This is a genomic window from Streptomyces sp. NBC_01433, assembly GCF_026340105.1.
Lineage (GTDB): Bacteria > Actinomycetota > Actinomycetes > Streptomycetales > Streptomycetaceae > Streptomyces.
In genome coordinates this window covers 3,148,716-3,206,386 of sequence record NZ_JAPEPM010000001.1, presented here as the reverse complement: position 1 = coordinate 3,206,386, position 57,671 = coordinate 3,148,716, and the positions used below count along the sequence as shown (strand labels likewise).

At 69.2% G+C, this 57,671-nt stretch carries 43 protein-coding genes and 4 pseudogenes (2 of these 47 cut by a window edge); 25 read left to right on the top strand and 22 right to left on the bottom strand.

The window, feature by feature from the left end:
- The 3 genes from OG413_RS14445 to OG413_RS14435 form a co-directional block, all read left to right on the top strand.
- On the top strand, window positions 1–3 hold the final stretch of the coding sequence (locus tag OG413_RS14445; RefSeq protein WP_073725732.1) for a GPP34 family phosphoprotein. Its footprint begins 717 nt before the window's first position; 3 of the gene's 720 nt are visible here — the last part of the coding sequence; the start codon falls outside the window, past its left edge; the stop codon is at window positions 1–3.
- Between the two features lie 244 nt (window positions 4–247).
- Window positions 248–1,105 carry a helix-turn-helix transcriptional regulator gene (locus OG413_RS14440; protein ID WP_266805717.1) on the top strand — a complete coding sequence of 286 codons (858 nt, stop codon included), beginning with the start codon at window positions 248–250 and terminating at the stop codon, window positions 1,103–1,105.
- Window positions 1,106–1,328: 223 nt separating this feature from the next.
- Entirely contained in the window at window positions 1,329–1,535 is a 207-nt protein-coding gene (locus OG413_RS14435) for a DUF397 domain-containing protein (protein ID WP_266805715.1), read from the top strand.
- A gap of 130 nt (window positions 1,536–1,665) precedes the next feature.
- On the opposite strand, the gene OG413_RS14430 is transcribed toward OG413_RS14435, so the two are convergent.
- Complete coding sequence (locus OG413_RS14430; protein ID WP_266805714.1) at window positions 1,666–2,505, bottom strand: hypothetical protein; 840 nt, start codon at window positions 2,503–2,505, stop codon at window positions 1,666–1,668.
- A gap of 84 nt (window positions 2,506–2,589) precedes the next feature.
- On the opposite strand from OG413_RS14430, the gene OG413_RS14425 reads away from it, so the two are divergent.
- On the top strand, window positions 2,590–3,372 hold the full coding sequence (locus tag OG413_RS14425; protein WP_266805712.1) for an SDR family oxidoreductase: 783 nt from the start codon (window positions 2,590–2,592) through the stop codon (window positions 3,370–3,372).
- Window positions 3,373–3,792: 420 nt separating this feature from the next.
- Window positions 3,793–5,385: a sodium:solute symporter family protein gene (locus tag OG413_RS14420; protein WP_266805710.1), complete on the top strand. Its 1,593-nt coding sequence runs from the start codon at window positions 3,793–3,795 to the stop codon at window positions 5,383–5,385.
- Between the two features lie 91 nt (window positions 5,386–5,476).
- Here the strand turns inward: OG413_RS14420 and OG413_RS14415 are convergent, their stop codons facing one another.
- The 3 genes from OG413_RS14415 to OG413_RS14405 form a co-directional block, all read right to left on the bottom strand.
- Window positions 5,477–6,592, bottom strand: a complete 1,116-nt coding sequence (locus tag OG413_RS14415; protein ID WP_266805708.1) for an ADP-ribosylglycohydrolase family protein — start codon at window positions 6,590–6,592, stop codon at window positions 5,477–5,479.
- Window positions 6,593–6,898: 306 nt separating this feature from the next.
- Entirely contained in the window at window positions 6,899–9,295 is a 2,397-nt protein-coding gene (locus tag OG413_RS14410; protein WP_266805706.1) for a tetratricopeptide repeat protein, read from the bottom strand.
- 149 nt (window positions 9,296–9,444) lie between these two features.
- Entirely contained in the window at window positions 9,445–10,761 is a 1,317-nt protein-coding gene (locus OG413_RS14405) for an MFS transporter (RefSeq protein WP_266805704.1), read from the bottom strand.
- 79 nt (window positions 10,762–10,840) lie between these two features.
- On the opposite strand from OG413_RS14405, the gene OG413_RS14400 reads away from it, so the two are divergent.
- Window positions 10,841–11,296: a MerR family transcriptional regulator gene (locus OG413_RS14400; protein ID WP_266805702.1), complete on the top strand. Its 456-nt coding sequence runs from the start codon at window positions 10,841–10,843 to the stop codon at window positions 11,294–11,296.
- Between the two features lie 90 nt (window positions 11,297–11,386).
- On the opposite strand, the pseudogene OG413_RS14395 reads toward OG413_RS14400, so the two are convergent.
- Window positions 11,387–11,605: pseudogene (locus tag OG413_RS14395) on the bottom strand (MarR family winged helix-turn-helix transcriptional regulator); the annotation flags it as partial.
- Here OG413_RS14395 and OG413_RS14390 point away from each other — a divergent pair.
- Both OG413_RS14390 and OG413_RS14385 read left to right on the top strand, forming a co-directional pair.
- Window positions 11,604–12,077: pseudogene (locus OG413_RS14390) on the top strand (MFS transporter); the annotation flags it as partial. The pseudogenes OG413_RS14395 and OG413_RS14390 overlap by 2 nt on opposite strands.
- Before the next feature lie 157 nt (window positions 12,078–12,234).
- Complete coding sequence (locus OG413_RS14385; protein ID WP_266805700.1) at window positions 12,235–12,540, top strand: cupin domain-containing protein; 306 nt, start codon at window positions 12,235–12,237, stop codon at window positions 12,538–12,540.
- Window positions 12,541–12,660: 120 nt separating this feature from the next.
- On the opposite strand, the gene OG413_RS14380 is transcribed toward OG413_RS14385, so the two are convergent.
- Window positions 12,661–15,243, bottom strand: a complete 2,583-nt coding sequence (locus OG413_RS14380; protein ID WP_266805698.1) for a bifunctional FO biosynthesis protein CofGH — start codon at window positions 15,241–15,243, stop codon at window positions 12,661–12,663.
- Window positions 15,244–15,601: 358 nt separating this feature from the next.
- Here OG413_RS14380 and OG413_RS14375 point away from each other — a divergent pair, with 358 nt between their 5' ends.
- Window positions 15,602–16,348: an HAD family hydrolase gene (locus OG413_RS14375; protein WP_266810142.1), complete on the top strand. Its 747-nt coding sequence runs from the start codon at window positions 15,602–15,604 to the stop codon at window positions 16,346–16,348.
- Between the two features lie 251 nt (window positions 16,349–16,599).
- Here the strand turns inward: OG413_RS14375 and OG413_RS14370 are convergent, their stop codons facing one another.
- The gene (locus tag OG413_RS14370) at window positions 16,600–17,832 is read right to left on the bottom strand and encodes a beta-ketoacyl synthase (protein ID WP_266805696.1); all 1,233 of its coding nucleotides are present in this window, start codon (window positions 17,830–17,832) and stop codon (window positions 16,600–16,602) included.
- 87 nt (window positions 17,833–17,919) lie between these two features.
- Between OG413_RS14370 and OG413_RS14365 the strand changes: the two genes are divergently transcribed.
- From OG413_RS14365 to OG413_RS14355, 3 genes are all read left to right on the top strand, one after another.
- Window positions 17,920–18,564 (top strand): TetR family transcriptional regulator, encoded by a 645-nt coding sequence (locus tag OG413_RS14365; RefSeq protein ID WP_266805694.1) that lies wholly within the window; start codon window positions 17,920–17,922, stop codon window positions 18,562–18,564.
- Window positions 18,565–18,802: 238 nt separating this feature from the next.
- Window positions 18,803–19,999: a helix-turn-helix domain-containing protein gene (locus OG413_RS14360; protein ID WP_266805692.1), complete on the top strand. Its 1,197-nt coding sequence runs from the start codon at window positions 18,803–18,805 to the stop codon at window positions 19,997–19,999.
- Between the two features lie 256 nt (window positions 20,000–20,255).
- Complete coding sequence (locus OG413_RS14355; protein WP_266805690.1) at window positions 20,256–20,597, top strand: hypothetical protein; 342 nt, start codon at window positions 20,256–20,258, stop codon at window positions 20,595–20,597.
- Between the two features lie 66 nt (window positions 20,598–20,663).
- On the opposite strand, the gene OG413_RS14350 is transcribed toward OG413_RS14355, so the two are convergent.
- The gene (locus OG413_RS14350; protein ID WP_158074492.1) at window positions 20,664–20,807 is read right to left on the bottom strand and encodes a hypothetical protein; all 144 of its coding nucleotides are present in this window, start codon (window positions 20,805–20,807) and stop codon (window positions 20,664–20,666) included.
- A gap of 145 nt (window positions 20,808–20,952) precedes the next feature.
- Between OG413_RS14350 and OG413_RS14345 the strand changes: the two are divergent.
- Together OG413_RS14345 and OG413_RS14340 are read left to right on the top strand one after the other, a co-directional pair.
- A pseudogene (locus tag OG413_RS14345) lies at window positions 20,953–21,288 on the top strand (hypothetical protein); the annotation flags it as partial.
- Between the two features lie 122 nt (window positions 21,289–21,410).
- A complete protein-coding gene (locus OG413_RS14340; RefSeq protein WP_266805688.1) occupies window positions 21,411–22,097 on the top strand; it encodes a hypothetical protein in 687 nt (228 codons plus the stop codon).
- Between the two features lie 61 nt (window positions 22,098–22,158).
- Here the strand turns inward: OG413_RS14340 and OG413_RS14335 are convergent, their stop codons facing one another.
- Both OG413_RS14335 and OG413_RS14330 read right to left on the bottom strand, forming a co-directional pair.
- Window positions 22,159–22,422, bottom strand: a complete 264-nt coding sequence (locus OG413_RS14335; RefSeq protein WP_266810141.1) for a DddA-like double-stranded DNA deaminase toxin — start codon at window positions 22,420–22,422, stop codon at window positions 22,159–22,161.
- A 126-nt stretch (window positions 22,423–22,548) separates the two neighbouring features.
- On the bottom strand, window positions 22,549–22,956 hold the full coding sequence (locus OG413_RS14330) for a polymorphic toxin-type HINT domain-containing protein (protein WP_266805686.1): 408 nt from the start codon (window positions 22,954–22,956) through the stop codon (window positions 22,549–22,551).
- Window positions 22,957–23,533: 577 nt separating this feature from the next.
- Between OG413_RS14330 and OG413_RS14325 the strand changes: the two are divergent.
- The 3 genes and pseudogenes from OG413_RS14325 to OG413_RS14315 all read left to right on the top strand — a co-directional run.
- Window positions 23,534–24,749: pseudogene (locus OG413_RS14325) on the top strand (replication initiator); the annotation flags it as partial.
- Window positions 24,749–24,973: a helix-turn-helix domain-containing protein gene (locus tag OG413_RS14320; protein ID WP_266805684.1), complete on the top strand. Its 225-nt coding sequence runs from the start codon at window positions 24,749–24,751 to the stop codon at window positions 24,971–24,973. The pseudogene OG413_RS14325 and the gene OG413_RS14320, both read left to right, overlap by 1 nt.
- The gene (locus OG413_RS14315; RefSeq protein ID WP_266805683.1) at window positions 24,973–26,280 is read left to right on the top strand and encodes a site-specific integrase; all 1,308 of its coding nucleotides are present in this window, start codon (window positions 24,973–24,975) and stop codon (window positions 26,278–26,280) included. The genes OG413_RS14320 and OG413_RS14315 overlap by 1 nt, the downstream gene beginning before the upstream one ends.
- A gap of 283 nt (window positions 26,281–26,563) precedes the next feature.
- Here OG413_RS14315 and OG413_RS14310 read toward each other — a convergent pair whose 3' ends face one another.
- The 3 genes from OG413_RS14310 to OG413_RS14305 form a co-directional block, all read right to left on the bottom strand.
- Complete coding sequence (locus tag OG413_RS14310) at window positions 26,564–27,052, bottom strand: SUKH-4 family immunity protein (protein ID WP_266805681.1); 489 nt, start codon at window positions 27,050–27,052, stop codon at window positions 26,564–26,566.
- Window positions 27,053–27,134: 82 nt separating this feature from the next.
- On the bottom strand, window positions 27,135–27,518 hold the full coding sequence (locus OG413_RS47115; protein ID WP_353962288.1) for a nucleic acid/nucleotide deaminase domain-containing protein: 384 nt from the start codon (window positions 27,516–27,518) through the stop codon (window positions 27,135–27,137).
- Between the two features lie 933 nt (window positions 27,519–28,451).
- Window positions 28,452–28,649 carry a hypothetical protein gene (locus OG413_RS14305; protein ID WP_037882410.1) on the bottom strand — a complete coding sequence of 66 codons (198 nt, stop codon included), beginning with the start codon at window positions 28,647–28,649 and terminating at the stop codon, window positions 28,452–28,454.
- 156 nt (window positions 28,650–28,805) lie between these two features.
- Between OG413_RS14305 and OG413_RS14300 the strand changes: the two genes are divergently transcribed.
- Window positions 28,806–29,528 (top strand): GntR family transcriptional regulator, encoded by a 723-nt coding sequence (locus tag OG413_RS14300; RefSeq protein WP_266805676.1) that lies wholly within the window; start codon window positions 28,806–28,808, stop codon window positions 29,526–29,528.
- 70 nt (window positions 29,529–29,598) lie between these two features.
- On the opposite strand, the gene OG413_RS14295 is transcribed toward OG413_RS14300, so the two are convergent.
- Entirely contained in the window at window positions 29,599–30,444 is an 846-nt protein-coding gene (locus OG413_RS14295; protein WP_266805674.1) for a GntR family transcriptional regulator, read from the bottom strand.
- Between the two features lie 259 nt (window positions 30,445–30,703).
- Between OG413_RS14295 and OG413_RS14290 the strand changes: the two genes are divergently transcribed.
- From OG413_RS14290 to OG413_RS14270, 5 genes are all read left to right on the top strand, one after another.
- Window positions 30,704–31,030: a hypothetical protein gene (locus OG413_RS14290; protein ID WP_266810139.1), complete on the top strand. Its 327-nt coding sequence runs from the start codon at window positions 30,704–30,706 to the stop codon at window positions 31,028–31,030.
- Complete coding sequence (locus OG413_RS14285) at window positions 31,030–32,358, top strand: FtsK/SpoIIIE domain-containing protein (protein ID WP_266805672.1); 1,329 nt, start codon at window positions 31,030–31,032, stop codon at window positions 32,356–32,358. Before OG413_RS14290 ends, OG413_RS14285 begins: the two co-directional genes overlap by 1 nt.
- 136 nt (window positions 32,359–32,494) lie before the next feature.
- Entirely contained in the window at window positions 32,495–33,841 is a 1,347-nt protein-coding gene (locus OG413_RS14280; protein ID WP_266805670.1) for a replication initiator, read from the top strand.
- Entirely contained in the window at window positions 33,834–34,019 is a 186-nt protein-coding gene (locus OG413_RS14275) for a helix-turn-helix domain-containing protein (RefSeq protein ID WP_266805668.1), read from the top strand. The genes OG413_RS14280 and OG413_RS14275 overlap by 8 nt, the downstream gene beginning before the upstream one ends.
- Entirely contained in the window at window positions 34,016–35,284 is a 1,269-nt protein-coding gene (locus OG413_RS14270; protein WP_266805666.1) for a site-specific integrase, read from the top strand. The genes OG413_RS14275 and OG413_RS14270 overlap by 4 nt, the downstream gene beginning before the upstream one ends.
- Before the next feature lie 587 nt (window positions 35,285–35,871).
- Here OG413_RS14270 and OG413_RS14265 read toward each other — a convergent pair.
- The 4 genes from OG413_RS14265 to OG413_RS14250 all read right to left on the bottom strand — a co-directional run bounded on the left by OG413_RS14265 (window position 35,872) and on the right by OG413_RS14250 (window position 49,193).
- Entirely contained in the window at window positions 35,872–42,768 is a 6,897-nt protein-coding gene (locus tag OG413_RS14265; RefSeq protein ID WP_266805664.1) for a polymorphic toxin-type HINT domain-containing protein, read from the bottom strand.
- 128 nt (window positions 42,769–42,896) lie between these two features.
- The gene (locus tag OG413_RS14260; RefSeq protein WP_266805663.1) at window positions 42,897–46,475 is read right to left on the bottom strand and encodes a LamG-like jellyroll fold domain-containing protein; all 3,579 of its coding nucleotides are present in this window, start codon (window positions 46,473–46,475) and stop codon (window positions 42,897–42,899) included.
- 44 nt (window positions 46,476–46,519) lie between these two features.
- Window positions 46,520–48,016, bottom strand: coding sequence for an integrin alpha (locus OG413_RS14255; RefSeq protein ID WP_266805661.1), 1,497 nt, complete (start codon window positions 48,014–48,016; stop codon window positions 46,520–46,522).
- 331 nt (window positions 48,017–48,347) lie between these two features.
- Complete coding sequence (locus OG413_RS14250; RefSeq protein WP_266805660.1) at window positions 48,348–49,193, bottom strand: LLM class F420-dependent oxidoreductase; 846 nt, start codon at window positions 49,191–49,193, stop codon at window positions 48,348–48,350.
- Window positions 49,194–49,398: 205 nt separating this feature from the next.
- Between OG413_RS14250 and OG413_RS14245 the strand changes: the two genes are divergently transcribed.
- On the top strand, window positions 49,399–51,015 hold the full coding sequence (locus OG413_RS14245) for a CehA/McbA family metallohydrolase (protein WP_266805658.1): 1,617 nt from the start codon (window positions 49,399–49,401) through the stop codon (window positions 51,013–51,015).
- 197 nt (window positions 51,016–51,212) lie between these two features.
- Complete coding sequence (locus OG413_RS14240) at window positions 51,213–51,941, top strand: siderophore-interacting protein (RefSeq protein WP_266805656.1); 729 nt, start codon at window positions 51,213–51,215, stop codon at window positions 51,939–51,941.
- Between the two features lie 75 nt (window positions 51,942–52,016).
- Here the strand turns inward: OG413_RS14240 and OG413_RS14235 are convergent, their stop codons facing one another.
- The 4 genes from OG413_RS14235 to OG413_RS14220 form a co-directional block, all read right to left on the bottom strand.
- Window positions 52,017–53,582: an APC family permease gene (locus OG413_RS14235; protein ID WP_266805654.1), complete on the bottom strand. Its 1,566-nt coding sequence runs from the start codon at window positions 53,580–53,582 to the stop codon at window positions 52,017–52,019.
- Window positions 53,583–53,820: 238 nt separating this feature from the next.
- On the bottom strand, window positions 53,821–55,368 hold the full coding sequence (locus OG413_RS14230) for an aldehyde dehydrogenase family protein (RefSeq protein WP_266805653.1): 1,548 nt from the start codon (window positions 55,366–55,368) through the stop codon (window positions 53,821–53,823).
- The gene (locus OG413_RS14225; RefSeq protein ID WP_266805652.1) at window positions 55,365–57,104 is read right to left on the bottom strand and encodes an amidohydrolase family protein; all 1,740 of its coding nucleotides are present in this window, start codon (window positions 57,102–57,104) and stop codon (window positions 55,365–55,367) included. The genes OG413_RS14230 and OG413_RS14225 overlap by 4 nt, the downstream gene beginning before the upstream one ends.
- A gap of 301 nt (window positions 57,105–57,405) precedes the next feature.
- On the bottom strand, window positions 57,406–57,671 hold the 3' end of the coding sequence (locus tag OG413_RS14220) for an LLM class flavin-dependent oxidoreductase (protein WP_266805651.1). It continues 859 nt past the right edge of the window; 266 of the gene's 1,125 nt are visible here — the last part of the coding sequence; its start codon lies off the right edge, out of view — the gene reads right to left on this strand; its stop codon occupies window positions 57,406–57,408.

The following is a 57,671-nucleotide window of genomic DNA, read 5'->3' as shown; positions in this document are numbered from 1 at the left end:
TGACCGCACGGTGCGCCGCACGGAGCAGGGAACAGCGCTCCGCGCGGCGCACCGCACGGACAGCCGAATACCGCCGCACCGATGTCCCCAAGACCCGGTTCGGGAGCCGCACCACGCGCGGGGCAGCCGGGTCCACCGGCTGCCCCGCGCGCCTGCGTGTGGCCGTTTCCCAGCGCGGCCGGTGCCGGGGGTGGCAATCTGCTGAGCAGTAGATACGCACAGCTACATAGCCGGAGGTGCCGTTTCCGTGCCGTCCCATGTCAATCCCACTGTCAGGCGACGCCGATTGGGCCAGGAATTGCGCCGCCTGCGCGAGCTCAAGGGCATGACCGCCGAGGAGGTGGCGGAGCGGCTGCTCGTCTCGCAGTCGAAGATCAGCCGCCTGGAGAACGGCCGCCGCTCCATCAGTCAGCGCGACGTCCGCGATCTGTGCGGGGTGTACGAGGTCGAGGACCACCGGATCGTCGACTCGCTGATGCAGATGGCCAAGGACTCCCGCCAGCAGGGCTGGTGGCACGCCTTCGGCGATATTCCGTACAGCGTCTACATCGGCCTGGAGACCGACGCGGAGTCGCTGCGCGTGTACGAACCCCAGGTCGTCCCGGGACTGCTGCAGACCCGGGCGTACGCCGAGGCGCTGATCAACGGCGCGTTGCCGGAGACGCCGCCGACCGACATCGAGAAGCGGGTCAACGTACGCGCCCGTCGCCAGGACCGGGTCAACGCGCCCGAGCAACCGCTGCGACTGTGGGCCGTGATCGACGAGTCGGCGCTGATGCGGGCGGTCGGTGGCAAGCAGGTGATGCGCGAGCAGCTGGAGCACCTCATCGAGCAGTCGCAGCTGCCGCATGTGACCGTGCAGGTGCTGCCGTTCGACATGGGCGCGCACCCGGGCATCAACGGGCAGTACGCGATTCTGGAATTTCCGGACGCCGCCGACTCCAGCGTCGTCTACATCGAAGGCGTCACAAGCGATCTCTATCTGGAGAAAGCGAATGATGTGCAGCGATACAGCGTCATGTACGAGCACCTGCGGGCGCAGTCGCTGAATGTGGAACAGACCCGGCAGTTCATCAGCGAGATCGCCAAGCGATACACCAACTGAAACAGGACAGCCACTACGTCTGTTTTGCGAGAAATGGAATGATGCCGAGTGAGAGGCGACGGCAGAGTACACCGTCGCCACCTCACGATGGAAGACCTGCATGGAATATGCCATCCGGTCGAGTGAACGGCCACTTCATGCGGGGAAGTTGGCGAGTAGCGTCGATCACGCCAACCGGAATCAGGTTGGTGCGACCCACCCAACTCTCTGAACCGGAGTGAACATGGCTATTCTTCAGGGTGCTACGGAAATGTGGACGAAGTCCTCGTACTCCGGGGGCAACGGCGCGTGCGTCGAGGTCAAGTCCCCGGTCGCTCTGTCCATTGCCGTGCGTGACTCGAAGGCCCCCGAGGGCCCGTCGATCACCTTCGTCCCCGGCGCGTGGAACACGTTCGTGCGCGATGTCGCCGAGGGCGTCATCGACGCCTGACCGGCCATCTCGCCGGTCGCCACGTATCACCTGACTGGAGCCCTCTCGACTGGTTCGCCGTCCTGGCCGAGGGGGCTCGGCACATTCGCCCGATACATCTCGGCCACCGCAGTCAGCGGAGTCAGCGAAGTCACCGCAGCTGATCGACGTACCGATCCGTCCCCGGCACGGTCGGGATGAACGGTGCGACCAACTCGACCCGCCCCAGTCCGGATTCCGCGACGGCCGCGTCGAGCCCGGTGAAGCGCTCCTCCCAGCAGGCCCGCGGGTCCTCCTGGAGGAACCACAGCAGCGTCAGCCGGGTGCCGACCCCCTCGACCTGCTTCACATACGTCATCCGGTCACCGGGCAGCGGTGTGGGCCGGAAGACCGTGACCATCGCCGCGGCCGACCCGTGGAGCCGCTTCGGCAGATGCCGGGAGCGCAGCCACTCCAGCAACTCCGCGCGCTTCTCCGGCGTTTCGGTGTCGATGACCTCAAGCACCAGACCCCGGTACGGGTGGTCGAGGGCGTGGAAGTCCCGGGGGCCGGCGGCCCCGTCGCGGTAGACGGTGGCCTCGTGGTCCTGGAACGCGGTGAAGACGTGGGTGCGGTCCTGGTAGACCCGGCCGTCCCGGTTGAGCCGCTTGTTGATCCCGACGGTCCACTTCATGTGGTCGTCGTAGCGCCCGTCCGTCACCCAGTACGTCGACAGGTAGCACCCCGCCCCGACGGGCCGGGCGACCGCGGACTTCTCCGGGTACCGCAGCTCCTGGAGCTCCCTGGTGGCCACCCAGCGGCGCCCGGCGGCCATCCAGGGCATGGCCATCGCGCCCGCGTAGTAGTGGTCGTCCTCGTACCAGCGGTTGTACGCGTACTCATGGCCGGGATGCGGTTCGACCATGGTGATCAGGGCGTGCCCGGGGTGGACTCCGTACGGCCCCACCGCCGCCAGTTCCGCGTACCGGTCGCTCTGCGTCTCGTCGCTCATACCGTTCCCTTCCCCTTCCGTCCTGCGCCGCGGGCACCTACTCTGACGCTCCGTCAGAAGAACTGCCAGAGCCGGGAGGCACCGATGTTGCTCGCGGGGAAGACCGTCATCGTGTCGGGCGTCGGGGCCGGGCTCGGGCATCAGATCGCGGCGACCGTCGTACGGGACGGGGGCAACGCGGTCCTCGGAGCGCGCACGGAGGCGAATCTCGCCAAGTCGGCGGCCGAGATCGACCCGGAGGGCCGGCACACGGCCCTCCTGCCGACCGACATCACGGACGAGGCGCGGTGCGAGGCGCTGGCCGCACTGGCGGTGGAGCGGTTCGGAGGGATCGACGCGGTGGTCCATGTGGCTGCCTGGGACAGCTACTTCGGCGGTCTGGAGGATGCCGACTTCGCCACCTGGCAGTCGGTCATCGACGTCAACCTGCTCGGTACGCTGCGGATGACCCGGGCCTGCCTGCCCGCGCTCAAGGAGCGGGGCGGCTCGGTGGTCGTCATCGGCACCCAGTCCGCGGTGGCCGCCCCCTCGCAGGTGTGGCAGGCGGCGTACGCGGCGTCCAAGGGGGCGCTGACGTCGGCGATGTACTCGATGGCACGGGAACTGGGACCGCACCGGATCCGGGTGAACACGGTGCTGCCCGGCTGGATGTGGGGGCCGCCGGTGCAGGCGTACGTCCAGTTCACCGCGCACACCGAGGGCGTACCGGAGGCCGAGGTGCTGGCCCGGCTCACCGAGCGGATGGCGCTGCCCGAACTGGCCACGGACGAGGACGTGGCGCAGGCTGCCGCGTTCCTGGCCTCGGACCGCGCGCGGGCGATCACCGGGCAGTCGCTGCTGGTCAACGCAGGCGAACTGATGCGTTGAGGCACCGACATACCGGCGTACGACATACCGACGTACTGGCGCACCGGTAGACATACGCGCCCCGGCAGATATACGCGCTCCCCTTTCCCGGCCGCACGGGACCCGCATCCCGTGCGGTCGCTTCGTACTCTCCTGACGTACATCCGTTCTCTGTGCGGCCGTTCTCTGTGCGGCCTGACGAAGTGCCCGCCCATCGTGTGGCCGTGGTCACGGTCATGACAACGCCCCACTGGGTCAAGAGAGCGCAAAATCGTTCGACTTGCTGATCGGTGTTCACATTTCTGATCGCCGAAAACCTTGACCGAGGCCCCGGGCAGGCGGTTCAATCCCCGAAGTCCCCGCTCCCGCACGGGGCCCCGCTGAACGGCCGTACTGACGAAGTGCGTACCCGTTCACAAGGCGGACCCCTGGAGGGGGCACATGAACAGTCTCGACTGGGCCGTGCTCATCGGATACTTCGGTGTGATGGTCGCGATCGGACTCTGGTCGCACAAGCGCGTGGACAACGTCAGCGACTTCTTCACGGCCGGCGGCAAGATGCCGTGGTGGCTGTCGGGCATCTCGCACCACATGTCCGGCTACAGCGCGGTGATGTTCACCGGCTACGCCGGAATCGCCTACCAGTACGGTGTCACGTCCTTCGTGACCTGGTCACTGCCGATCGCCATCGGCATCGGTATCGGCGCCAAGCTCTTCGCGCCCCGGCTCAACCGGCTGCGCTCGCGCCTGCACGTCGCCTCCCCGCTCGAATACCTGAAGAGCCGCTACAACATCCAGACCCAGCAGGCGCTGGCCTGGTCCGGTCTGCTGCTGAAGATCGTGGACGTCGGCGCCAAGTGGGCGGCCATCGCCACGCTGCTCTCCGTCTTCACGGGGATCTCGATCACCCAGGGCATCTTCATCACCGGTGCCATCACGGCCGTCTACTGCACGGTCGGCGGTCTGTGGGCCGACGCGCTCACCGAGCTGGGGCAGTTCATCATCCAGCTGTTCGCGGGACTGGCCATGCTGGTCATCGCCATGAACGAGCTGGGCGGCTTCAGTTCGCTGTGGACCGTCTGGGACAAGCTGCCCGAGGGGCACACCGACCCGACCGCGGGTCCGTACACGGTGACCTTCCTGCTGGCGTACCTGTTCATCAAGACCTTCGAGTACAACGGCGGCATGTGGAACCAGGCGCAGCGCTACATGGCCACGGACTCCGCCCGTTCCGCGACCCGTTCGGCCCGGCTCTCCGCGATCCTCTGGCTGGTCTGGCCGGTCGTCCTGTTCTTCCCGATGTGGGTGGCCCCGCTGCTCGTCGAGGCGAAGAAGCCGGACGCCTCGGACAGCTACGCGCTGATGACCGAACAGTTGCTGCCGCACGGCCTGCTGGGCCTGGTCGTCGTCGGCTTCTTCTCGCACACGATGGCCATGTGCTCCTCGGACGCCAACGCCATCGCGGCGGTCTTCACCCGGGACATCGCGCCGGTCTTCTCCAAGGCGGCCCGCACCTGGGACAACCGCAGCGGTCTGCTGGCGGCACGGCTGTCCACGCTGGCCTTCCTCGGCCTGTCGATGGCACTGGCGACGCAGATCAACTCGCCGACGTTCAAGGACATCATCTCGGTCGTCATCAAGTGGGTGGCCGGTCTGATGGGCCCGATCGCGATCCCGTTCATGCTGGGACTGCTGCGTACGTTCCGCAGGTCGGGGCCGACGGCGGCGCTGACCAGCTGGGCGGCGGGTCTCCTCGCTTTCTTCTTCACCAACTACAACTTCGACGGCTCGGTGAAGACGGACGTGGCGCTCCAGTACCAGGTGGCGCTGCCGCTGGCGATCTCGCTGGTGCTCTACATCGTCATCGGCTTCATCAGGCCGGAGGACACCCCGGAGCGCGACGCGATCATCGACAAGGTCAACTGGGGCGACGGCGACGAGGACGAGGACGGCCCGGCCCCGGCGTCCGGTGCGGCGATTCCCGCGCAGGGGAGTCCCACCGGCTCACCGGTTCCCGACGGAACGAAGGACTGAGGCCAACCGGCTTTCGTACGTATGGAGTTCACGGGGCGGACGCGCGGGCGTCCGCCCCGTGCCCGTACCCCGTCAAGGACCCCTCGGCCCCTCAGCCGCGCGGGTATCGGACCAGCCAGCCGGGGGCGACCGCGGTCGGGCTGTGCAGGGCCGGCCCCTGGGTCATCTCCATCGCGAAGTCGTCGGCGAGTTCGAGGAGCGTGGCGCGCCCCTCCAGTTCGGACAGCCAGGCGGGTGGCAGGGCGGTCTCGCCGTGCAGCGCACCGAGCAGGGCCCCGCAGACCGCCCCGGTGGCCCGCGAGGGCCCGCCGTGGTTCACGGCGAGCCGCAGCCCGTGCCGGACGTCCTCGCCGACCAGCGCGCAGTAGACAGCCACCGCGAGGACCTCCTCGGCGGAGTCCGTGTCCCCGAGCGCCTCGATCAGGGCCGGGCCCGGGATTCCCTGGCGTACGGAGCCGAGGGCCTGCTGAAGGGCCTCGGTGACCGGCTCGTGGCCCGCGCGCTCCGCCAGCAGAGCCAGGGCGTGCTGAACGGAACCGTCCAGGGTCTCGCCGCGGGCCAGCCCATGCGCCAGGACACCGAAGGCCCCGGCGGCCAGCTGGGCGGTCGGGTGGCCATGGGTCTGTGCCGCGCACTCGATGGCCAGTTGGAGGACGAGCTGCGGCTCCCATCCCACCAGCAGCCCGAACGGCGCGGACCTGGTGAGCGCGGCGGCGTCCCGGGCGGTGGGGTTCTTGGGCTGGTCGAGGGTGCCCATGACGGTGTCGCCGAAGCCGTTGAGACATTCCCGGGTGGGGGCGCGGCGGGCGTACAGCCACTCCTCCGCCGCCAGCCAGCCGTTGTCCTTGCGGCGCTCGTCGGGCCCCCAGTCGCGCTGGGTGGCGGCCCAGCGCAGGTGCGCCCGGTGCACGTCGGTGGGCGGGTGCCAGGCCCCGGTGTCGCGGCGCACCTGTGCGCGGATCAGCCCGTCGACGGTGAACATGGTGAGCTGGGTGACCGCGGTGACGGTGCCGCGTCTGCCGTGCGCCGGGACGAAGTCGGTGACCCCTTCGGCGCCGTGGGCCTCGCGGATCTCCTCCAGGGTGAGCCCGGTGACGCCCGCCCCGAGCGCGTCCCCGATGGCCCCGCCGAGCAGGGCGCCGCGTACCCGGCTGCGGAAGTCCTGCTGTTCGGCCCGGCCCCAGACAGCCGTGGTCCCTGTGCTCACCTCGCCCCTCCCCCGTACGTACGTCCGTCCGTCCCGCACGCCCGGCCCGTCGGGCGGATCAGCGTGCGAAGACCGCGCGACCTCGTCCGACTCCGTGCGACTGCGCAGCACTGTAATCGAAGGGGAACGGTCGGTTGAGGGGGCGGATCTGGGTACGCGTGGGTATGTGAAGGGACGTCCCGCAGGTCGTTTTTGACCACGGTGGACCGCTTCGGGCTTCCCCTTCCGGTGGTGCCCGGAGGCCGTCCGGCGGAATCCGGAAGGGAAGGTTCAGGCCCAGTGCCCCGCCTTCCTCACCGCACCCCCTCAGTTCCCCCGCACGGCCGCCGCCAGCCGTTCACGCTGGTTGCGTGCCCAGGTGTAGTCCGGGTTGATCTCCAGCGCGCGGTCCAGGTCCGCCAGCGCCCGGCCGGGCTCGCCCAGGGCCTCGTGGGCGAGGGCCCTGCTGCCGTGGGCCCAGGCGTATTCGGGGTCCAGTTCCAGGGCGCGCCCGTAGCTCTCCACGGCCTCCGTGTACCGGCCGAGCGCCCGGTAGACCTCGCCCCGTTCCCCTTCCGTCCCGGCTGCCCGGGGTGCCAGCTCCCCGGCGCGGTCCAGGTCGGCGAGGGCGCCGACGGGGTCCCCGAGGGACGTCCGGACCCGGGCCCGCCGGACCAGTCCCCAGATGTACTCCGGCCACAGGGCCACCGCCCGGTCGAAGTCGTCGAGCGCGTCCTCGGGCCGGCCGAGCCGTTGGCGGACGAGCCCCCGGCTGCCGAGGGTGACCGCGTCGCCGGGGTCCAGGGCGTGCGCCCGGTCCAGTACGGGCAGGGCTTCGTCCAGGCGCCCCATGCGCCGGTAGGTCTCGCCCCGTTCCCGCACGGCCCACGCCCAGTCCGGCGCGATCTCCTCGGCCCGGTCCAGGTCGGCCAGCGCCGCCTCGTGCTGCCCGAGCGCCCGCAGCGCGACCGCCCGCCCCTGGTGGGCGCGGGCGCTGCGCGGGTCCAGGACGAGGGCTCGCCCGTAGTCGGCGAGTGCCGCGTCGAACTCCCGGGCCCGGAAGCGGTCCCAGGCCCGCGCCACGAGGGTGGACGCCCTGTCGGTGTCGTCCAGTTCGGCCCGGGTCAGCAGCAGCCCGAGGGCGGCGGTGGCGCGGGGTCCGTGGTCGGTGAGGGCGGTCAGCAGGTCCCGGCCCCATTCGCGCAGTACGGCGCTGTCGGCGTCCTCGCCCGCCTCCGCGAGGGTGCGGGCCCAGTGGCGGGCGGCGAGCGGGTCCTGGTGGCAGGCGGCGGTCCCGGCGCGCAGGGCGTCGGGGAGCGCGGTGCGGGGGCGGGCGCAGAGCCGGTGGTACAGCGCGTCGAGTGCCGCGTCGCGCCAGGGTTCCCCGGCCCAGAGCCGGTCCGGGTCGATGCCCTCGGCCGCCGCGTCCCGGCGGGCGGCGAAGGCCCCGGCCAGGCGGTCGTGGGCCTCGGTCCACTTCTGCGGGGAGGTGGTGCGCTGGAGCCGGAGCATCGGGGCACGGACGACATCGTGGTAGCGGGCCCGCCCGGTGTGCCGCTCGGCGACGAACGGAAGCTCGTGCAGCCATGCGTACGCCCCCGGCGCCCCCTCCGGTACCGCCACGGCCACCAGGTCCTCGTCGAAGCGCCGGGGCAGGGCGCACGCGAGAGCGGCGGCGCGGCGGTCCGGGTCGCTCTCCCCCGCCAGGAAGCGCTCGACGGCGCTCGCTCCGGCGTCACCGACCGCCCCCGGGTTCGCGGCCAGGGTCGAGACGAGGACCGGCAGCCCGCCGGAGAGCCGGAGCACCTCGCGTACGGCGGTCTCCTCCACGACCCCTCGCCCGGTGAGGAGTTGGCGCGCCTCCCGCTCGGTGAACGGGGCCAGCGGGACGTCCGCGATGAGCCGCGCGTGGTCGGCCCAGCGGACGGGGTCGAGGCGGCGCTGCCCGGCCAGGGTGAGGACGAGGTTCGCGGGGAGTTCGCCGTACCGGCCGGGCGTGAGCAGGTCGGTCAGCCACCCGTCGAGGAGCGGGGCGGTGCGCTCGTACGTGTCGAGGAAGAGCACGACCCACGGCACGGTGTCCGCGACCCGTTCCAGCTCGGCGACGAACACGGGCGTGAGGACCCGTACCGGTTCCGCCAGCAGCCGGGCGTCGTCCTGCTGCCGCGACCGGCCGCCGAACACGGCCCGCAGGCCGCCCGCGCCACGCGCCACCAGCGCCGGGTCGATCCCGCCGACGAGCGCCCCCACGACCGGCAGCGTCCCGGCCGCGATCAGCCCGGCCCGCGCGGCGACCAGCGCCCCGGCCGAGGGATCACCGTCCACCGGCTCCCCGCCCGCCGCGTCCTGGGCGGCGGCCTCGTGGAGCCGTCGCTGATACGTGGTCAGCAGCCGATCCAGCGCCTTGAGCGGGTGCCCCTGCGCGGCGAACTGCGCGGCGATCAGGGCCAGTACCTCGGGCACGGACTCGGCACTCTCGTCGACCGACGCGGTGAGCGCCCCGCACCCTCTGGCGGCGTGGCGCCATTCCCGTACGAGAGACGTCTTGCCGACCCCCGCGTTGCCGCGCACATGGAACACGAACCGGTGGCGTGGATCCTCCGGAGGCAGGGCGAAGTTGCCCCGGAACAGGTCGAGTTCAGCGGCGCGCCCGACGAAGGCGGCACGGCGTTGCTCCTCGACGATCTGCTGAAGGGACAGGCGGCGCGGGCCGGCGGCGGTCATGCCCCCAGTCTGGCAGCGCCACCCGCCGACCGGGGAGCTGTTGGCCGGGCAGCCGTGCGCCGATGGAGTCGTAGGCGGTTGGAGTCATTGGCCGTTGGAGTCGTTGGCCATTGGAGTCGTTCGTCTCGCTCGTAGCGGGTCCGTGCCGGTCACCGCTTGTCATGACCGGCACGTGAACTCGCCACCAGGCTCAGCACGAGCACGCCCACGAAGACGAGAAGGGGCACGGTCCACGCCCCCGTCACGGTGTGCAGTACGGACGCGGTGACCGGTCCGGCGGCGGCAAGGAGGTAGCCACCGGTCTGCGCCACCGTGGACAGCTTGGCCACGTGCTCGTGGTCCTTGCCCCGCTTGACGTAGAGCACCCCGGCCACGGCCTGGCCGCCGCCGAGCCCGATGCCGAGGACGATCGCCCAGAGTGCGGGGACAGCCGCCGGGGCGGTCAGCAGACCGGCGTAGCCGACCGCGCAGATCAGGATGACGGCGGTCAGGTGGGGGCGCTGGTCGGCCCGGGCGGCGGCCAGGACCGGTGTGAGGAAGCCGCCGACCGCGACGCCGAGGATGAACAGCGACTGCATGCCCCCTGCCGTCCCCTTGGCGACCCCGGCGTCCACGAGGATCGCGGGCAGCCAGGCGAGCGTGGTGTAGAAGAGCAGCGTCTGAAGCCCGAAGAACGCAGTCAGGCTCCACACCGGCCCGCTTCCGCCGCGCCCCACCGGGCTCCTGTGCCGCCGCGGCCACGGCCACGGCCCCGAACGCCCGGTGGCGGCGGTGCCGTTGCCGTTGCCGCGCACTTGCGGGGCCATGCCGACGGCCGCAAGGGCCGCCGGGACAACGGCGACGCCGATCGCGGTCTGCCAGGAGTGGCCGGACGCCTGCCAGACCGGCACCATCAGCGCCGCGACGAGGGCTGAACCGGCGCCCATGGACAGGGCGTAGACCCCCATCATGACGCCGACCCGGCGCGGGGCGAACCGGCTGCGGACGAAGACCGGGATGAGTACGTTCACGACGGCCGTGGCGATGCTGACGAGCACGGTGCCGACGAACAGACCGGGCAGCCCGAGCATCCGGACGACCGCCCCGGCGAGCAGGAGGACGCTTGCCCAGAACAGGCCGCGCTCCTCGCCGAACCGGCGCCGGACCGACGACGCGAGCGGGGCGAACGCGCCCATGCAGAGCGGGGGGAGCAGCCCGAGCAGGGTCAGCGCCCCGGTCCCGAACCCGGCCACCGGGGCCAGCGGCCCGAGCTGGCCGAACGCCACGCGGGTGTTGAAGCTGAGGAGGACGAAGCCGAGGACCAGCACCGCGGCCGCGGCCTTCGCACGGGGCGTTGCGCCGGTGGCCCGCGGCGGGGGCGGGTCGAGCGGCGTGGAGGGGTCGAGGGGCGTGGAGGGGTCGAGCGGCGTGGAGGGGTCGAGCGGCGTGGAGGGGTCGGATGTCCGGGCGGGAGAGGGAACGGGCACGAGAGCCTTCCGGGGTGGGCGACTCCCCCAGCGTTCACGCTCAAGTAAACTTGAGCGCAAGCCCAGGCGGAGGTACCCCGTGAAGGACCTGTACTCGATCAGCGAGGTCGCGGAGGCGTTCGGGCTGACGGTCGCGACCCTCCGGTTCTACGAGGAACGCGGACTCGTCCGGCACAGCGAGCGCCGGGGACGCGTCCGGTACTACCGCCGCGAGGACCTAGCCCGGCTCGCGTACGCCCAGCTCTGGCACGACGACGGCATGCTCACGCTCACGGAGACGAGCGCCATCGTGGACAGCGAACAGCTCGACGACCGGCTCGCGCTGATCGCCGCCCAGCGGGACGCGATGCGCGAACGGATCGAGAAGCTCGACCGTGCCGTCGCGGTGCTGACCCACATGCTCGGCTGTCGCACCGACAAGGCCCTGGACTGCCCGATGACCGGCGGCTACATCCGGGGCCGGGTGGGCGCGGCCCTCGACGGCACCCCGCACTCCACCGACTTCTGGCCGGAGGGCCGGGGACCGGACCACTAGAAGACCGGACGGGGCGGGGCCGGGGGGTGTGCTGGGGCCGGGGCCCGCCGGGGCTGGAGGCGCCGACAGCCGGGCCCGCCGGGGGCTTCGCTAGAGGCCGGGCGGTCGGCGGGCCGGTTCGATGCGGGCCAGCCAATCGGTCAGGAGCGTTTCGAGGCCGGCGGCTTCCTGCGGGGTGAGTTCCGCCAGGAAGCGGTGCTCGTTGTGGATGTGCTCGGTGAAGGCCTGGTCGATGAGCTCGCGTCCGGCGTCGGTGAGGGCGACGACTCGGCCGCGTCCGTCGGCATCGCTGGTCCGGCGGGTGACCATCTACCGCGACGCCGGACTCTCCGCCGGAACCGCAGGTCTGCTGTTCACCCTCACCTCCGTACCCGGCATCCCCCTGTCCTTCGCCCTGTCCACCGCCGCCGGAAGACTGCGCGGCCAGAGCGGGATCGCGGTGACCATCGGGGTGTTCGGACTGGCCGGATACACCGGGCTCTGGGCCGCACCGGCTACCGCGCCGTGGCTGTGGGCCGTACTGCTCGGCGTCGCCAACTGCTCGTTCCCGCTGGCTCTGACGATGATCGGCATGTGGGGCCGGGACGGTGCGGCGGTGATCCGGTTGTCGGCCTTCGCACGGAGCACCGGCTATCTGCTGTCGATACCCGGCCCCGTACTGGTCGGCGCCCTCTACCAGCACACCGGCAGCTGGCGCCCGCCCCTGCTCCTCATGAGCCTGCTCATGCTTCCCCAGCTCGCGGCCGGGCTGCTCGCGGGCCGCGACCGCCGGATCGGCTGATCCGGGCCGGGAAGTGCTTCGGCCCAGAGCCAGCGGCAGGCTTTACCAAACGGTCGACCACTTGTTTTCCCTGGTCAGCTAGCTTTCAAGCATCCATTGACCTTTGTGTACGGGCCCGTTCGGCCATGACCGACCGAGCCCGAGGGAGGGGTGTGCCATGAGCGTGGTCGACCTTGCGGAGACGGCGGCCGGTCTGCCGGCGGCGTGGAGTTCTCACCGGCTCGGACTGGTGGGGGCGGCCTGCGTGAAGGTACTGCGCATGGACGAACTGCCGGTCGAGGAGGAGAGCCATGGAGCCACCGAGGCACTGCTGGTCCTCGACGGCCTGCTGGAGCTGGAGGTGAACGGCCGGCCGGTGTCGGTACGGACGGGCGAGCTGTACCTGGTGGCGGCGGGAACCCCCCACGCGGTCCGCCCCGGAAGCCGGGGCACGCTGGTGATCGTGGAACTCCCCGAGGAGTGACGGATCCTCACCGTCTCGGCCGTGCCGGGGAAGCCGGCTCCTGGGATCACGAACATCGCCCGGTGGCCGGCCGCACCCATGCGGCCGGCCACCGGGCGGAGTCCTACGGGAACTCCGTCCTCAGCTCGGCAGCACCGGCAGCAGTTCCGGCAGATGGCCGTCCGACGCGGCGGCGGCCGTGACGCGCTCCGCCGGGACCTCGCCGTACAGCGTCGTCCGCGGGCGGGCCGGGCGGCCGGCCAGGTCGGCGATGGCGATCAGGTCCTGGACGGAACGGTACGAGCCGTAACTCGATCCGGCCATACGGGAGATGGTCTCCTCCATCAACGTGCCGCCCAGGTCGTTCGCGCCCGAGCGGAGCATCTCCGCCGCGCCCTCCGCGCCGAGCTTCACCCAGCTGGTCTGGATGTTGGTGATGTGCGGGTGGAGCAGCAGACGGGCCATCGCGGTGACGGCCCTGTTGTCGCGGTCGGTGGGGCCGGGGCGGGCGATGCCCGCCAGGTAGACCGGGGCGTTGGTGTGGATGAAGGGCAGGGTCACGAACTCCGTGAAACCGCCCGTCTCCTGCTGGAGGTTGGCCAGCGTCCTGAGGTGGCCGAGCCAGTGGCGGGGCTGGTCGACATGGCCGTACATCATCGTGGAGGACGATCGCAGGCCCACCTCGTGGGCCGTCCTGATGACCTCCAGCCAGGTGGCGGTGGGGAGCTTGCCCTTGGTGAGGATCCAGCGGACCTCGTCGTCCAGGATCTCCGCCGCCGTACCGGGGATCGAGCCGAGCCCGGCCTCCTTCGCGGCGAGCAGCCAGTCGCGGATGGACATCCCGGTGCGGGTCGCGCCGTTGACGACCTCCATGGGTGAGAAGGCATGCACGTGTATGCCGGGGACGCGTTCGCGCACCGCCCGTGCGATGTCGAAGTACGCCGTGCCGGGCAGGTCCGGGTGGATGCCGCCCTGCATGCAGACCTCGACCGCGCCGACGTCCCACGCCTGGGCCGCCCGGTCGGCGACCTGGTCCAGGGAGAGCGTGTACGCGTCGGCGTCGGTGCGCCGCTGGGCGAAGGCGCAGAAACGGCAGCCGGTGTAGCAGACGTTGGTGAAGTTGATGTTCCGCGTGACGATGTACGTGACGTCGTCGCCGACCACGTCCCGGCGCAGCGCGTCCGCGATCCGGCACAGCTCGTCGAGCGCCGGGCCGTCCGCGTGGAGCAGGGCGAGGGCCTGGTCGTCGGTGAGCTTCGTGGGGTCGTCGGCGGCCTGCCCGAGCGCCTGGCGTACGTCGGCGTCGATGCGCGACGGGACCATCCCGGGGGCGGCCGCCTCGCGGAGCGCCTCCCAGTCCCCGTACACCTCGTCGAAGTCGTCGCGGCGGTCGCCGGTGCGGCCCTCGGTGTCGATGGTGCGGTGCAGGTCGGTACGGCCGGTGGCGTTGAAGCCCTCGTCCGGTTCCTGCCAGGGCAGGCCGGTGGGGATCGCGCCCTCGCGGGCCAGGCCCGTCTCCGGGTCCGCCAGGGCGCGGACGTGCGGGACGAGGCGGGGGTCCAGCCAGGGTTCGCCGCGCTGGATGAACTCCGGGTAGATGGTGAGGCGTTCGCGCAGCGTGAAGCCCGACTCGGCTGTCCTCGCGGCCAGTTCGTCGATGTGCGGCCAGGGGCGTTCGGGGTTCACATGGTCGGGAGTGAGGGGCGATACACCGCCCCAGTCGTCGATCCCGGCGCCGATGAGCAGCGCGTACTCGGCGTCCACCAGATTCGGCGGGGCCTGGATGCGGGCCGAGGGGCCGAGGATGTGGCGGGCCACGGCGATGGCCGCCGCCAGTTCCTCCAGCTCGGCGTCCGGCATGCCGCGCATCGCCGTGTCCGGCTTGGCGCGGAAGTTCTGGACGATGATCTCCTGGATGCCGTGGTAGGCGCGGGCGGTCTTGCGCAGCTCGAAGAGGGAGTCCGCGCGTTCCTCGTACGACTCACCGATCCCGATGAGGATGCCGGTGGTGAACGGGACGTTGGAGCGGCCCGCGTCCTCCAGGACGCGCAGCCGTACGGCCGGTTCCTTGTCCGGTGAACCGTGGTGCGGGCCGCCCGGCTCGGACCACAGGCGGGTCGCCGTCGTCTCCAGCATCATGCCCATGGACGGGGCGACGGGCTTGAGCCGCTGGAGGTCGGTCCAGGTCATGACGCCCGGGTTGAGGTGGGGCAGCAGACCGGTCTCCTCCAGGACCCGGATCGCCATGGCCCGTACGTACGCGAGGGTGTCGTCGTACCCCTCGGCCTCCAGCCACTCGCGCGCCTCGGGCCAGCGGTCCTCGGGCCGGTCGCCCAGGGTGAACAGCGCTTCCTTGCATCCCATGGCCGCGCCCTCGCGGGCGATGTCCAGGACCTCGTCGGGAGACAGGAACATCCCGTGGCCCTCGCGGCGGAGCTTGCCCGGCACGGTGACGAAGGTGCAGTAGTGGCACTTGTCACGGCAGAGCCGGGTCAGCGGGATGAAGACCTTGCGCGAGTACGTGATGACGCCCGGCCGGCCGGCGGCCTGAAGGCCCGCGTCCCGTACCCGGGCGGCGGACGCGGAGAGGTCCGTCAGATCGTCGCCGCGCGCCTGGAGCAGTACGGCGGCCTCGGTCACATCGAGGGCGACACCGTCACGGGCCCGTTTGAGCGCGCGCCGCATGGCGTTGGTGGTGGGGCGTCCGCTCTGAGGATCGGTCATGGACCCGAGCATACGAGCGAGGCACGCGTACCGGACCACGGCCTCCGGGCGGGGAGCGGGTCGGGCGCGGCCGGGCGGGTGGGTGTGGCCGCGCGGGCGGGGCGATCTCCACGGTGTGCGCGACGTTCACATAGCCCGGGTGGGTGTGGCCGCGCGGGCGGGGCCGGGCGGGAGGGCGCGCGGGTGTCGCCGGGCGCGCGGGTGTCGCCGGGCGGGCGGGAGGCCGGGCTCGCGAACCCGGCCTTCCGGGCCCGGGACCGTGCGTGGGCGCGTCCGCTCCCTCGCCCTCACTCGTCCGGGCCGACTCACCGAATGAGCCCCCTCGCGCGGCCGACGCGCCCGTAGGGTCGGGACGGTGATGGAAACGATCGTGTTCGACATCGGCGAAACCCTCGTACGCGACGACCGCTACTGGGCGTCCTGGGCCAACTGGCTCGGTGTCCCGCCGCACACACTCAGTGCGTTGGTGGGCGCCGCCGTGGTCCAGGGCCGGGACAGCGCGGACGCGCTGCGTATCCTGCGCCCCGACATGGACGTCGCCGAGGCCTACCTCGCGCGGGCGGCGTCGGGACGCGGCGAGCACCTCGACGAGTCGGATCTCTACCCGGACGTACGGCCCGCTCTGGCCGAACTGCGCGCGCTGGGCGTCCGCGTCGTGGTCGCGGGGAACCGGACGGTACGGGCCGGGGAACTGCTGCGGGCGCTGGACCTGCCCGCGGATCTCGTCGTCACGTCCGACGAGTGGGGGGTGGCGAAGCCGGACCCGGAGTTCTTCGCGCGCGTGCTGGAGGTGTCGGGGGCGGAGCCGCAGTCGACGCTGTACGTCGGTGATCATCCGGCCAACGACCTGTTCCCGGCCAAGTCCTCGGGGCTGCGGGCCGCGCATCTGCGGCGCGGGCCGTACGGGCACTGGTGGGCGGACCACCCCGATGTCGTGGAGACCGCGGACTTCCGGATCAACGCACTGACGGAGCTGCCGGGGCTGTTGGGCGAGGCGGGGGCGTCAGCGGGGGCGGGTGCGGGTGCGGGTGCGGGTGGTGCGGCGGGTGCGGCGGGGGCGGGTGACGCGCCGGTGCGGCGGCGCGCGCTTCGGGCCGTACGGTAGCGGGCGGCCCGCCGGCCCGGCTCCGGCTGACCGGGGCGCCCGGCCCCGGGGACCAGTTGCGCCCGGGCGGACCCGGACGAGGGTTCCGTCCTCAATCGCCGGACGGGCTGGGAAGGGCACCCACTCACCGACTCACAACGCTGGGCCCCACGCCGGACGGGCTGGGGAGGTCGCACACCCACCGACTCACAGGGCTGGGCCCCACGCCGAACGGGCTGGGGACGGCCGCCCACCCACCGAAAACCGTGTGGTCAAGGCGCCGTGGTGAAGGCCAGCGAGACGTTGTGGCCGCCGAAGCCGAAGGAGTTGGCCAGTCCGGCGGTCCACGTCCCCCGGCGGGGCTGTGCCATGACGAGGTCGAGGCCGAGGTCGATCGCCGGGTCGGGCGTGTCGAGGTTCCTGATGGCGGGCACGGCCCCGTCGCGCAGCGCGAGCACGGTGACGGCGGCCCCCAACGCACCTGACGCGCCCAGGAGATGGCCGGTCATCGACTTGGTCGCGGTGACCACGGGGGTGTGTGCGCCGAGGACCTCGGCCAGGGCGTCCGCCTCCGCGAGGTCCCCCTGCGGTGTGGAGGTGGCGTGCGCGTGGACGAGGCCGATGTCCGCAGGCGCGAGGCCGGCCGACTCCCACGCCCCGCGCATCGCCCGTACCTGTCCGGCGGTGTCGGATGCGGTGATGTGCCCGGCGCTGGAGGTGACGGCCGCCCCGGCGAGGACGCCGTGGGGCCGGGCGCCGCGGGCGCGGGCGAACTCGGCGCGCTCCAGCACCAGGACGGCGGCGCCCTCGCCCAGGACGAAGCCGTTGCGTTCGGCGTCGAAGGGGCGGGAGGCGCGGTCCGGGTCGCCGTTCGTCGTCGACAGCGCCCGCATCTGCGCGAAGCCCGCCAGCGGCAGCGCGTGCAGACATGCCTCGGCCCCTCCGGCGACGACGACGTCGGCGCGGCCGAGCCGGATCAGATCGAGCCCGTACGCGAGGGCTTCCGCCCCCGAGGCGCAGGCGCTCACCGGGGTGTGCGCGCCACCCCGCGCCCCCAGATCGATACTCACCCAGGCGGCCGGGCCGTTGGCCATCAGCATCGGCACGGTGTGCGGGGACACCTTGCGCGGCCCGGACGCCTCCAGGATGTCGTCCTGCCCGAGCAACGACAGCACGCCGCCCACCCCCGTACCGATGACGACGGCCACCCGCTCCGGGTCGACGCCGGACAGTGCCGCGTCGGCCCACGCCTGGCGCGCGCTCACCAGGGCCGCCTGCTCGCACCGGTCCAACCGTCGGGCCTCGGTCCGCTTCATCTCCGTGGCCGGGTCCACCCGCATCGGCGCCGCCAGCCGGACGGGCAGCCCGGCGGCCCACTCCTCGCGCAGCACCGCGACCCCGCTCTCCCCGGCCAGCATCGCCGCCCACGTCGTGGGGAGATCACCGCCCAGCGGCGTGGTCGCCCCGAGTCCGGTCACCCATACCCCCGCGTCGCCCTTCAGCACAGCTCACCCCTCCACCCGTTCGACAGTGTGTTCCTTGATCGACACGCTAGCCAACCAACCGGATGGTTGGCTATGTAGGGTTGTGCCATGTCGCAGCACGCCGAATCGGTAGGAACCCGCGCCCGCCTCCTGGCCGCGGCCAGGGAAGAATTCGCCACTCACGGGATGGGAGGCGCCCGCGTCGGCCGCATCGCCGAGCAGTCGGGCGCCAACAAGGAACGCATCTACAGCTACTTCGGCAGCAAGGAAAAGCTCTTCGCGGCGGTCGTCGCCGAGGCCCTGGCCGAACAGGCGGCGCTCCTGGGCCTGCCCACCGGCGACCCGGCCGAGTACGCGGGCCGGATCTACGACCTCCACCAGCAGAACCCGCACCTGCTCCGCCTGATGATGTGGGAGGCCCTGCACTACGGCACGGGTACCCTCCCCGCCGAGGAGCAACGCACCGCCCGCTACGGGGACATGGTCACCGAACTCTCCGCGACCCTGAACACCCCCACCCCCACCGACCCCCGCGCCGCGCACACCTTCCTGGCGCTCCTGGGCATCGCGGTACTCCCTGCGGCCTTCCCCCAGCTCACCCGCCTGATCCTGGGCCCGGCCGCGGACACCGCGACCACCCGCGCACATGTAGTGGAACTGGCGCGCCGGATGACGACCGGCGCGCCGGTCTCCGGTGAAACATCACGGCTAGCGGGTGAGCACTCGGATGGGGCTGATGACCTGATTCGTTGACCGGGTACCCACACAACAAGCGGGCCGGCTCCGCCCCGGCGTCCATCAGCGCATACGAGTACACCGCCGTGGCCTGTTGGCAGAGCGGCAGCTGGCGTCACTGCCACCACCTGAACGACCGATGCGAACCCCGCCAGCGGGTGGGGGTTCCGGGACACCGCGGCGATCACCATTCGTCTGATCGGGGGCCGCCGATCAGGGGTACCGTCTGAAGTGTTGCCGCAGAACGGAGTTCATCGTGCCGCAGAGCACCGAGGAGCACACCGGCGCTCGGATCGCCCGCATCCGTAAGCAGCGCGGCCTGACACAGCAGGGCCTGGCCATGCGCGCCCATACCTCCAAGTCGCTGCTGTCGAAAGCTGAGTGCGGTCAGAAGCCTGCTTCCCCGGCTCTCGTAGCTGCCTGCGCCCGCGCGCTGGGTGTCTCCACCTCCGATCTGCTGGGGCAGCCGTACGCGGAAGAGCTGCGCCGTGACCGCATGGATGCGTTGATACAGCCGATCCGTGAGGGTCTGGAGAACTGGGATGTCGCCCTGGACTGGGAGACGCCGCCTCGTCCAGTCGCGCTCATCCGCGCCGACGTCCAGCAGGCCCTCGTGCAGCGCCGCCAGGCCCAGTACACAGATATGGTGCGCGACCTTCCCGCCTTGATCGACGAGTCGGTACAGACCGTTCACACAACCACCGGGGAAGAGCAACGGCAGGCGTACGAGTGTCTGGCGGGCGCCTTCCGGTGCGTGTTCACCGTGGCGTGGAACTTCGGCTACATCGACCTCGCCACCGTCGCACTGGACCGGTTGGCCTGGACGGCACCACGTGCCGATGAGCCGGGCCTGGCTGCCATGCACGCCTACCTCCGCGCACAGACGACGATGTCATCCGGCCGGTACGACATCGGTGTACGGGTGATCGACCGGGCACTACGGGATCTCGACGGCCAGGACGCACGCCGCCCGGCGGGCATCGACGCCATGCGCGGTGTGATGCACTTGCGGGTTGCGGTGATCGCGGGTCGGATGAAGGACCGGGAGCATGCGGACGCCCGGCTGGCCGAGGCTCGCACAATCGCCCGCAGGACCGGTGAACTGCCCGACTTCGGGGTGACCTGGGGGCCAGTGAACGTCGGAGTCCATGCGGTGGCCATCGCCTCGGAGATGGACGAGTTCGGCCTCGCCATCGAACTCGCCGAGGATGTACGGATTCCGCGCGGCTGGACCCGTTCGAGAGCCGGACACCACTGGATGGACCTCGGCCGCGCCCACGCCTGGACAGGCCACTCGGACCAGGCCCTGGACTGCCTGCAACGGGCCCGGCGGACCGCGCCGCAGCAGACGCGCTACCACCCGACCGTACGAGAGACCGTGCTGGCGCTCAAGCGGCGCGAACGGGCCCGGAACAGCTCACTGGCGCAGTACGCGGAGTGGGTCGGGATATAGCGCATCGCGAGCCCGCGAAGTTGCACTGTTCGGTGCAACTGCCCTGCGTTGCTGGTCGGCAGGCTGACGTCTTGTCAGTACCCCCGCGACCGGGCGAACGGTCCGGGGGCATGGCCAACGCCGATTGGAGCGTCAACATGCCGCACTGTATCGCCCAAATCTTCGAGCCGCTGTTGCGGATTCCCAGGCCCGCTCCGGGCCGCCTCCGGAGTGCCAACCACTCATCCTTCTTCGCAGACAGGGCAGGGGTGACGGCGTGAACCTGACGGATACGGTGCGTCTGTTGCCGTGGGCGGGGCCGGAGGGAAAGCCGTGCTACCTCGCGGGAGACGGGGCCGGTCCTCTGTCACGCCTTGCCGACAACATGGAGGCGGCTCAGCTCGGCTTGGCCGGTGAACTCATCGAGGAAGCGCATCAGGTCCTCGCCGGACACGCCTGGACACCCGGAGAACTCCACCTGTTGGCCGTCGAGTTGACCGAGGCTCTTGGCAACGTGCACCGGATCTCGGTGAGCCGAGGCGCCCGGCTGCCCACACTGGCCTACGACGACCCCGACGGCATCGACGGCTGTGACGACGAGGCCGACGAGATGCCGTAGAAGAGGCAGCACAGGAAGTCCCCGGAGGCCACAGCTTTCGGGGACGTCTTGTGCGCTGCGGCTTCTTCAGCCGCCGTCGCATTCCGGGCGATCACCGCGCTTCAGGCGCTCGACGCGCTCGTACAGCTCCTCGATCTGTTCCAGAGCGAGTTCGAGCCTGTGCGTCAGGTTGGCGATCACCGCCACCGAGGCGAACTCCCACGTCGACACATCGATCGGATCGCCCGCCGCGCCCGATGTGAAGGCGTACGGCCTTCTACATGGTCAGTGCCCGACGCACCATAGGTCTGCATGAGCTGGCCCTGCGACGGCAGCAGCTGGCCGCGGCTGCAGTCTCTCGTCCCGGCTCTGCTGCAACAGCGGCCTCGTCTTCACCACCCCGACCGGCAGGCCGCTCGACCCCACCAACCTCACCCGCTGCTAACGCCGCCTCCTCCACAGCGCGGAACTCCGGACGATCCGCTTCCACGATCTCCGGCACTTGACCACGACCCTGCTCCCGGAACAGGGCGTCGGCCCCGTCGTGATCAAGGGGTTCCTCGGCCTCGCCCACATCGGCGTCTACACCCACGTCCGGCTCCGCCTCCAACTCGACGCCATCGACCTTCTTGGTAACGTCCTCCGCAACCCCGCCGAGATCACCGGCGAGCCCGACGACGAATCGCCGCCTTGCACCGCCATCGTCCGCTGACGTTGCCATCAACTACTGCCGTCAAGACCCACGGGAGCCCCACCTACGGGGCTCCCGTTCTGCTGTGGCAATTTGCAGACCAACCCACCTCGACCTTTGGCGTATAGCGCATAATGGCTCACATGAGCTATCTCGCCCCTACGAACAATCACGGCCTGCTGCGTTTTCTACGGAGGTGGTACGGCACTCCGACATCACCCAATGCGAGACTGAGCGAATCACCCGAAAGACCCAGGGAACTTGTTGAGTGGCATGAAATCTACGCCCAGTGGGACGGGGCGATCACGTCGCACAACTACGCCATCCCTCTGCCTGAACTCGCAGCAGAAGAAGGAAAGATTCCGTTCTGGGTCGAGAATCAAGGAACTTGGGTTTGGGCATTCGACCCGAACGACGAAGATCACTCCGTGTACGAGCGAGAACCATCTGACGAGCCGAACCCCTGGAAGCGCACCGGCGAGCGGCTCTCAGAGTTCTTGATTCACGCCACAGTCCTAGAGGCAATTCTGGGCGCTCCTGCAACGAAAGTCGCGCAAGGAGTGCAAGTAGATTGGCTCTGGTCTCAGGAGGGGAGCCGCGAGTTCCCCTTCCCTGCATGGAACTGGCCTGCCCGCGATTCACGCATCCTCTCCGGTGAGAGTTGGCTGGCTCTCATCCACCCAAGCGATGGTCCCGGGGCGCGTCATGACATCACCCTGGCAGCGGTTGTGCCGAATGATCTCGCATGGGCGGAGAAAGTCCCAGGAATCAAGTGGCGTTCCTGCTCCGGCGTTCAAGAATACACAACCGATGAGCCGCTCCCCTGGTAGGTATCCAGAAAATGACTCGGCGGCCGATCCATCCGGATCGGCCGCCGATCACTTTCCCGAATCAGTCAGGAAGTCCCACAAATTTCTCAGTCTTCCGTGGCGAGATGACCCACAACTGAGCACCCTCGGGCAACATGCCAGGCAAGGTACTTCGGCATGTTGGACACGCCCCCGTCGGGTAGTCGATGTAGAGCACGGCCTTTCTGATGCCTGGGTTCACGCGAAAGAACGCTGCTGCATGCGTCTCCACATGCTCGCCGTTGGCCTTTGTCCTGCCCGGAAGATTCTTGAGGAGCCCTGACTGCCCACCTGGACCACTGATCATCGGAAGCTGGTCGTTCCCGATATCAAGGATTCCCACTGTGCGCCGAGGGTAGTCCTTCTGCAAATCCTTCAGAGCCGGGCCGCAATTTGTATTGTGAACCAGGACCGGTGTCTCGCCCGCGACCGCCTAGTACGTGTGGACGTCACTCACAGTCAGGTCATACGTGCGCTGCAGCTCGTCGAAGCGCCGGATGCCCTCGACACTCGCCGTGTCGCCTTGGGCCGTCCGGAGTTCCATGCCCGGCTTCAGGTCACCGGCTTCGATCCATGCCTTCTCCGACTCGACCCAGAACGGGTGGGTCGTGGTGGAGATGAGGGTGACCTCCGCGCCCTTGTCCGGCGCGATCGTCAGGTCGACGAAGTGCTTGTCGTCCTCGGTGACGATGGTGGCGACGACTTCGCGGGTCGTCGTCTCGCCCGTCTCCGGGTCCGTGACGACGACCAGGTCACCGAGTGCAACCTTTTCGATCGGTTTCTTCGAGCCATCGGCCAACAGGACCATGGTGCCCGGCAGGAAGCTGTGGTTCGGGACCACGCAGGACCCTGGACCCTTCTTCGCATACAAGTACACCGTCGTGCGGGGCGGAGACAGGAGCGGGCGGCGGCCCCGAGGGGCCGGAGTGCGCGCGGTCCGCGTCAGCGGGTCGCCTTGATCCAGTAAAGAGGCTTTGAACAGCTTCGCCCATCCGCCCCTCGGGTCGCCGCCTACCAGCACCTGAAGACCGCCGGTGAGGCCGACGTCGAAAGCGATCCGATGTCAGGTGGCAGATCGTCCGTCAACGCTGCGGTCAGCCCCTGCCGCCAGGCGGGCTGACCTGCCCCTGCGGACGTTTCGCGGCTTGGACACGCTAGGCGTGGCGTTGCGCCAGCAACTTGAGCGGATCGGCCAAGTTTTCTAGATTCTTCACGGCCGTCTCAAGAAATCTGATGACCGCCCTCAGCTCAACGCCGTCAACACTCTCTTCATGTAGGAGGAGTTCCCGTTCAATCAGGCCTCTGACTGCCTCGCCGAGATTGGCCCGAATTGCAACCACTGCTGTGCACGCGGATTCCCCAATGACGACACTCGCGGCAATATCGATCTCCTTGGAGTCTGCAAAATCAAGGCCGACGGCAACCGCCGCGCCTCCCGCTGCCCGGCCTGCTCCCGCCTCTACGCCGCCGACACCTACCACCTCATCCGCGCCGGCCTGACCGGCGGCAAGACCGTCCCCGACACCGTCCGCACCCACCCCCGCGTCTTCGCCACCCTCACCGCCCCCTCCTTCGGCCCCGTCCACAACCGCCCCACCAACACCGACTGCGGCCCCCGCCCCTGCCGCTGCCGCAAGCTCCACGAACCCACTGACGCCCTGCTGGGCACACCCCTGAACCCGAAGACGTACGACTACGCCGGCGCGGTCCTGTTCAACGCCCACGCCCCCGCTCTGTGGGCCCGCTTCACGATCTACCTGCGCCGCGAGATCGCTGCCCGGCTCGGCCTCACCCAAAAGGCCGCCCGTGCCGTCCTGCGGGTCTCCTTCGCCAAGGTCGCCGAGTACCAGAAGCGCGGCCTGGTCCACTTCCACGCCGTCATCCGGCTCGACGGCCCAAACGGAAGCACCCAGCCCCCACCGCCGTCCGCCACCATCGACCTGCTCACCGACGCCAGCCGGGCTGCTGCCGCCCGCGTCCGTGTAACCGTCGTGTCGGACGCGATCGGGGAACGCGAACTCTCCTGGGGCGAGCAGCTCGACGTACGCGAGATCGCTGCCTTCGGCACCGACGCCGAACTGACCGACCAGGCCGTCGCCGCCTACGTGGCGAAGTACGCCACCAAGTCCGCCGACGCCTCCGGCACCCTCGACCGTGCCTTGTACTGCCGCCCCTGCCAGGGACGCGGCGCCACCCTCCTGCCCCACGGAACCCCGCTCCCATGCACCGCCTGCAAGGGCACCGGACAGGCCCGGCCCCTGCCCCGGCTCGCGGTCGCCCGTCACGTGCGGCAGATGATCCGCACCTGCTGGGAGCTGGGCAAGCTGCCGGAGTTCGCACACCTGAAGCTCTGGAAGTGGGCGCACATGCTCGGCTTCCGCGGCCACTTCTCCACCAAGTCCCGCTGCTACTCCGTCACCCTCGGCGCGCTGCGCGACGCCCGGCCGCGCCTGGCGCACTGAGCAGGCCCGCACCCAAGCCGGCCTGCCCGAGCCCGACCCGACGACAACCCTCGTCGTCGGCCACTGGGCCTACCACGGCTCGGGCTACAGCCCCGGCGCCGGACTCCTCGCTGCTGGCGTATGGCACCGCACAGAACTGGAACGGCAGTTCGCAGCAGAAGGGAGCTGCTGATGACCTCGTACCAGCCCACCCCGCCCCACCCGGCGCCGAGTACGTCTCAGGAACTGCTGACCGTCCCCCAGGTCATGGCACGTCTCCAGCTCGGCAGCTCCGCTGTCTACGACCTGCTCCGGACACGGCAGCTCGCCTCGATCACCCTCGGCCGCGCCCGCCGCATCCCCACCCGCGCGATCACCGACTTCATCCGCACCCGACTCGACCAGGAAGCCGCCTGATGACCACGCCCCGCGACCCCAGCCCCTCCCGCCGCGTCCGCGCCAACGGCGACGGGAACGTCTACCAGCGCAAAGACGGACGCTGGGAAGCCGCCGGCTACGTCCTCGCCCCGGGCAACACCCGCAAGCGCATCCGCGTCTACGGCACCACCCGCACGGAAGCCCTGGCCAAGCTCACCGAGAAGATCGTCTCCAGCAACCGCGGCGTCCCCGTGCCCTCCGCACAGGGCAGTGTCAGTGCCTACCTGACGTATTGGCTGGAGGCGGTCGCCGTCCACCAGCTCCGCGAGAACACCCACACCCGCTACACCGCCTGCGTCCACCAGCACCTCATCCCCGGCCTGGGCAAGAAGAAACTCGCCAAGCTCACCGCCAAGGACGTCCGCACCTGGCTCAACCAGGTCCGCACCACCTGCCAGTGCTGCGCACGCAACATTGATGCCCGCCGTGATCAGGCCCGTTGCTGCGCCGCCGGAGTGTGCTGCTCCAAGCGGCCTTCCCCGCTGACGCTGGCGTACATCCACTCTGTCCTCAAGTCCGCCTTGGAGCACGCCGTCCGAGAGGGGGAGATCACGCGCAATGTCGCCCGCAACGTCCGCACGGGTACGCCCCGCCCCCGTCGGTTCGAACCACTCACGGCAGACGAAGCCCGCCAGTTCCTCGCTGCTGTCCGCGATGACCGCCTGTTCGCGCTGTACGAACTCGCCCTCCGCACCGGACTCCGCAAGGGCGAACTCCTCGGCCTCCATTGGGAAGACCTCGACCTCCAGAAGGGCACCGCCAGCATCCGCCGTACCCTCCAGCGCACCCAGACCGGCGGGCTGACCGCCCTGCCCACCAAGACCCGTGCATCCGAACGCCGCATCGCCCTCCCGAGCGAGTGCATCCACTCGTTCAAGGAACACCGTGAAGTGCAGGAAGGAAAACGTGAGGCGGCAGCGGAGGACTGGAGGGACAACGACCTCGTCTTCAGCACACCGGCAGGAGGGTCGATCGATCCGGCGAACCTCAATCGCAGCTTCCGCGCCCTCCTCAACCGGGCCGGGCTCCGCCGCACCCGCTTCCATGACCTGCGCCACTCGACGGCCACCCTGCTCCTGGAACAAGGCGTCGACCTCGTCGTGATCAAAGAACTCCTCGGCCACGCCCACATCGGCGTCACCGCCACGGTCTACGCCCACGTCAGACTCCGCCTCCAACGCGACGCCATCGACCTCCTCGGCCGTACTCTCCACAACCCCTCCGAGACTGCCAACCAACCTGACGCCGGTGACGCCCCGCCGTCAGGCGTACCCCTTGTCCGCTGACGTTGCCGTCAACTACTGCCGTCAAAGACCACTTGGGCCCCTCCGAATTCTCACGGAGGGGCCCAAGCCTGTGCCAGGTGCACGCCCATCGGGAATTGACCCGCGCAAACCATTCTCCTGCTATTCGAACGCCGACCTCATGGTGGATCTGAACAAAATTCCTATGCATGTTCCGGCAGGTAATGAGTTCGCCGATATTAACGAATCGCAGGTCATCTTGGTTGCGGCAGCGGTAGCAGTCGACTTCGTCGCCTAAGGGTGCGAGTACGCGACCTCAAGGAGGTTACGATTCATCATCCATATAGTCGCCGATTGCCACATCGAAGAGAATTGAACGCCAAAAACCTGGATCGTCCTGTAGTGCTGACGGATCAATCTCCCCGAGTGACCTCCCCAGCAGATCCGCAAGTTCTTCCAGGGTTTCCGGATCGTCTTCGCCTGCGGACCGAGCGGTTTCAATCTCGAATACGCTCAAGCATTCAGACAGCTTCTGTGGTGATGAATTCACAGAAAATAGAGACGGATCATCGCCGCCACGGTAGAGCACCTCTCCGGTTTCGCAGTCAATGCAGTACGCGTCATCGCCATCCCCTCCAGATCCCAATTTCAGAAGGTCGCGGCCCTCAGCGTTCTCGGAACCGCCACCACCAGCAGCTTCCGAAGCCGAAAAAAGGACATGCTCGACAGGTAGCCCGACCGAGGAAAGGTAATCACGCGCAGCGGAGTTCCTCACACATGCGACATATTCGATTGAATAGCGGTGGTTAGCCATCGGTGCCCGTCTCCATTCTCATAGCTACGCGGTTGGCCCGCCACTCAGATGAATGACGGGCCAACCGCAATATTGAACTACCTTACCAGTTACCCGATATGGCATCCCTGAACATTGAAGTCACCGCTTTACCCTTGGCGGACCTTGCGGCAGCGCCCTCAGCTGAAGTGGTCCAACCCCAAGTCCAAGTCGTTGGTATGCCGGCCTCGGCTAGCCTACTGCGACATTTGTTCGTCCCAGTACACGGCTGGAATTCTGAATAGGCTTCAGTGATCGAGTCCCCGTACTCTCGGAGAAGTTTACGCTCTGCGTGGTTGCCCAGACCCTTCGAGGAGACTGCGACCGCAATCTGCGAAACCCCATCCGTATCGGTGTACCTCACCGCCGCAAAATTATTGGACTTGTTTCCCGTCTTCAGCCGTTCCTGTATGGCGGCCTGACTCAGTTCATTGCCACCGTATTCCACCTGGCCGCCACAATTGTGGACCAGGACCGGTGTCTCGCCCGCGACCACATAGTACGTGTGCTCGCCCGGCGGGCGTCACCTGCATTTTCGCTGGTCAGCGAATTCCGGCCTGTTCGTGGGTGTGCGTGGAAGTGCCGTGCTGTGCGCCTCTGTTGCCGTCGGCGTTGCCGTCAGACGGCTGCGCGCGTGAGGGCGGTGGAGTGGGCTTTGGCCGGTGTCCTGCCCGGGTTGGGGTCGGGCATGGTCAGGGGGCCGTACGCTGGCCCGGCAACTCGGGCAGGTCGTGATCCTGCCCGGAATTTGAACGAGTGGCCCCCTGGCCTTGCCCGACGCGGGCCCCGGCCCGGGGAGGTGGGTAAAGCCCACGGAGCCGACCGACCCCACCTCCGGGCCTGCGCCCCGGCCCACTCCCCGCCGTCGCCTCGCCGTCGGCCTGGCGTTCGCCATGCGGGCGCGTCCGGCTTCCCCTGCGCTTCCGGTGGTCCGCTGCGCGATTCCGCGCGGCCTGGTCGCTGGCCGGCCCGCGGTGGCGGAGCCGAGAGCGGGCGCGACCCGCGCCAGCGGGTCGCCTTGAAGACGTAGAGAAAGTTTGGACGCATCCCGCTTCGGCGGTACGCCCTGGCTGTCGGTCGAGCGTTCGGCTGGGCTGCTGACCTGGCGTGATGGTCTGCGGCGTGTGGGTCCTGTTCGGGTTGTCGGTGGGGCTCTACTCGGCTCGGGTGACCTTGGCGTGGTCGGTGAAGACGCGTCTGAACAGGTCGTGGCCGGTGCGTCCGGTATGGCGGAGTGCCCAGTCCTGTGCGGCTTCCTGCTCGGCATGGGGTCCGGATTCGGCTCAGTAGTTAGCAGCGGTGCAGAACGCCTCGTAGGTGATGCCGCCTTCGGGCGCGTGGCGGATGGTGTGAACGACGTGCCGGTATACAGCGCGGGGGCTCATTGGTGGCCCTCCGGGTGGCGTCGCATGTAGACGTTGCAGTCGCTGACGGTGGTCATGTCTCCGACCACACGAGCCCGGTCGCGCACGTTGGCCAGCTCCGCGCACCCCGCACAGCCCTCAACGGGTACCGGCTCCAGCTCCAAGCGCAAGGGGAGTTCAACTGGCGGGGTCGAGTACCTGGTCGGCTCCGTCACTGCACATCGCCACCTCTCAAACGTCACATGGCCGACCTCTTGACAGGTCGGTGCTCTAGTTCAGTATTTGAGTGGCCGAAGCACTCCCGCTACGGTTCACAGTGCACTAGTGTGCTCCCACTGACACCACGTCAACTCAACGGAGGGGCACGCCTTATGCCCAGTCCCAAGACGTTCACGAAGATCGCGGATCACTTCCGGGAGCGCATCCTGTCGGGAGAGCTTGAGCCCGGCGCCAAGCTGCCGACGAACCGGGAGATCGCCGGCCAGTGGCAGGCCGCAGCCGCCACGGTCTCGCGGGCCTTGCAGGCTCTCCAGGTGGAGAACTTCATCCGCACCACCCCCAGGGGCACCTACGTCGCCGACGACCCTCGCTGGACGCTGTCGGCGCGGGACCGGCTGGCTCGGGTCCAGCGGGTGAAGTCGTTCCTGGCCGAGGGCGAGACGAGCCGGGTGACGGCTGCCGAACTGATCACCCCGCCGTTGTATGTGGCGGAGATCTTCGACCTGGAGGCCGGGGATCAGGTGGTGCGGCGCGAGTGGCTGGCGGGCCGGGGAAAGACCCGGACCGTGTTCGCGGTGACCTGGTACCCGGCCCCGTTCGCCGCCCTCGTGCCGGATCTGCTGAACACGGCCCCGGGCCGCAATCACGGACTGTCCGCCCGGGTTCTGGAAGCCACCGGGCGCACGATCACCCACGCCCGCGACGACATGCACGCCCGCCCAGCCGACGCCCGAGAGGCGAGCGCACTGGGGCTGCCGGTCGGCTCCCCGATCCTGGCCGGCGCCCACCGCTGGTCGGACGTGGAAGGGATCATCGAGTACGGGGAATGGTGCCTGCCGACCCGGTTCACCATCGGCTACGAGTACCAGCCCTGACCGATCCACACGAAGCATCCCCGGAAGCCGGCCTGCGGCCTTCGGGGACGCCGTCGTTCACGCGCCCGCCTCAGTTGGCGTCGCGGCCTTCGAGACGTTCGACACGTTCCTCCAGCTCCTCGATCCGCTCCAGGGCTCGTTCCAGCTTGTAGGCGAGATCCGCTACTCCGGCCGCCCCCGGGAACTCCTCCTGCGGGGCAGTCGACAGTTCGTCCGACTCGTCCACCGGCTGCACCGCTACCGGTACCTCTGTGCCGAACTCGCCTCCCACGACGACATACGCCATCGAACCGTTCCGCTGATGGGCCTTCTTCATCCTTCCCTCCAGGGTGAGGAAGGTCAGGGCCTGGTCTGCGGATTCCGGGTCGCCGCCGATCGTGTCGACCACGTCGTCCACGGTGACCGTGGTGCCCCTGGCCAGTGATCCGTCTCTGATCTTGCGGACCAGGCGGCCGTGGGTGAGCTGGGTGGCGAAGCCGTGGTCGTCCCAGTCGCGTACGTAGACCTCATCGCCGGGCAGTTCGCCGGGATAGCGCAAGAGGAAGTTGCCGGCCAGCAGGGCGATGGCGTTGGTGACCACGTTGAGCGGCACCGCGTAGTGCTCCGCCAAGACCTCGCGCGCGGGCAGTCTGGCGCCGGGGGCCAGAGCGCCGGAGTAGATCTGCTGCTGGAGGTCTCCTGCGACCTTCTCGAAGGCGTCCTCGAAGTCGGCCGAGCGCGTGACGAACGTGCCGCGCCCCTGGCGGGCGATGACCCAGCCCTCGTTCCTGAGCAGCCGGATCGCCTTTTGCACGGTCAGGCTCGATGCCTTGTAGGTCTGCATGAGCTGGCTCTGCGTCGGCAGGAGCTGGCCGGGCCGCAGTTCGCCGTCCCGGATCTGCTGCCGCAGGTCGTCCGCGATGCGTTCGAACGTCAAGCGCGCTTCGTCAGCAGCAGCCATGCCCATCCCTGGTCCCAGTCCGATTCCACCAGCCGCAGGCCGCTCGCTGCCTGTCGTGTTTCACCAGCTCAGCGGCCTCACGGGGTCAGAGTAGCCGCCTAATGGATGGACCACCCCAAGAATGGATGGAACTCAATAGGGATAGACTTCGGATGGAATGAATGTATGGTTACGGCACGCGATCACCCACACGGGTGACACGCGCCCCTCTGCCTGGAGGTTTGCCGTGAAGACCATGCCCATCGACCAGTCCCAGGCACTGCTGATCCTGGCCTCCGAGTCCCGGCCGCACTTCAAGGACCGTGAAGGCCAGCAGCCCTCGATCGACCGGGCCACCGGCGCCCACCTGCACCTGGTGGACGTGATGTTCGCCTTCAACGGCCGAGCCGAAGTGATCACCGTGAAAATCCCGGAGCCGGGCCTCGGCAAGGGCCTGAAGGTCGGCCTGCCGGTCGCCTTCACCGGCCTGGTCGCCTCGGCCTGGGAGAACGAGATCAACGGCAAGGACCGGCACGGCATCTCCCTGCGCGCCGAGGCCATCACCGCCAAGGCGGGCGCCTGATGCCCGGCAACTCCCTCGGCCTTGTGCTCCTGGCCATGGTCGGCCTCGGCGCGCTCGGGCTGCTGGGCTGGGCCGCGTTCTGCTTCGCCCGCTGGTACCGGGCCGATGCCGAGACCCGGGTCAGCCTGCGGCAGGCGCGGCAGCTGCGGTGGGGCTGGAAGCGGCTCGCCCCGATGCTCGGCCTAGCAGTCAAGGACGCCACCCCGACCGTGCTCCAGCAGTACGGCCCGCAGGACCAACCCGCCAAGCCGCGCGTGCTGGTGCCGCGCCTACGCACCCGCGCCGACGCCTTCGGCGTCACCGTCACCGCCGATGCCCTGCCGCAGGTCGGGCTCAGCGCCTGGCAGGACGCCGGCGAGGGCCTGTGCGACGCCTGGGGCATGCGCCGCATCCGGATCAGCCAGCCCAAGCCCGGAATGATCGTCGCGCGCGGCTTCCGCCGTGAGCCGCTGGAGGCGGTGATCCGCTCACCACTCCTCGGCCCGGACGGCTCCCCCGTCTGCCGACCGGGGCAGTTCGTCTCCACCGATGACGTGCTGCTCGGCTGGGACGAAGACGGCACCTCCATCGTGCTCAACCTCGCCTACTCCGCCCACGCCCTGGTCGCCGGCCTCACCCGCTCCGGCAAATCGATCACCGTCAACACCCTCCTCGCCTACGCCTCGCTCATGCGGGACGTGCGGCTGATCGTGATCGATCCCAACCTCGGTGCGGTCGCGCCCTGGTGGCGTACCGCCTACAAGGTCTCCGACGCCGTCCACCCAGACGAGCCCACCGAGATCCTGCGCTGGGTGCGCGAGGAGATGCAGCGCCGGGAGAGGCTCTTCTGGTCCGGACGCACCGACCGCATCACCGTGTTCAGCCCCGAGCTGCCGCTGCTGCTTGTGGTGATCGACGAGGTGGCGAACTACACCCGGCACCCCGACCGCAAGGCCCGCGAACGCTTCGAGGCCGAGCTGCTGGCCATCGCCAGCCAGGGCGCCAAGTTCGGCATACGGCTGTGGCTGCTCACCCAGAAGTCCTCCGCCGACGTGCTCACCACCGCCGTACGCACCAACCTGTCCGCCCGGATCTGCCACCGCGTCGACACCGTCGAGGACTTCCTGCACCTCTTCCCCGACGGCCGGGAACTGGACATCACCGCCGCCGACCGCACCATGCCCCAGGGCGTCTCCATCGCCTCCATCGGCGACATGCGCACCCCCGTCCGGCTGCGCTCGGTCTACCTGCCCACCGAAGCCTGCTGGCAGATCAACGACCTCATGTGCGCCGAAGGGCTCAAGGTCCGCGACCTGCCCGACCGCGTCGACCTGGACAAGGCCGCGTGACCGCCGCCTCCTGGTCCCGTTTCGCAGTGATCCCCGGCAAGGGCGTGTAGTCGCCAAACCCTCGCCCCTGCCGGGGCCTCCCTCCCATCCATCCACGGCACACGTGTGTGCCGCAGTGCAGAGAGGTCCCGCCAGCATGCCACCGCACGACCCGACCACCACAATCCCCCGCCCCGAACCCGCCACGGCCGCGCTACCCACGTTCACCGGGTACCGGGACCTGCTCGGCCTGGTACGGCAGCTGTCCTCCCTGGGTGGCTGCGCCCAGCCGGTCCGCCTCGAAGGCCAGCGCATCGATGACGACTCCTTCACCGGCGAGATCCTGCGCGAACTGAAGTCCAAGGAACTTCCCGCCGGGCACCTGCTGGTCCGCTGCGGCAACCGCCGCAGCACCCGCTGCCCCTCCTGCGCCGAGCTCTACCGTCAGGACACCTACCACCTCATCGCCGCCGGCCTGCGCGGCGGCAAGAACATCCCCGAACAGGTCGCCACCCATCCCCGTGTCTTCGCCACCCTCACCGCACCGTCATACGGACCCGTGCACGGGCGACGCGTGGGCGGCTCCGCCCGCTGCCGTTGCGGACGCACCCACACCAAGGGCGACCCGCTCCTCGGCACCGCGCTCGACCCGGAGCGCTACAACTACACCGGCGCCGTGCTGTGGAACGCCCATGCCCCGGCCCTGTGGGCCCGCTTCATGCTCCACCTGCGTTGCACCATCGCCGCCGCAGCTGGTGTCCCTCAGCGGCTGCTCTCCAAGGTCGTCCGGGTCTCGTACGCCAAGGTCGCCGAGTACCAGCAGCGCGGACTGATCCACTTCCACGCTGTCATCCGCCTCGACGGCCCCGCAGGCCCCTGCACCCCGCCGCCCGCCTGGGCCACACCCGACCTGCTGGCCGATGCCATTCGGATCTCGGCCACCCGCGCCCGCATCGACGGGCCGGAGGCCAACGGCCGGGCCCGCGCCTTCGTCTTCGGCGAGCAGATCGACACCAGGATCATCCGGTCCACGGCCTTCCAGGGCGGGACCACGATCACCGAGGGCAAGGTCGCCGGATACGTCGCCAAGTACGCCACCAAGGGCACCGAAGCCGCGACCGGCACCCTCGACCACCGGCTGAAGAGGATCACCGACCTCTGGTTCGAGTCGGTACCCGAGCACGCCGCCCGCATGATCCGCACCGCCTGGGCCCTCGGTACCCGCGACGATCTCAAGCACCTGAACCTGCGCAAGTGGGCCCACATGCTCGGCTTCCGCGGCCACTTCTCCGCCAAGACCCGCGCCTACTCCACCACCCTCAGCGCGCTCCGGGCCGCCCGAGCCGCCTGGCATCGCCGCCACACCCCGCCGCCCTCCCCGACCACCCTCGTCCTCGCCCACTGGGCCTACGACGGCACCGGCCTCACCCCCGACCTCGAACGCCTCGCCGCACTCATCGGAGGTGGCCCGACGGGCGAACAGGAGGTAGCGACTCGTGCGTGACGACGAACTCCTCACCGTCCCCGAGGCAATGGCCGGCCTCAAGATCGGCCGCTCCGCCCTCTACGACCTCCTGCGCACCCGCCGCCTGGCCTCCCTGACCATCGGCCGCGCCCGCCGCATCCCCGCCCACGCCCTCGCTGACTACGTCCAGCACCACCTGGAAGAGGCCGCCCGATGACCGCCCCCAAGCGCAAGAAGGCCCGCGCCAACGGCGAAGGCACCATCTACCAGCGCAAGGACGGCCGCTGGGAAGCCGCCAGCTACGTCCTCGCCGTCGACGGCACCCGCAAGCGCGTCCGCGTCTACGGCAGCACGCGGAGGGAAGCCGCCGACAAACTCGCCGAGAAGATTGCTGACAGCAACCGCGGCCTGCCCGTCGCCACCGCCGACAGCACCGTCGGCGGGTACCTCACCTACTGGCTGGGCAGCGTCGCCGTCCACCGGCTCCGCGAGAACACCCACACCCGCTACGCCACCTGCGTCCGCCTCCACCTCATCCCCGGCCTCGGCACCAAAAAGATCGCACGTCTCACCGCCAAGGACGTACGCACCTTCCTCGACCGGCTCCGCACCACCTGCCAGTGCTGCACCCAGGGACTCGACACCGCACTGAAGAAGTGCTGCGCGGGCGGCGAGTGCTGCCAGAAGCGGCTGTCCCCCTTGACCGTGACCTACGTGCACTCGGTCCTCAAGTCGGCACTGGAACACGCCGTCTGCGAAGACGAGCTGCCGCGCAACGTCGCCCGCAACGTCAAGACCACCACGCACCAGCCCAGGCGCTTCCGTCCGCTCACGGCGGCCGAGGCTCGCCAGTTCCTCGACGCAGCCCGCGCCGACCGGCTCCACGCGCTGTACGAACTCGCCCTCCGCACCGGACTCCGCAAAGGCGAACTCCTCGGCCTCCACTGGGAAGACCTCGACCTCACCACCGGAACGGCCAGCATCCGCCACTCGCTCCAGCGCACCCGCACCGGCGGCCTCACGCACCTGCCCACCAAAACCCGCGCGTCCGAACGCCGAATCGCCCTCCCCACCGAATGCCTCCACTCCCTCAAGAAGCACCAGGAACGGCAGGACAAGGAGCGAGAGACAGCAAAGTCAGTTTGGAAGGACAGTGGCCTCGTCTTCACCACGCCGACCGGACGGCCTCTCGACCCGGCCAACCTCACCCGCCGCTTCCGCAGCTTCCTCAACCGGGCCGGACTCCGCCGCATCCGCTTCCACGACCTCCGCCACTCGACCGCCACCCTGCTCCTGGAACAAGGCGTCGACCTCGTCGTCATCAAGGAGCTGTTGGGCCACGCACACATCGGCGTCACCGCCGGCGTCTACGCCCACGTCCGACTCCGCCTCCAACGCCAAGCCATCGACAGCCTCGGCAACGCCTTCGCTGCCCAGGACGACGACCCTGACGACCCGCCCGCAGCAGCCGTCGTCCGCTGACGTTGCCGTCAACGTTGCCGTCAAACGACCAAGAAGCCCCGCCGGAAAGAAATTCCGGCGGGGCTTCTTGCGCTCTGAGAGAGGGCGATTCACCGCTATGCAAAGACGAAGGGCGTCACGCAGAGAAGAGAAGATATCGCGCCGTCCGACTTATCGGATAGAGCCCCTCCCTAAGAGCTTGTGGATCACCACGACTCATCGCCCGTCAGAACGATGACTACCTCATCAGGCTCATCGGTTCCGTCTCCGTAGACGTCGACCCGATTCTCTACATTCGGAACTGGAATCAGCAGTCTCACCGATTCATTCGGATCCGAAATTTCGAGGGATGCCTTGGGGAGAGTTAGATTCCCTGAGTACACAAGAACCTTTCCACTCGGCTGGTAAGGCCCCTGCACACATTGGACTGACACCGGACCACTGGCAGCTTGCTGCACCGCGATGAACAAGGAGTCCGGACCACCGTGCACCACATCAGCAGCCGCGTCCCAGCCTGCGTGGTTGTCGGCGCTCTCGGGTGCGGCAGCAACAACCAGACCGTGCGCGAATCTTGTCGTGCACGAGGCGAAAAGCATCATTGAATCCACCTATTGTCTCGGCTTCCACGCCGGGAAGTCGTAGTACTCCTTGATTAGCGTTCGCACGATTCCACCCTGCTGCTTGGAACACGCCTTGCAGTGCGGATACAGAGTCCATGGACCATTCGGGGAGAGCTTATTCGGCGGGTTGTGGTCACCAGTCCAGTGCCCATCCTTGTAGCCAGACTTCTCGGCACCGCAAGCAGCACAACCATTCCGATTCCCGAACTCGTTGACCATTCTCTGCTCATGGGCAAGAACGGTGTCTCCACGCTCAGCGGTAACCCCCTCGGCCTTCTGCCCCTTCAAGTTGGGCCCGAGGGTCAAATTGCAGAGAGTGTCTTCGTTTACGTTATGAACGAGGACCGGCGTCTGCCCCGCCAGCACATAGTACGTGTGGACGTCACTCACAGTCAGGTCATACGTGCGCTGCAGCTCGTCGAAGCGCCGGATGCCCTCGACACTCGCCGTGTCGCCTTGGGCCGTCCGGAGTTCCATGGCCGGCTTCAGGTCACCGGCTTCGATCCATGCCTTCTCCGACTCGACCCAGAACGGGTGGGTCGTGGTGGAGATGAGGGTGGCCTCCGCGCCCTTGTCCGGCGCGATCGTCAGGTCGACGAAGTGCTTGTCGTCCTCGGTGACGATGGTGGCGACGACTTCGCGGGTCGTCGTCTCGCCCGTCTCCGGGTCCGTGACGACGACCAGGTCACCGAGTGCAACCTTTTCGATCGGTTTCTTCGAGCCATCGGCCAACAGGACCATGGTGCCCGGCAGGAAGCTGTGGTTCGGGACCACGCAGGACCCTGGGTCCTTCTTCATCTTGCCCAGCGCGGCCTTGGCCTTGGCCCTGGCAACGGCCAGAGCCTCCTGGGCCTTGCCGACCGCCTTGGACGACTTGATCAGGTCCTTGACACCGCCGATGAGGTCGTCGACCAGACCGACCACCCGTTTGGCGAGCTTGTAGCCCTTGTTCCAGTTCCAGGGAACGCCGTACTTGGCCAGGACCTTGCCGGCCAGGCCTCCCGCGAAGCTCCCCGCCACGTTCAGCAGCGTCTCGCCGCATGCCCCCATGTCGCCGCTGGAGAAACAGTCCAGTGCCGCATCAACGCCGATCAGGTCTCTGACGATCTTGACCAGGGCCTTGGCGGTCTGCTTGATCCGCTGCTTCGCCTGCCCCTGCTGGGCCTTGGCGGCGTTCTCATTGCCCTGGGCGGTCGTCACCTCCGCCTCTGCCTCGGCGGAGCCTCCCGAACAGTACATACCGCACGGGTTGCCGCATGAGTTCCCGAATGGTCCTACGCCCGGCGCGCAAGGCAAAAGCCCGTCCGGGTCGGACAGTGTCACCGGCGAGTTGTGCGCGTAGCTGTACGCGTTCATCTGCTCGGGCCGCGTGTAGTCGATCACCGGGTCGACGGAGATGAACTTCCCGATATCCGGGGAGTATTCGCGCGCTCCCAGATGTGTCAGTCCGGTCTGCTCGTCGATCGTGCCGCCGACGAATCCCTTCTCACCGGGCCATGCCCCGGTCGGCTCCGCACGCGCCACCCCATACGGATCGAAGCGCCGCTGGGTCACCGCGCCCGTGGTCGCGTTGATCGCGAACTCGCCGGTGCCATGGTGGTCGGAGGCGAGGAACGACAGCTCGTTGTTGTTCTGGCGGACGGCTATCGTCTGGCCGGCATAGCTGTAGTACCGGGTGGCCTCGACCGTGGTGGAGCCCTTGGCGAGGCGCAGTTCCATGCCGGGGAGGTAAACAGTGGTCGCCTTGGCGTCGCGCCTCAGGACACGGTTGCCGTCGGCACCGTAGACGTATCCGGTCTCGTCGCCGTTCGCCTCCGTGGACTTGATCAGGTCACCGCTGCCGTCCCATTCCAGATCCTGGGGGTTCCCGCCGATGGTCCGCTTGACGGTGTTGCCGGAGTCGTCGTAGCCGAAGGTGGACTGCCGGTCGCCGGTGGGGGTGTTCTCCACCACCTTGGTCACCGCATGCGGACCCGCGCCGTTTTCTCCGTACGTGAAGTGGCGCGTGACGTTCCGGGTCGCGTCCCCGCCGACGTCATGGGTGACGTCCTTCGTACGGTTGCCTATGGCGTCGGTCTCGTAGGACTTCCAGTACGGAGCCGGTCCGCCGAGGCTCTTCTCGCCCGGCGCCGCCGTACATGCCGCCGGAGTGCCTGCGTCGAGCTCACTGCCCTTGGTACCCGAACCCGTCGCCTCGGCTTCCGTGGCCGACGGCGTCCAGGCTTCCGTCAGCCGCTGTCCCCCGTCGTACGCGAAGCACTGAACGTCCGGGGACGCCCCTGCCTTGTCCGAGATCGCCAGGACGTTTCCGGCCTGGTCGTAGCTGTACTGGGAATATCTGACCGGTCCCGCGTCCTGAACGTTCAGCTTCGCCGCAGTCATGCGGCCCGTGCCACGCTCGTAGTCGTACGACTGCTGGACGTCTTTGCCCTGGCCGGTCGAAAGAACCAGGCCCAACAGTGCGCTTGTCTTCGTGTACTCGGTGTCCGCTACATATGGGGTCTTGCCCTTCATGGACACCGGGCGTTGCAGTTCGTCGTAGGTGTAGGCGATGGCCTCACCCGTCAGGGCTCCGGCCCCGGGCATGCCCTGGCCCTGGACCGTTCCGTCCTTGTTGTACGTGGTGGTGAAGACGTACGCTCCGGCGAGCGCTCCTTCCGAATCGGGAACGGTGTACGCCGTCTTCTCCGGCCGGTAGAGGGAGTCCATGCCCTGGATCACCGACGCGTACGACTCCGTCGGGCTGGTGTACCGGTAGGACGCCCAGGCGTAGCCGACCCATCCGGGCTTGTCGTACTTGGTCTCGGTCAGCTTCGTGCCGCTCAGCGCGTCTCCGGACCACGTGGAGAGCGGCCGACTCAGCCCGTCGTAGACGGTGGAGACCTTGTTGTTGCGGGCGTCGACCGTCACCACCGGCCGGTCGAGACCGTCATATTCCGTCGTCGTCTTGCCGGCGTCCGGGTCGATGGCCACCGTCCTGCGGCCGAGCTGGTCGTATTCGTACCGCCAGATGTTCGTCTGGGAGTCGGTGACGGTCTCCAGCAGTCCGGCCTTGGTGTACGTGTAGTTCGTCGCGTCGTACTGCGTACCCGGGCCGGACGGATCGGGGGCGGAACCGTGGTACTTCCGCAGCTCCGTGAGCCGGCCGGACGCGTCGGTCAACGATGTCGTCGGCGCTTGGCCGACGGGCGGGTCGACATGGGTACGGTCTCCCTCGTACACCGTGCTGGTACGCCACTGCTCGACGCCGGCGACCTGGAATATGTCCGCGGTGGTGCGGCCCAGGCCGTCGTACTCGGTGACCGACTGGGCGTCGACCTCGCCGTCGCCCACGATGAGCAGTTCATCGTTGGCAGGCTTGGCGGCGTTGTAAGTGGCGTTCGTCTTCCTGATGTTGCCCGAGCCGTCGTAGAAGACGTCACCGACCATCCGGGAACCGCCCGCACCTTGGGTCTGGAGCTGGCGCGGCCTCAGCAGGCTGTCGTAGAACTGGTACTCGGCCCCGTACGTGTAGTCGTTGTCGAGCTTCTCGGTCTTGACCACGACCGCCTTGTCCTGACGGACGTTGTACGAGTACTTGATGCTCGGCGTCTGCGACTTCGGCCGGTCCGCCAGCCACACGGAGGTCAGGCGGCCCAGGGCGTCGTACGCGAGGTCGGTGCGCTTGCCGTTGGGGTCCGTCTGGCCTGTCGACGAGCCCCAGGCGGGAGCGAAGTCGGTCGTGGTGGACTGCGTGAGCGTATTGGTGACCTTGGTCTTGGAGATCAGCCCGTTGACGTCGGTGTATGTGGTCCGGGTCCAGTACTTCTCGGCGTTCTCCTGATATGTGGGACGGCCGAACGCGTCGAATTGCGTGGTCCCGGTCACCTGATAGGTGCCTGTGGTCCCGTTGTGCGAGGTGAGGCGCTCCGTCTGGGTGGGAAGGCCCCGTACCGGCGCCGCGCCGAACACCCCATCGTCGTAGAGCGTTCGCTCGTCGGCCAGCACAGCGGTCTTGCGGTCAGGAGTCGCCGAGCAGTCCACGGTGACGGCCTCGCTGCGCGAGGGGAGTTCGTACAGGTTCAGTCCGGCATTGTCCGCGTACCAGAGCCGGGTACAGGTGTCGTCCTCGTCGGTGGCGAGGTCCCCGAAGTTCTCGGTCCGGTTCAACCGGACGTTGGGACTGTAGAGGTCGAAGTACGACACGGACTTCGTGGTGCGCCACGTACCTCCGGACAGCGCGGTGTAGCCCCTGCCGGACTTGGCTTTGACGATGGTCGCGTGACTCGTCAGCCAGGACCGGGTCTGAGTGGCCGTGTCGTGCTTCCAGGGTTCGGTGAGGGACTTGGAGACCACCTTGCCGGCGTTGAACGTCTGGGCTTCGATCTCGAAGCCCGTGAACTCCTTGTGGCCGGTGTACTCGACACCGGTCGAGTCCTTGACCTTCTCGGACCGGGTTCCCCCACCGGACGTCTTGTCGCCGTCCAGGCCCTGGAGATACGTGTAGTCGATGCGCGACTTCATGGATTGGCGGTCACCGCTGGTGACGGAGACCTTTCCGTAGCCCTGCCACTGTCCCCAGGTCAGGAACTTCTCATCGGTGATTCCGTCCGGTTCGCCGTGCCGCCAGCCGGCGTTCCCCTGGTAGTCGTACCGGGTGACCCGATCCACCGCACCGCCGGTACGGTCCGTCTCCTCGACCTGTTTGACGACGTACTTGTGGAACCAGTCCGTACGGGGCTCTATGGTTCCGGGCGGGGCCCAGACGACCGGGTAGCACCGCTTGGTGGACTCCCCGGGCTTGGGCAACGCGGACGCCGTGCAGTCGGCGTCGGCGTAGGTGACGTCCAGCTGGGCACCGGTCTCACTCAGCACGGATATCATGCGATACCGGTGGATGGCATCCGTATTGTCGGTGTCGCTGTCGACGCGGTTCTTCAGGTGGACGCCCCGGAGAACTACGGATGGCAACTTGACCGGGGCACTGCCCTGACCCAGGTGGTTCGCCCGGCCCTCGTGGTCGATCTTGGAGAGCCAGAGCGTCTTCGTCTGGTCGCCGTTGTCAGTGAAGAAGTGGATGAACGTCCAGGCATCCACATCTTTGTAGTCGGCCGCCCCAGTGCCCGTACTCATCCGGGTGGTGACACCCACGAGCCGCTTCGTCGTGAAGAACGTCTGACTGGACTGGGCGAGGGAACACTTCGTGGCAGCCTTGCAGTACCGGTCGACCGGAGTGTCCGGCCAGCGTGCGGCGTTGGCCACGGTGAACTTGCTTTCAGCACAGTCGAAGTCGGCGTCGGGCAGGCAGCGCTCCTTCGTCTCGAACTCGATGCGAGCCGGGGCCTTGGCCGTGTACACCGCGCCGTCGCGCTGGCCGTAGTCGATGCGCTTGAGGTAGCCACCACGGTCGTACTCGGTGCCGTTGACGTCGGTCTTGCCATTCAGGGCGTAGCGGTTCTTCTCCGCCCCGTAGTAGTAGGACATGACGTTGCCGTGTACATCCTTGACGTAGTCGAGGTTCCACCGCCATGCCTGCTGGCAGTGGGCGCTGGCGAACGTGGCCTTGTAGCAGGGCTCGCCGGAGTCGTCGCCGAAGACGGGTGCGGTCCAGGTGGAATTCGTCTGCTCGTTGCCCGTGGTCCAGCCGGGGAGCTTGTTGCGGCCGAAGTGGTACTCGGTGCCGTCCGTGGTGGTGAGCTTCCAGTGCTCCCCGTCGTTGTCGCCGTTGTCCACGGCGTAGCCGGCGGAGGCCGCGTCGGTCTTCTCGATCCTGGCCCCGCTGTCCGAGGAAAGGTGCCACTTCTTGGTCTTGTCATCCTGGAGGAGCTGGCCGGACATGCCGTTGAGCATGATCGTGGCGTTGTCGAAGGCCCAGCACTGTTCCGCCGAAGTCTCGTGACCGTCCTCGGAACACGGCTTGTAGGCCCGCTCGATGAATCCCGGCTCGTAGGAGAAGCCCTCACCGATCCACGACCCCTGGTTGTTGGTCGCCGCGGTTCGCCCGTCCGCGGACTGGGAGGAGTAACCGATCCCCACCGAGGGCGTCAGCCCACCCGGAGTGGGAACCGCCCGCAGGGGATAATCCCAGGAGAAACCGCCGGAGGACGACGCCACGGACCAACTCGCGGAGGGCGCGAGGCTGGTGGCCTTGTAGTCCCCCTTGGACGAGGAGTCACCGGCCGCGACCGCGTACACGGCGGTGCTGCCGTCCGCCGCCGCCGGAGCCGCGGCGACACGCGCGGTCAGCGTCTGCTCGCCGTTGTTGTTCTCGAACCGGAGAGGCTTGGGCGTGGCCTTGCACGAACCACTGCCCGGACCGGCGGTGGCCGCGCAGGCAGGCAGCTCCATCAGCTGAAGTCGCGAACCGTAGGCGCCTCCGGCTCCATCGGCGAACGCCGAGTAGTTCAGGGTCAGTTCGACGTCCCCGGACTTCTCGCGCCCGTCGGAACGCTCCACCGTGAGGAGGGCCGCGCTTCCCCATTCCTGGGCGGCCCGGTGGCCGAGGGACGAGACCTTCACCTTTGTCGGCGCCGGCCCGGAAGCGGGCTTCGGCCTCGCCCCGGCCGGGGCGACGGAGATCGGTATGCCTCCGGGCAGAGCGACTGCGGAGGGCGAGGCTCCTGCCGCGCGGCCCGCGAGGAGAGGCGGCGCCGTGGAGACGGCGATCTCCGTGCTGCCCCGCTTCGGCCAGGTGACGGCGCCGAGCCGCTTGGTTGCCGCCTTCTTCGCGGGGTCGTGGGGACGCGACGCCGCCCTTGCGTCCTTGCCCCGGACCGGGGCGGATTCGTCGGCAGTGAGGCCCGGGAGCCGGGCCTCCTCCGGCGGTGCGGGCAGAGCCTGGGCCGCGCCCGCCGTGAGGGCGAGGGCCAGGCCCAGCACAATGGCGCCTCCCGTATGCCTGGGCATTCGGGGGACGAGGAGACGGCCACGCATAGACATCAGGCAACTCCGCAGGGCAGCATTCGGTCGGTCCGGGGTCGGTCGATAAACGTTCTGGCGTGGGGCGGCCGGATCCGGCCGCCCCACGGGTCGTCCTAGAGGTCCGGATCGCCGGTCGGCACGTTCATCCGGATGATCGAGATCGGGTCCGCCGCTCCGCCGTAGACGCGCACCTCGTCGATGGCGCCCGCGAAGTAGTCGCGACCGCCGGCCTGTGCCGAGCGCCCCACCTGGAAGCCGGCGCTGGAGGGCCAGGTGGTGTGGTCGAAGCCCGTTGCGGTCGCGGTCATTCGCCCGTCCACGAAGAGACGTACCTCGTGAGTGAAGGCGTCGAATGCCACGGCCAGATGCTGCCCACCGGAATCCGTACTGGGGAGGACCTCTTCGTCGGTAACCGTCGTGACCTTCGCCGCCGCCGTATCCGCGTCGGTGACGACGAGCTCCCAGAGCCCGGTGGTGGGCTGATAGCGCACGGCCACCCGGTCGGCGTTTTGTCCCGGCAGGGACAGCACGGTCTGGGTCTTCTCCGCGTCGAACGTGGTGAGTTTGGCACGTACGGCGACCGTGTAGCTGTCGGCCGCCGTGACGACGGGTGCCGCGGTCGCGGCCCAGTCGCCCGTACCGTCGAGTGTCAGGTTGCCGTGGTCAGCCAGGGCGGCATCGTCCTCGACGGTGGCCGGGGTGTAGATGGCCGCGTCACCGTTCAGGGTGAGCGGCTGACCGCCCGCCTGGACGTTGACCGCGCTGCCGTCCGTTGCGCCTTCCAGCGGCCAGTACGCCCTCCGCTGCGTCCTTACCGTCAGCAGTTGCCCGATCTGGGAGTCGGGCAGGACCCTATCGAAGACCCTGACCTCCGCCAGGTCACCCTGGAAGTGGTCGCGATACCCGCTCTTGGCGAGCACCCGCCCGATCTGGAGACTGCGCACGGACGACCAGGTGGTGTAGCGGCGGGCCACCCCCGCCTTCTGATGGTTGACATAGATACGAAGCTCGGGGCCGGAGGCAGCTTTGGCATCGAAGACCCCGGTGAGCAGTACCCACTCGTCCTGCTTGACTTCGATGCCCGAGGCGACGGCTCGCCACTGGCTCATGGCTTCGACATCCATGTCCGGCGTGGAGAACTCCCACGCCCTGTCGACCGCGTCGTAGCCGAGGACGAAGCCCGGCTCACCGGTGCTGTCCTGACTGACGACGGCCATGTCTCGGTCCAGGGCCGCAGGCTTCACCCAGGCGCTGACGGTGAAGCTCTGGCCTGTGTCCGTGATGGTGCCCCAGGAGTCCAGGTACGCGTTGGTGGTGCCGTCGAAGGCAGCCGCGCTGTCGGCCGTTCCGCCCGGTCCGGACTTCTCGAACGTCACTCCGGTGCCCGCGACCGCCGGATGACGGCCGGTCTCGTCGTGGGCCTGCGTACTGCCCGCCTCATCGGCCAGATTCCACTGTCCGGTCGCCTGCTTGCCGTCCGTGACCAGGAATTCGTACATGGCCGGTACCAGGTTGGAGTTGTTGGCCCCGTCGAATGCCTCGACCGTCACCGAGTGCCGGCCCGCCCGGGTGGGCGTCCATTCGAGCGTGACCGCCGCGCCGGCCGTCGTGGTGACAGACTTGACCGGGTCGTCGTCGAAGGCGTATCGGTACTCCTTCACGTCCTTGTCCGCGGCTTTGAAAGTGAACTTCCCCGGTGTCTCCACCCCGTGGTGCCACTGCTCGTCCTCCGGATACTCCACGGAGGAGATGACCGGGGGCTTCGGCACGGTGCTGTCCCAGATGAACTCGCACCTCTGGGCCGGATCGCCGCTCGCGCTCCAGGGGCCCCAGGCATCGCCGTCCGAGGCTCTGGCCGACCAGTAGATGACCGAACCCTGCGGGATCTGCGGCTGTCCGGCCGGTTGCTGAGTCACCTGATAGCTGAAGTACGTCCCCGCGTTCGGCGACTTGTATGAGGTCTCGTCCGTGTGGATACGCTCCACCCCGGCGGAGTCCTTCCAGCGCAGCTCGAACTGCATCTTCACCTGGTCGGTCTGCGTCGATGTGTGGTCGGGGTCCCGCGCTTCCGCCCGCAGTAGCGGCAGTACGTTGGTGTAGCGGCGTCCGGCGCCCCAGACGCACTTCCCGCCCGGGTTCGACGACATGAGCTTGTAGTCGACCTGTTTGGGCGGCGTGTTGTACTCGATTTTCAGGAAGCTGTTGCCGCAGATCCTCTTCCAGCCGCCGTAGCCCGACTCGTCCTTGGCCCGCAGCCCGAGGGACATACTCGTCCAGGCATCTGTCGCCGCGGTCTGGACCTCGGTGACCAGCTCGCCGCCGCTGAAGTTCAGGTTGGCACCGCTGGAACAGCCGGTCGGGGAGATCTTCTTGTCCAGGGTGAGGAGGTAGTCGCTCCACTCGTCCTTGGTGTTGGACCAGTTGCTTCCTGATGTAATGGTGCGGTTCTTGCCACCGATGCGGTAGAGGTCGACCGGTTCCGCGCGGGCATCCGCCCAGTACACGTGCTCCACCCTGGCCGAAAATTGGGCGTTGAGGATCTGCTTGCCCTTGTACGCGGTCATGGGGAACGTGAACAGCAGTCGTCGCACGCCGATGCCCGCACAGCTCGCGGGACTGTAGTCCATGGGGCACTTGCCCATGCCCGAGCTGCCCGAGTACGACCAGTCCTGCTCGGACGGCATCCCGGACATCACACCGGACCAGGCCGTACGGTTCGTGGTCTTCGGGATCGGGTCGACCACCACGGGATACACCGTGTCTCTGCCTCGCAGCAGGCCGAGGTCGGGGGTGAGCGTGATCCGGTCCTTGCCGACGGTGGTGCCGACAGGCGCCTTCCGGCCCGCTTCGGACACATCCAGCCTCGCCCGTGGGGTTGCGGGGCGCGTTGTACGACCGGTCGGTTCGGATGACTGCGCGGTGGCGGGCGCCGAGTCCCACATCACCGCTTTCGCCGCCTCGAAGACCGTGCCGCCGACGGCCGCGTCGACCGCCCTCATGCCGCCGCCGGTGGTCTCCTCGATCTTCAGCCCCTTGCTGGAGAGTCCGAGGTCGATGCTGTCGAGTTCCGGGTTGGCGGCTGCCGCCGCACTCTTGACGACGAAATAGTGGGCGAAGCCTTCGGTCTCCGCGCGCACGGCGAGGTCGACGCCGGGAAGCACCTCTTCGTACCGTGCGGCGTTGCCGCTGACCTTCGGTGCGGGTAGCTTTCCGCCCGGCCAGGTCAGCGCGTACTCACGTCCGGCCCGCCCCATGCGGGCGAACGGCCCGTCACCCCCGCCCGAGAACCGCACGTCTACCGTGGCCGCCTTGGGCGCCCAGGAACCGTCCGCCCGTTGTTCCAGGGTGTCGTCCACATCGGCCCAGGTGCCGCTGCGCCGGGTGCGCACCGGCTGGGTGTACTCATGCGCGGTGAACGTCCCGCCCGGGTTGGCGAACACGTCACGTCGCTCTTGACGGAGCCCGGTCACCTCGACGGGTTCGCCGCTCGCCTCGGCCGCTGCCTGGGCGACCTGCTCCGTCTCCGCCTCACCTGACGCGGTCGCTCGTTCGACCAGACCGTCCCGGGCTGCGGCAACTGCCTCTTCCTGGCTGCCGGGCATCGCAGCCGTTCCCGTCGCGAGCACTGCGGTCATGACGCCGATCAGCATCCCCCGCCGCCATGCCCGGCTGCCCGCACTACGCGTCTTCACCGTCACGTCCCCACCTCGGAGCCTGCGTTCTCTGCCCTTGCCGGTCACCGGATCACCGACCCGAACGCCGTTCCGCCCGCAGGGATACCGCCCTCGCCCGGAACAAAAGTGCGGGCCGGGGCGCCGCCGCCCGCCACCGACCAGTCGAAGGCGTACACGGCCCCCGGTGTGCTGCCTGCCGGGTTGACCACTCCGACGAGCAGTGCCTGCGGTGTGCCCGCAAGGCTGCTGCCTGCGAACATCTGGTGTTCCGGAACACCCGGGATGCCCCACCCGGGGTCGATCCACTCGTCGGAGGTGCCCACGTCGGCCTGGGCCGGGAAGATCTGGACTCCCCCCTTGTCCAGGTGTTCGGCCCCTGCGGCCGATTCCTTGCCGGGGACTCCGACGGCGAACTTGACCGTGCTGCCCGAGGCCACGGCCGTTGGCGCGGTGTTGACCAGCGCGACCTGTTGCCCGAAGAAGTCCCCGGCTGCCGCGTCTCCCTCCACACCGGCCAGGTCCTGGTGGACGAGGGCTTCGACGGTGACCAGCGTCTTGTCCGGGTTCACCCGGTACAGGCCGACGGCACCCGCGTCCGTGATGCTGCCGATGTCCTCGCCAGGTATGCCGACAGCAAGCTGGGCACCCAGTGGCGTGGTCTCCGTACCCGCGCGGGTGGCCACCATGGCCAGCGAAGTGCCGAAGCGGTCATACGCCTCAGCCGAAGTGTCGGAGCCCGCGGTCGCGGACTGGGCGAATCCGAAGACGGGATCCGGAACACCTGACGTATTGAGCGAAGGGCTGAAAACCAGGACCGCGCCGGAGAAGATCTCTGTGCCAATGGCCTCTCCCGGTGCACCCACCGCGAAATGCCGGTCCGTCGAGGCCAGAGCCGCACCGAAGCGGTCGCCTGCCTCGGGGTTGTCCCAGACACCCGTGCTCGCCTGTGTCACGACCACATTGGCGAGGGGCTTGCCGCTCAGGTAATGGACGTTGCCGGCATCCATAACGCTCCCGACGTCCTCGCCCGGCGCACCGATCACGAGAAACGGCTGGCTCGTCGATGTCGTCCCACCGGTGAGCGCGTAGCCGAACAGGTCGCCCGCTTCCGGCCCTTCGGAGGCCATGACTCCTGTCTGGTCATACGCGAGGGACGCCGGGCCCGTGCCCAGTCCGCCCGGTGCGCCGTGGACGACATAGACAGCGCCCGAATCCCGTGCCGTACCGACGTCCTTGTACGGAGCGCCCACCACCAGGTCGGCGCAGCCGTCGCCGTTCAGGTCGGCGTGCGCCAGCGCCTTGCCGAACCGCGCTTCCGCCTCTGCCTCCCCGGGCACTTCGGCCAGGTCCTGATGGAGTTGGACGACTCCTGCGTCGCCGCCGTACACGACCGTGACCGTGCCGGCCAGCGCCTTGCCGCCCACAGTCGCGTCGGGGTCCGCGATCGCGGTGTCGCGCAGTCCGTCACCGTTGAAGTCCGACTCCGCGGCGGTGCACGCCGCGACCGCTTCGGGTGCTGCCGCGAAGGCCCGCCCCGTGCCCAGTGCGTAGATCGCCACTGCCACGAACCCGGCTACAGCGAGCCAGGCGATCCATTCCCGACCCCGGAATCTCTTGCCCCGCACAACAGCCCCCCAGCCGTCTCCACATGGATGACGGTCTTGTGAAGACCGCAACAGCAAAGTAGAGGCAAAGACGGGCGTCAGGGGCCACAGGAGAACCACAGGAAGTTACATATGCAGGAAGCTGCCCCCTCTGCATACCCGCATTAACCCGCAGATCGATCCATGATCACGACCAATCGGAGAGTAGCTCCGAAATGATCACGCACTCCGAAACTGACAACTTTCCCTGTGGAGGAATCACGAAGGAACAGTGACCGGCCCTCCCCTAGAGATACGCGGCGCACGCGTCCAGTACGCGCAGCACCTCCGGCTCGCCCGCCGGAGGCAGTTGGAGCACGATCTCCTCGATGCCCAGGTCCGCGTAGTGCGCCAGCTTTCCGGGGCTCGGCAGGACCGCGTACGGGACCACCTGGAGGTGCTTCGGGTCGCGGCCCGCCGCCTCCCAGACCTCTCGCAGCTTCGGCACGGACTCCGTCAGGCCGCGTCCGCCGATCGGGAGCCAGCCGTCGGCGTACTCCGCGATGGACGCGAACAGCTTCGGGCCCGCCGCGCCGCCGATCAGGGTGCGCGGGCCGTTCACCGGGCCGCGCGGGCGCCGGACCGGCTTCGGGTACGCCCAGCTCGCCCGGACCGAGCCGAACTCGCCCTCGTACGCCGTCGGCTCGTCCGCCCACAGGGCCCGCATCAGCGCCATCCGGTCGCGCCCCAGCTCCCGCCGCGTCGACCAGCCGACCCCATGGTCCGCGGCCTCCTCCACGTTCCAGCCGAAGCCGACGCCGAGCGTGAACCGGCCGCCGGAGAGGTGGTCGAGCGTGGCGATCTGCTTCGCCAGGTCGATCGGGTCGTGCTGGGCGACCAGGGTGATGCCCGTGCCGAGCGCCAGGCGTTCGGTCACCGCCGCGGCCTGGGCGAGGGCGACGAAGGGGTCCAGGGTGCGGCCGTACTCCGGCGGCAGCTCGCCGCCCGCCGGGTAGGGAGTCTCCCTGCTCACCGGGATATGGGTGTGCTCGGGCAGATACAGCCCGGCGAATCCCCGCTGCTCCAGTTCGCGCGCGAGCCTGACCGGCGTGACCGTCTCATCGGTGAGGAAGATCGTTGTGGCGATCCGCATCGAGAACACCTCCGTCGTCGTCCGTTGACGGCCCCAACGTATGCGGTACGGCTCCGAAAGCCGAGCATCGCGCCGGACGTCGCGCCCCGCGTCCTCCCCGGCACCTTGGCCGCAACTCCTCTTCCGTTTCCGTGGAGTTCACGGCCCAATACCAGAGTCCGAGTACGTCGCCCTCGTCCCTCACCACACCCGGGGAGCCCCTCGTATGACCGGATCGCACACCCCGCACACCCCGCGGACCGAACAGGATCCGCAGGACCCGCAGGCCCCTCGGCCCCCGATCGCCAGGCGCGGCCTTCTCCTCGGTACGGCCGTCACCGCCCTAACCTTGGGACCTGTGAGCTTCGCCCAGGCATCCGACGGCAGTTCCGACGGTAGTTCCGACGGTAGTTCCGACGGCAGTACGGAGGACACCCCGGACGGCGAACGGACCAGGACCGTGCGTGGCACCCTGCCCACCGGGTCGCCCGACTTCGTGTACCTGCCCGTCGAAGTCCCCCGGGGCGTGCGGGAGATCGCCGTCTCGTACGCGTATACGAAGACGCCCGTCCCAGCCGGTACCCAGGGCAATGCCCTGGACATCGGCATCTTCGACGAGCGCGGCACCGAGCTGGGCGGGCGAGGGTTCCGCGGCTGGTCCGGCGGGGCGCGTACCGCCTTCTTCATCCGGGCCGACGAGGCGACCCCCGGTTACCTCGCGGGTCCGGTACGGGCCGGGACCTGGCACATCGCGCTGGGGCCGTACACCGTCGCCCCCGAAGGGCTCCCCTACGAGGTGACGGTCACGCTGCGCTTCGGCCCCTCCGGGACCACGCCGAGGCCCGTGTACCCGCCCGAGCGGGCCAAGGGGCGCGGCAGGGCCTGGTACCGGGGGGACTGCCATCTGCACTCCGTGCACTCGGACGGCCGTCGCACCCCGGCCGAGATCGCCGCCGCCGCGCGGTCCGCCGGGCTCGACTTCATCAACAGCAGCGAGCACAACACCACCTCCGCGCACGGCGCCTGGGGCGGCCTGTGGGGCGATGACCTGCTGATCCTCATCGGCGAGGAGATCACCACCCGCAACGGGCACGTGGTCGCGCTCGGCACCGATCCGGGCACCTTCGTCGACTGGCGCTACCGGGCCCGCGACAACCGCTTCGGCCACTACGCGAAGGCGGTCCGCCGGGCCGGCGGTCTGGTCGTGCCCGCGCACCCGCACGCCACCTGCATCGGCTGCCACTGGAAGTTCGGCTTCGGCGAGGCGGACGCGGTCGAGGTGTGGAACGGGCCGTACACCCCGGAGGACGAGATCTCCCTCGCGGAGTGGGACAACGCCCTCGTCGCGTCCGTACGGGCGTCGAAGCCGTGGATTCCGGCCATGGGCAGCAGCGACGCCCACCGCGAGCCGGACAGGGTGGGGCTGCCGCAGACGGTCGTCCTGGCCGAGGAACTGTCCCGGCAGGCGATCACCGCCGGTATCCGGGCCGGGCACTCGTACGTCGCCGAGTCCTCCGCCGTCACCCTCTCCTTCGGCGCCTCCGGCGGGCGCGGCCACCACGCGGGCATCGGCGAGCGGCTCCGGGCCGACGCGGACACCCCCGTCACCGTGCGCCTGGAGGTCACGGGGGCACCCGGCTGCACGGCGCACTTCATCACCGACCAGGGCACGCTGTTCACGACCGCGCTGCCCGCGTCGGGGGCGGGCGCCGTGGAGTGGCGTACGACTCCGGCGTACGCGGCGTACGTCCGCGCGGAGGTCCGGCACCCGGCCGCCGTGCCGGGGCTGCCCGGCCCGCTCGCCGCCCTCACCAACCCGGTGTTCCTGGGCGGCGAGGGCTGAGGGGCGGGATCACCGAAGCAGCCGGATCGCCGGGTAGCGGCCGGTTCACCGAGGGCCGGTTCACCGAGGGCCGGATCGCTGCGGACTCGGTGCTTCCGGCCACTCCTCAGCCCTCGCAATTTAGGTTAGCCTAACCAACCTGAACCGCTGATCGGCAAACCGTGCCGCCCGGTGGACAGCAGAGGGTGGGGAAAGCGATGGGTCACGGCTGGGAGGGCGTCGTCCTCAAGCTGATGCGGGGGCGCGACTTCACGTTCACCGTGACCGGGGCCGAGCAGGTCACCGACACATTCCGCCGCGTGCACCTCACCGACGGCGGGCTGCTGGCCGCGACCGGCGGCGCGCACCCGACGATGTGGGTCAGGGTGTGGTTCGAGCAGGGCGGCAAGCCGCATCAGCGCGGGTACACACTGGTCGACCCCGACCCGGCGGCCGGGACGTTCAGCCTCGAATTCGCCCTGCACGACGGGCCCGCGAGCAACTGGGCGCGCGGCGCGAAGCCCGGCGACACGGTCGACGCGACGCTCCAGGGCACCGGATTCACGCTGCCCGAACCGAAGCCCGGCCGGCTCTTCGTGATCGGCGACGCGGCCTCGCTGCCCGCGGTCAACTCCCTGCTGGACGCGGTCCCGGGGACCCCGGCGACGGTCTGGTTCGAGACGACGCACGCGTCCGACGAGCGGCTTCCGTTCCGCGTCGACCCGGGCCACCACACCCTGCACCTCGTCCCGCGCCGCGACGCGGGGGCGCGTCTGGTGGCCGAGGTGAAGGCCGCGCTGCCGGGGCTGCTGGGCGCCGGCTCCTCCGACGCGTACGTCTGGATCGCCTGCGACACGTCGACGACCCGGACCCTGGCGGCGTACGCCCGTAAGGAGCTGAGGCTGCCCAGGGACCGGGTCCACGCGCTGGGGTACTGGCGCCCGTGAGCCCGTGAGCCCGTGAGCCCCCGGGAACGACTCCCCGCGCCCGGTCGGTCGGTCCCGCCCGTCCGGCCGAAGGGGTCAGTCCGCCACGACCAGGGCCGGTGTCTCCTTCGTCAGTACCTCGCCGCGGAAGAACGCCGGGCTGCGGCGCTGCATCACGAGCATCAGCACCACACCGAGCAGCAGCAGGCCCACCCCGATGACGAACACCGAGCCGACACCGAACACCGAGGAGCCGGAGCCGTACGCCGGGTCCCACATGTCGTAGAGGGTCTTGCCGAAGACGGCCGTGAGCAGAACACCGCCGACCAGCGGGAACAGGCCCTTGAAGACCATGTCACGGGCGGAGCGGGTCAGTTCGGCGCGGAAGTACCAGGCACAGGCGAAGGCCGTCAGCGCGTAGTAGAAGCAGATCATGAGGCCGAGCGCGTAGATGGTGTCGACCAGGACGTGCTCACTGACCAGGGTCATCACGGTGTAGAAGACGCCGGTCGCGATGCCCGCCGTCACGGTGGCCCGGCCGGGGGTCCTGAAGCGCGGGTGGACCCGGGCGTACGAGGAGGGCAGGGCCTCGTACGACGACATCGCGAGCACCGTGCGGGCCACCGGGATGAAGGTGGTCTGGAGGCTGGCGGCGGCCGAGGCGAGCACCGCGACGAACAGCAGGACGCCGAGGCCGGGGCCCATGACGGGACCGGCGAGCGCGGCGAAGACGTTGTCGGAGGTGTCCGGGTTGGCGAGGCCGAGGCCGGAGCCGCCGGAGCCGACGGCCATCTGGGCGGCGATGCCGGTGGCCAGGTAGGAGCCGACGAGGACGACCATCGCGATGAGCGCGGCGCGCCCCGGGGTCTTCTCGCTGCCGGTCGTCTCCTCATTGGCGGTCAGACACGCGTCCCAGCCCCAGAACATGAAGATGGACAGGGACAGCCCGGCGGTGAAGGCCGCGAAGGACTGGACGGCGAACGGGTTCAGCCAGGACCACGAGAAGTCCACGGACGAGGCGAAGTCACCGCTGTCCGCCTTCTGCAGGGCCATCGCCACGAACAGGGCGAGGACGACGAGCTGGAGCCCGACCAGGGCGTACTGCACACCCTTGGTGGCGGTCATGCCGCGGTAGCTGATGGCGGTGGCGGCGGCGATGAGGGCCAGACACGTGAGGATGTGGACGGCCTTGTTGTCGTCCAGTGCCGCGACCCCGTCGCTGCCGGTGATCTCGCCCGCGAGGAGCCAGAAGTACGAGGTGGCCACACCCGCCAGGTTCGACAGGACGATGATCGTCGCGATGACCAGACCCCAGCCGCACATCCAGCCGACGCGCGGGCCGAACGCCTTCACCGTCCAGGTGAAGGAGGTGCCGCAGTCCGGCATGACCTTGTTGAGTTCGCGGTACGCGAAGGCGACGAGCAGCATCGGCAGGAAACCGGCCAGGAAGACGGCGGGCATCTGGACGCCGACCTCTCCGGCGGTGGAGCCGAGGGTGGAGGTCAGGCAGTACACGGGGGCGACGGTGGAGATGCCGATGACGGCGCTCCCCATCAGCCCGACGGAGTTCCCGCCGAGGCCCTTGTCCCGCACTCCACCGCCGGCCGGGGCACTTCCCCGTACCGTGTCTCCGGCCTGTGGCCGCGCGTCCAGCTGAGTCATGAAGAGGACGCTATGCGCTGCGATATCCACATCCGGAGCGTGAGACTCCAGCGTCTCACCCTTTCAAAACAAGGCAATTGAGCGATGAATGAAGTGCTAACAACGCGTTAAATCGTCACTCGACCTTGCAATGAACGCCATGCGGGCGGGAGTGACGACGTACGGTAATCGCAGCGCTGTCCGTTTTGGGCTGGTTCAAAATTTTCCCGTGCGGCTCATCGGCACCTCGTCCCGTACCTCATCCCGGCCAGACGATCGCCTGCGTCTCGCTGTACGCGTGCAGGGCGTACGAGCCGACATCGCGCCCCACACCGCTCTTCTTGAACCCGCCGAACGGTGCCTCCATGTTCCGGCCGATCGTGTTCACGCCCACGCCGCCCGCGCGCAGCCGACGGGCCACCCGGAAGGCCCGCGCCACGTCCCCCGACCACACGTAGTCGAGGAGGCCGTAGTCGCTGTCGTTGGCCAGCGCGATGCCCTCCTCCTCGTCGTCGAAGGGGACGACCACGACGACCGGGCCGAAGATCTCCTCGCGGACGACCCGCATGTCGTTGGTGCAGTCGGCGAGGAGGGTGGGGGCGACGTAGAAGCCGCGCCCGGCGCGCTCGGGCCGTTCGCCGCCCGTGACCACCCGCGCCCCTTCCTTGCGTCCCAGCTCCACGTACGCCTCGACGCGGTCGCGGTGGGCGGCGGAGATGACCGGGCCGACGACCGTGCCCCGGTCCGTCGGATCACCGACCGGCAGCCGGGCCGCGTACGCCGTGAGTTTCCCGATCAGCCGGTCATGGACGCCCCGCTGGACCAGGACGCGGGTCGGAGCCGTACAGATCTGTCCGCTGTAGAAGGAGAACGTCGTGCCGATGCCCGCCACCGCCGCGTCCAGGTCGGCGTCGTCGAGGACGAGCGCGGCGCCCTTGCCGCCCAGCTCCATCAGCTGCCGCTTCATGCCACGTCCGCACACCTCCGCGATCCGCTGCCCGACGGCCGTGGAGCCGGTGAAGCTGACCATGTCCACGTCCGGCGAGTCCACGGCCGCCTCGCCCGCCCCGGCGCCGGAACCGGTCACGACATTGACGACGCCCGGCGGAACCCCGGCCTCCGCGAGGGCCTCGGCCATCCGGTAGACGGAGAGGGGGTCCTGCGGGGCGGGCTTCACGACGACCGTGTTGCCCATGGCGAGCGCGGGAGCGATCTTGCCCGCCGGGTTGGCCCAGGGGTTGTTGTACGAGGTGATGCAGGTGACGACGCCGACCGGCTGGCGCACGGCGAGCGCGCCGAAGACACCGGCCCGCCCCATCGGCCCGGCCTCGTTGATCTGCGGGGCGAGGCCCTCCTCCACCGGCTCCAGTGCTCCCCTGGCGTACCGCCGGAACCGTGCGGCCCCGACGGCGACCTGCATCCCCCGCGCCGTCCCCATGGTGGCGCCGCTCTCCGCCTGGGCGAGCGCGGCGTGGGCGGCGAAGTCGCGCTGGACGAGGTCTGCGGCGCGGTCGAGGATCGCGGCGCGTTCCTCGGGCCGGGTCCGGGACCAGCCCGCGAACGCCTCGCGGGCCGCCGCGGCGGCCTCGTACACCTGCGCGGCGCTCGCCTCGGGGGCGAGGCCGACGACCTCCTCGGTGGCGGGGTTGATCACCTCGTAGTGCCCGTCCGCGGGCTCGGTCCACTCGCCGCCGATGAACAGCCGCTGCTCGGTGCCGCGCGTTCGCCTCTCGGTGCCGGTCACGAGCTTCTCGGCGCCGCTCGTGCGCCTCTCCGTACCGCTCACGCGCTTCTCCGTGCCGCTCATGCGGTGCTCACCGTCCGGGTGTCGCGGCCGGAGCGGAGCACCGTACCGGGCACCGCGCCCGTCACCTTGTCCTCGCGCAGGGTCTCCACGCCGTTGACGCGGACGGACACGATGCCGATCGCCTTGGAGTCGAGGCGGGGGCTGTCGCCGGGCAGATCGTGTACGAGGGTGGCGGGTCCGGCGTCGATGCGCTCGGGGTCGAAGAGGACGAGGTCGGCGTGGAAGCCCTCCTCGATCCGGCCCCGGTCGCGCAGCCCGAAGAGCCGGGCGGGGTCGTCGGTGAGCATCTTGACCGCGGTGGTGAGCGGCACGAGCTTGCGTCCGCGCAGACAGTCGCCGAGGAAGCGGGTGGTGTACGGGGCCCCGCACATCCGGTCCAGGTGGGCACCCGCGTCGGACCCGCCGAGCAGCACGTCCTCGTGCTCCCAGGTCCGCTGCCGCAGTGCCCAGGAGTCCGGGTCGTTGTCGGTGGGCATGGGCCACAACACCGTACGCAGGTCGTCGTTGGCGCAGATCTCGACCAGGCAGTGGAAGGCGTCCTGGCCGCGTTCGGCGGCGATGTCGTTCACGACCCGCCCGCTCAGGCCCTCGTTGGCGGTGCTGTACGTGTCCCCGATGACGTACCGGCCGAAGTTCGCGAGCCGTCGGAAGACCCCGGCCTCCTTGCTCTCGGCGCGGCGCAGCATCTCGGTCCGGGTGTCGGCGTCACGGAGCCGTTCGATGCGCTCGGGCACGGGGAGGGCGAGGATGTCGCCCCAGCCGGGGATGAGGTTGAGGGCGCAGAAGGTGCCGAGCGACATGTTCATGGGGGTGAGGATCGGCATGGTGAGGGCGACGATCCGGCCGCCCGCGCGGCGGGCCCGCTCGCTGGGGATCAGCTGGCGCGGTACGCGTTCGGGGACGGCGGCGTCGATGGTGAGGACGTTCCAGTTGAGCGGCCGTCCGGCGGCGGCGCTCATGTCCACGAACAGGTCGATCTCCTCGTCGGAGAACTGGTCGAGGCAGCCCGCGACGATCGCCTCGATCTGGGTGCCCTCGTGTTCACCGACGGCGCGGGAGAGTGCCAGCAGTTCCTCGGGCAGCGCGTGCCGCGAGGCGACCGGTTCCCCGTCGCCGTCGGAGTGGGTCGAGGACTGGGTGGTGGACAGCCCCCAGGCTCCGGCGTCCATGGCGTCGTGGAAGAGGGCGAGCATGGCGGTCATCTGCTCGTCGGTGGGCTGTCCGCCGACGGCGTCGGCGCCCATGACGTGGCGGCGCAGCGCGCAGTGCCCGACCATGAACCCGGCGTTGACGGCTATGCGCCCTTCGAGCGCGTCCAGGTACTCGCGGAAGGTGGACCAGCTCCAGTCGACGCCTTCCTCCAGCGCCTTGAGGGCCATGCCCTCCACCCGGGACATCATCCGGCGGGTGTAGTCGGCGTCCTCGGGCCGGTCGGGGTGCAGCGGGGCGAGCGTGAACCCGCAGTTGCCTCCGGCGACGGTGGTGACGCCGTGGTTCATGGAGGGGGTGGCGTAGGGGTCCCAGAAGAGCTGCGCGTCGTAGTGGGTGTGCGGGTCGACGAAGCCGGGCGCGAGGACCAGCCCGGTGGCGTCCTCGCTGGTGACGGCCTCTTCGGTGAGGGTGCCGGGCTCGGCGATGACGGCGATGCGGCCGTCGCGGATGCCGAGGTCGGCCCGGTACGCGGGTCCGCCGCCGCCGTCCACGACGGTCGCTCCGCGGATGAGGTGGTCGAGCATGACGGGGTCCCTTCTCGCAGTGGTGGTGCGGTGATGTGTGCGGGGTGGGGTGGGGCCGCGGTGCGGTGGTGTGTGGCCGGGGTGCGTACGCTTCGGCCGCGGTACGCACCCCGGCGCACGGGCGACGGTCCGGGAAGACGCCGCCCGGCCCGGGTTCCGGGGGCGCTGCCCCCGTACCCCGCTCCTCAATCGCCGGAGGGGCTTGATTTCCCCCGGCCGGCCCCACCTCCGAACACCGCTGAGCGCCAAACCCAGCCTCGCCGGCGATTGAGGCGCGGGGTCCGGGGCGGAGACCCGGGGGTCAGCTCGACGCGCCCCGGAACCGCGAGGTCCGATGCACCGGGTCCGTGTCGATCTTCGGAATCACGTGCTCACCGATCAGCTTGATCGAGTTCACCGTGTCCTCCGGACTGATCCCGATCGGCAGCCCGAAGCTCAGCTGATCCGCCCCCGCCCGCTCCCACCGCCGGCACTGGGCCAGCACCTCGTCCGGGTCGCCGCAGATCATCAGCTCCTCCGCGATGAGCAGCTCGATGATCTCCTCGCTGTACTCGGGCAGCAGCTCGG

Excerpts from the sequence above, each read along its gene's own strand:
- OG413_RS14435 (WP_266805715.1), top strand. The coding sequence starts at position 1,329 with ATGGCTATTCTTCAGGGTGCTACGGAAATGTGGACGAAGTCCTCGTAC.
- OG413_RS14430 (WP_266805714.1), bottom strand. The coding sequence starts at position 2,505 with ATGAGCGACGAGACGCAGAGCGACCGGTACGCGGAACTGGCGGCGGTG.
- OG413_RS14425 (WP_266805712.1), top strand. The coding sequence starts at position 2,590 with ATGTTGCTCGCGGGGAAGACCGTCATCGTGTCGGGCGTCGGGGCCGGG.
- OG413_RS14420 (WP_266805710.1), top strand. The coding sequence starts at position 3,793 with ATGAACAGTCTCGACTGGGCCGTGCTCATCGGATACTTCGGTGTGATG.
- OG413_RS14410 (WP_266805706.1), bottom strand. The coding sequence starts at position 9,295 with ATGACCGCCGCCGGCCCGCGCCGCCTGTCCCTTCAGCAGATCGTCGAG.
- OG413_RS14385 (WP_266805700.1), top strand. The coding sequence starts at position 12,235 with ATGAGCGTGGTCGACCTTGCGGAGACGGCGGCCGGTCTGCCGGCGGCG.
- OG413_RS14380 (WP_266805698.1), bottom strand. The coding sequence starts at position 15,243 with ATGACCGATCCTCAGAGCGGACGCCCCACCACCAACGCCATGCGGCGC.
- OG413_RS14375 (WP_266810142.1), top strand. The coding sequence starts at position 15,602 with ATGGAAACGATCGTGTTCGACATCGGCGAAACCCTCGTACGCGACGAC.
- OG413_RS14365 (WP_266805694.1), top strand. The coding sequence starts at position 17,920 with ATGTCGCAGCACGCCGAATCGGTAGGAACCCGCGCCCGCCTCCTGGCC.
- OG413_RS14340 (WP_266805688.1), top strand. The coding sequence starts at position 21,411 with ATGAGCTATCTCGCCCCTACGAACAATCACGGCCTGCTGCGTTTTCTA.
- OG413_RS14335 (WP_266810141.1), bottom strand. The coding sequence starts at position 22,422 with ATGATCAGTGGTCCAGGTGGGCAGTCAGGGCTCCTCAAGAATCTTCCG.
- OG413_RS14320 (WP_266805684.1), top strand. The coding sequence starts at position 24,749 with ATGACCTCGTACCAGCCCACCCCGCCCCACCCGGCGCCGAGTACGTCT.
- OG413_RS14315 (WP_266805683.1), top strand. The coding sequence starts at position 24,973 with ATGACCACGCCCCGCGACCCCAGCCCCTCCCGCCGCGTCCGCGCCAAC.
- OG413_RS14310 (WP_266805681.1), bottom strand. The coding sequence starts at position 27,052 with ATGGCTAACCACCGCTATTCAATCGAATATGTCGCATGTGTGAGGAAC.
- OG413_RS14300 (WP_266805676.1), top strand. The coding sequence starts at position 28,806 with ATGCCCAGTCCCAAGACGTTCACGAAGATCGCGGATCACTTCCGGGAG.
- OG413_RS14290 (WP_266810139.1), top strand. The coding sequence starts at position 30,704 with ATGCCCATCGACCAGTCCCAGGCACTGCTGATCCTGGCCTCCGAGTCC.
- OG413_RS14285 (WP_266805672.1), top strand. The coding sequence starts at position 31,030 with ATGCCCGGCAACTCCCTCGGCCTTGTGCTCCTGGCCATGGTCGGCCTC.
- OG413_RS14280 (WP_266805670.1), top strand. The coding sequence starts at position 32,495 with ATGCCACCGCACGACCCGACCACCACAATCCCCCGCCCCGAACCCGCC.
- OG413_RS14270 (WP_266805666.1), top strand. The coding sequence starts at position 34,016 with ATGACCGCCCCCAAGCGCAAGAAGGCCCGCGCCAACGGCGAAGGCACC.
- OG413_RS14265 (WP_266805664.1), bottom strand. The coding sequence starts at position 42,768 with ATGCCCAGGCATACGGGAGGCGCCATTGTGCTGGGCCTGGCCCTCGCC.
- OG413_RS14250 (WP_266805660.1), bottom strand. The coding sequence starts at position 49,193 with ATGCGGATCGCCACAACGATCTTCCTCACCGATGAGACGGTCACGCCG.
- OG413_RS14245 (WP_266805658.1), top strand. The coding sequence starts at position 49,399 with ATGACCGGATCGCACACCCCGCACACCCCGCGGACCGAACAGGATCCG.
- OG413_RS14240 (WP_266805656.1), top strand. The coding sequence starts at position 51,213 with ATGGGTCACGGCTGGGAGGGCGTCGTCCTCAAGCTGATGCGGGGGCGC.
- OG413_RS14235 (WP_266805654.1), bottom strand. The coding sequence starts at position 53,582 with ATGACTCAGCTGGACGCGCGGCCACAGGCCGGAGACACGGTACGGGGA.
- OG413_RS14230 (WP_266805653.1), bottom strand. The coding sequence starts at position 55,368 with ATGAGCGGCACGGAGAAGCGCGTGAGCGGTACGGAGAGGCGCACGAGC.
- OG413_RS14225 (WP_266805652.1), bottom strand. The coding sequence starts at position 57,104 with ATGCTCGACCACCTCATCCGCGGAGCGACCGTCGTGGACGGCGGCGGC.